Annotated in this window: 48 protein-coding genes and 4 pseudogenes; 27 read left to right on the forward strand and 25 right to left on the reverse strand. The window is 55.1% G+C overall.

Annotated elements, in window-relative coordinates; genetic code table 11:
• Window positions 1-198: 198 nt before the first annotated feature.
• The 3 genes from ACZRJQ_RS12835 to ACZRJQ_RS12845 all read left to right on the forward strand — a co-directional run bounded on the left by ACZRJQ_RS12835 (window position 199) and on the right by ACZRJQ_RS12845 (window position 4,537).
• Window positions 199-3,612 (forward strand): RHS repeat-associated core domain-containing protein, encoded by a 3,414-nt coding sequence (locus tag ACZRJQ_RS12835; RefSeq protein ID WP_463978723.1) that lies wholly within the window; start codon window positions 199-201, stop codon window positions 3,610-3,612.
• Window positions 3,613-3,912: 300 nt separating this feature from the next.
• A complete protein-coding gene (locus tag ACZRJQ_RS12840; protein ID WP_463978724.1) occupies window positions 3,913-4,167 on the forward strand; it encodes a hypothetical protein in 255 nt (84 codons plus the stop codon).
• Window positions 4,145-4,537, forward strand: coding sequence for a FimD/PapC N-terminal domain-containing protein (locus ACZRJQ_RS12845; protein ID WP_463978725.1), 393 nt, complete (start codon window positions 4,145-4,147; stop codon window positions 4,535-4,537). Before ACZRJQ_RS12840 ends, ACZRJQ_RS12845 begins: the two co-directional genes overlap by 23 nt.
• A 271-nt stretch (window positions 4,538-4,808) precedes the next feature.
• On the opposite strand, the gene ACZRJQ_RS12850 is transcribed toward ACZRJQ_RS12845, so the two are convergent.
• From ACZRJQ_RS12850 to ACZRJQ_RS12890, 9 genes and pseudogenes are all read right to left on the reverse strand, one after another.
• Window positions 4,809-6,302, reverse strand: a complete 1,494-nt coding sequence (locus ACZRJQ_RS12850; RefSeq protein ID WP_463978726.1) for a hypothetical protein — start codon at window positions 6,300-6,302, stop codon at window positions 4,809-4,811.
• 123 nt (window positions 6,303-6,425) lie between these two features.
• Complete coding sequence (locus ACZRJQ_RS12855; protein ID WP_463978727.1) at window positions 6,426-8,639, reverse strand: autotransporter outer membrane beta-barrel domain-containing protein; 2,214 nt, start codon at window positions 8,637-8,639, stop codon at window positions 6,426-6,428.
• A gap of 326 nt (window positions 8,640-8,965) precedes the next feature.
• On the reverse strand, window positions 8,966-10,984 hold the full coding sequence (locus tag ACZRJQ_RS12860) for a hypothetical protein (RefSeq protein ID WP_463978728.1): 2,019 nt from the start codon (window positions 10,982-10,984) through the stop codon (window positions 8,966-8,968).
• A gap of 443 nt (window positions 10,985-11,427) precedes the next feature.
• Window positions 11,428-12,717 (reverse strand): annotated as a pseudogene (locus tag ACZRJQ_RS12865) (RHS repeat-associated core domain-containing protein); the annotation flags it as partial.
• A gap of 64 nt (window positions 12,718-12,781) precedes the next feature.
• Entirely contained in the window at window positions 12,782-13,210 is a 429-nt protein-coding gene (locus tag ACZRJQ_RS12870; protein WP_463978729.1) for a hypothetical protein, read from the reverse strand.
• Between the two features lie 559 nt (window positions 13,211-13,769).
• Window positions 13,770-14,012, reverse strand: a pseudogene (locus ACZRJQ_RS12875) (RHS repeat protein); the annotation flags it as partial.
• A 131-nt stretch (window positions 14,013-14,143) separates the two neighbouring features.
• Window positions 14,144-14,800 carry a hypothetical protein gene (locus ACZRJQ_RS12880; RefSeq protein WP_463978730.1) on the reverse strand — a complete coding sequence of 219 codons (657 nt, stop codon included), beginning with the start codon at window positions 14,798-14,800 and terminating at the stop codon, window positions 14,144-14,146.
• The gene (locus ACZRJQ_RS12885) at window positions 14,790-15,071 is read right to left on the reverse strand and encodes an HNH/endonuclease VII fold putative polymorphic toxin (RefSeq protein ID WP_463978895.1); all 282 of its coding nucleotides are present in this window, start codon (window positions 15,069-15,071) and stop codon (window positions 14,790-14,792) included. Before ACZRJQ_RS12885 ends, ACZRJQ_RS12880 begins: the two co-directional genes overlap by 11 nt.
• A 48-nt stretch (window positions 15,072-15,119) precedes the next feature.
• Window positions 15,120-15,917 (reverse strand): annotated as a pseudogene (locus tag ACZRJQ_RS12890) (RHS repeat-associated core domain-containing protein); the annotation flags it as partial.
• A gap of 73 nt (window positions 15,918-15,990) precedes the next feature.
• Here ACZRJQ_RS12890 and ACZRJQ_RS12895 point away from each other — a divergent pair.
• Window positions 15,991-16,998: a formylglycine-generating enzyme family protein gene (locus ACZRJQ_RS12895; RefSeq protein ID WP_463978731.1), complete on the forward strand. Its 1,008-nt coding sequence runs from the start codon at window positions 15,991-15,993 to the stop codon at window positions 16,996-16,998.
• Between the two features lie 286 nt (window positions 16,999-17,284).
• Here the strand turns inward: ACZRJQ_RS12895 and ACZRJQ_RS12900 are convergent, their stop codons facing one another.
• Window positions 17,285-17,746: a hypothetical protein gene (locus ACZRJQ_RS12900; protein ID WP_463978732.1), complete on the reverse strand. Its 462-nt coding sequence runs from the start codon at window positions 17,744-17,746 to the stop codon at window positions 17,285-17,287.
• Between the two features lie 16 nt (window positions 17,747-17,762).
• Between ACZRJQ_RS12900 and ACZRJQ_RS12905 the strand changes: the two genes are divergently transcribed.
• On the forward strand, window positions 17,763-18,776 hold the full coding sequence (locus ACZRJQ_RS12905; protein ID WP_463978733.1) for a formylglycine-generating enzyme family protein: 1,014 nt from the start codon (window positions 17,763-17,765) through the stop codon (window positions 18,774-18,776).
• 289 nt (window positions 18,777-19,065) lie between these two features.
• Here the strand turns inward: ACZRJQ_RS12905 and ACZRJQ_RS12910 are convergent, their stop codons facing one another.
• On the reverse strand, window positions 19,066-19,530 hold the full coding sequence (locus ACZRJQ_RS12910) for a hypothetical protein (RefSeq protein WP_463978734.1): 465 nt from the start codon (window positions 19,528-19,530) through the stop codon (window positions 19,066-19,068).
• 14 nt (window positions 19,531-19,544) lie between these two features.
• On the opposite strand from ACZRJQ_RS12910, the gene ACZRJQ_RS12915 reads away from it, so the two are divergent.
• Window positions 19,545-20,552, forward strand: coding sequence for a formylglycine-generating enzyme family protein (locus ACZRJQ_RS12915; RefSeq protein ID WP_463978735.1), 1,008 nt, complete (start codon window positions 19,545-19,547; stop codon window positions 20,550-20,552).
• A gap of 51 nt (window positions 20,553-20,603) precedes the next feature.
• Here the strand turns inward: ACZRJQ_RS12915 and ACZRJQ_RS12920 are convergent, their stop codons facing one another.
• The 5 genes from ACZRJQ_RS12920 to ACZRJQ_RS12940 form a co-directional block, all read right to left on the reverse strand.
• The gene (locus ACZRJQ_RS12920; RefSeq protein ID WP_463978736.1) at window positions 20,604-23,120 is read right to left on the reverse strand and encodes a LysM peptidoglycan-binding domain-containing protein; all 2,517 of its coding nucleotides are present in this window, start codon (window positions 23,118-23,120) and stop codon (window positions 20,604-20,606) included.
• 19 nt (window positions 23,121-23,139) lie between these two features.
• The gene (locus tag ACZRJQ_RS12925) at window positions 23,140-23,973 is read right to left on the reverse strand and encodes a DUF4123 domain-containing protein (protein WP_463978737.1); all 834 of its coding nucleotides are present in this window, start codon (window positions 23,971-23,973) and stop codon (window positions 23,140-23,142) included.
• On the reverse strand, window positions 23,970-26,021 hold the full coding sequence (locus tag ACZRJQ_RS12930; protein WP_463978738.1) for a type VI secretion system Vgr family protein: 2,052 nt from the start codon (window positions 26,019-26,021) through the stop codon (window positions 23,970-23,972). The genes ACZRJQ_RS12925 and ACZRJQ_RS12930 overlap by 4 nt, the downstream gene beginning before the upstream one ends.
• Window positions 26,022-26,105: 84 nt before the next feature.
• Window positions 26,106-26,624 carry an Hcp family type VI secretion system effector gene (locus ACZRJQ_RS12935; protein ID WP_371057446.1) on the reverse strand — a complete coding sequence of 173 codons (519 nt, stop codon included), beginning with the start codon at window positions 26,622-26,624 and terminating at the stop codon, window positions 26,106-26,108.
• 454 nt (window positions 26,625-27,078) lie between these two features.
• Window positions 27,079-27,873, reverse strand: a complete 795-nt coding sequence (locus ACZRJQ_RS12940) for a DNA adenine methylase (RefSeq protein ID WP_463978739.1) — start codon at window positions 27,871-27,873, stop codon at window positions 27,079-27,081.
• 665 nt (window positions 27,874-28,538) lie between these two features.
• On the opposite strand from ACZRJQ_RS12940, the gene ACZRJQ_RS12945 reads away from it, so the two are divergent.
• The 21 genes and pseudogenes from ACZRJQ_RS12945 to ACZRJQ_RS13045 form a co-directional block, all read left to right on the forward strand.
• The gene (locus tag ACZRJQ_RS12945) at window positions 28,539-30,203 is read left to right on the forward strand and encodes an MFS transporter (protein WP_463978740.1); all 1,665 of its coding nucleotides are present in this window, start codon (window positions 28,539-28,541) and stop codon (window positions 30,201-30,203) included.
• Window positions 30,200-31,354 carry an HlyD family secretion protein gene (locus ACZRJQ_RS12950; RefSeq protein ID WP_463978741.1) on the forward strand — a complete coding sequence of 385 codons (1,155 nt, stop codon included), beginning with the start codon at window positions 30,200-30,202 and terminating at the stop codon, window positions 31,352-31,354. The genes ACZRJQ_RS12945 and ACZRJQ_RS12950 overlap by 4 nt, the downstream gene beginning before the upstream one ends.
• 468 nt (window positions 31,355-31,822) lie before the next feature.
• Complete coding sequence (locus ACZRJQ_RS12955) at window positions 31,823-32,659, forward strand: ABC transporter ATP-binding protein (RefSeq protein WP_463978896.1); 837 nt, start codon at window positions 31,823-31,825, stop codon at window positions 32,657-32,659.
• A 39-nt stretch (window positions 32,660-32,698) separates the two neighbouring features.
• On the forward strand, window positions 32,699-33,691 hold the full coding sequence (locus ACZRJQ_RS12960) for an ABC transporter substrate-binding protein (RefSeq protein WP_463978742.1): 993 nt from the start codon (window positions 32,699-32,701) through the stop codon (window positions 33,689-33,691).
• Window positions 33,692-33,719: 28 nt separating this feature from the next.
• Window positions 33,720-34,496, forward strand: coding sequence for an ABC transporter permease (locus tag ACZRJQ_RS12965; RefSeq protein ID WP_463978743.1), 777 nt, complete (start codon window positions 33,720-33,722; stop codon window positions 34,494-34,496).
• Window positions 34,496-35,260 (forward strand): SDR family oxidoreductase, encoded by a 765-nt coding sequence (locus tag ACZRJQ_RS12970; protein WP_463978744.1) that lies wholly within the window; start codon window positions 34,496-34,498, stop codon window positions 35,258-35,260. Before ACZRJQ_RS12965 ends, ACZRJQ_RS12970 begins: the two co-directional genes overlap by 1 nt.
• Before the next feature lie 13 nt (window positions 35,261-35,273).
• Window positions 35,274-35,813: a cupin domain-containing protein gene (locus tag ACZRJQ_RS12975; RefSeq protein ID WP_463978745.1), complete on the forward strand. Its 540-nt coding sequence runs from the start codon at window positions 35,274-35,276 to the stop codon at window positions 35,811-35,813.
• Window positions 35,814-35,817: 4 nt separating this feature from the next.
• Window positions 35,818-36,702: an alpha/beta fold hydrolase gene (locus ACZRJQ_RS12980; RefSeq protein ID WP_463978746.1), complete on the forward strand. Its 885-nt coding sequence runs from the start codon at window positions 35,818-35,820 to the stop codon at window positions 36,700-36,702.
• Window positions 36,699-37,535 carry an IclR family transcriptional regulator gene (locus ACZRJQ_RS12985; protein WP_463978747.1) on the forward strand — a complete coding sequence of 279 codons (837 nt, stop codon included), beginning with the start codon at window positions 36,699-36,701 and terminating at the stop codon, window positions 37,533-37,535. Before ACZRJQ_RS12980 ends, ACZRJQ_RS12985 begins: the two co-directional genes overlap by 4 nt.
• A gap of 1 nt (window position 37,536) precedes the next feature.
• A complete protein-coding gene (locus tag ACZRJQ_RS12990) occupies window positions 37,537-38,334 on the forward strand; it encodes an SDR family oxidoreductase (protein WP_463978748.1) in 798 nt (265 codons plus the stop codon).
• Entirely contained in the window at window positions 38,327-40,009 is a 1,683-nt protein-coding gene (locus ACZRJQ_RS12995) for a thiamine pyrophosphate-binding protein (protein WP_463978749.1), read from the forward strand. Before ACZRJQ_RS12990 ends, ACZRJQ_RS12995 begins: the two co-directional genes overlap by 8 nt.
• Window positions 40,010-40,019: 10 nt before the next feature.
• On the forward strand, window positions 40,020-40,823 hold the full coding sequence (locus ACZRJQ_RS13000; RefSeq protein WP_463978750.1) for an aspartate dehydrogenase: 804 nt from the start codon (window positions 40,020-40,022) through the stop codon (window positions 40,821-40,823).
• Between the two features lie 10 nt (window positions 40,824-40,833).
• A complete protein-coding gene (locus ACZRJQ_RS13005) occupies window positions 40,834-42,327 on the forward strand; it encodes an aldehyde dehydrogenase (RefSeq protein WP_463978751.1) in 1,494 nt (497 codons plus the stop codon).
• Entirely contained in the window at window positions 42,327-43,292 is a 966-nt protein-coding gene (locus ACZRJQ_RS13010) for a VOC family protein (protein ID WP_463978752.1), read from the forward strand. The genes ACZRJQ_RS13005 and ACZRJQ_RS13010 overlap by 1 nt, the downstream gene beginning before the upstream one ends.
• A gap of 21 nt (window positions 43,293-43,313) precedes the next feature.
• Window positions 43,314-43,631: a hypothetical protein gene (locus ACZRJQ_RS13015; RefSeq protein ID WP_463978753.1), complete on the forward strand. Its 318-nt coding sequence runs from the start codon at window positions 43,314-43,316 to the stop codon at window positions 43,629-43,631.
• Between the two features lies 1 nt (window position 43,632).
• Window positions 43,633-43,860, forward strand: a complete 228-nt coding sequence (locus ACZRJQ_RS13020) for a recombinase-like helix-turn-helix domain-containing protein (protein ID WP_463978754.1) — start codon at window positions 43,633-43,635, stop codon at window positions 43,858-43,860.
• A 21-nt stretch (window positions 43,861-43,881) separates the two neighbouring features.
• Window positions 43,882-44,916: a Rieske 2Fe-2S domain-containing protein gene (locus tag ACZRJQ_RS13025; RefSeq protein ID WP_463978755.1), complete on the forward strand. Its 1,035-nt coding sequence runs from the start codon at window positions 43,882-43,884 to the stop codon at window positions 44,914-44,916.
• Entirely contained in the window at window positions 44,913-45,350 is a 438-nt protein-coding gene (locus ACZRJQ_RS13030; protein WP_463978756.1) for a RidA family protein, read from the forward strand. Before ACZRJQ_RS13025 ends, ACZRJQ_RS13030 begins: the two co-directional genes overlap by 4 nt.
• A 3-nt stretch (window positions 45,351-45,353) precedes the next feature.
• Window positions 45,354-46,313 carry a PDR/VanB family oxidoreductase gene (locus ACZRJQ_RS13035; RefSeq protein ID WP_463978757.1) on the forward strand — a complete coding sequence of 320 codons (960 nt, stop codon included), beginning with the start codon at window positions 45,354-45,356 and terminating at the stop codon, window positions 46,311-46,313.
• Window positions 46,314-46,700: 387 nt separating this feature from the next.
• Window positions 46,701-47,930 (forward strand): hypothetical protein, encoded by a 1,230-nt coding sequence (locus ACZRJQ_RS13040; protein ID WP_463978758.1) that lies wholly within the window; start codon window positions 46,701-46,703, stop codon window positions 47,928-47,930.
• 249 nt (window positions 47,931-48,179) lie between these two features.
• Window positions 48,180-48,372, forward strand: a pseudogene (locus ACZRJQ_RS13045) (LysR family transcriptional regulator); the annotation flags it as partial.
• Window positions 48,373-48,818: 446 nt separating this feature from the next.
• On the opposite strand, the gene ACZRJQ_RS13050 reads toward ACZRJQ_RS13045, so the two are convergent.
• The 9 genes from ACZRJQ_RS13050 to ACZRJQ_RS13090 all read right to left on the reverse strand — a co-directional run bounded on the left by ACZRJQ_RS13050 (window position 48,819) and on the right by ACZRJQ_RS13090 (window position 57,115).
• Window positions 48,819-49,400 (reverse strand): HAD family hydrolase, encoded by a 582-nt coding sequence (locus ACZRJQ_RS13050; protein ID WP_463978759.1) that lies wholly within the window; start codon window positions 49,398-49,400, stop codon window positions 48,819-48,821.
• A gap of 9 nt (window positions 49,401-49,409) precedes the next feature.
• Window positions 49,410-49,826 (reverse strand): NUDIX domain-containing protein, encoded by a 417-nt coding sequence (locus ACZRJQ_RS13055; RefSeq protein ID WP_463978760.1) that lies wholly within the window; start codon window positions 49,824-49,826, stop codon window positions 49,410-49,412.
• Entirely contained in the window at window positions 49,823-50,494 is a 672-nt protein-coding gene (locus tag ACZRJQ_RS13060; RefSeq protein ID WP_463978761.1) for a hypothetical protein, read from the reverse strand. Before ACZRJQ_RS13060 ends, ACZRJQ_RS13055 begins: the two co-directional genes overlap by 4 nt.
• Window positions 50,488-51,672, reverse strand: coding sequence for an acyl-CoA dehydrogenase family protein (locus ACZRJQ_RS13065; RefSeq protein ID WP_463978762.1), 1,185 nt, complete (start codon window positions 51,670-51,672; stop codon window positions 50,488-50,490). Before ACZRJQ_RS13065 ends, ACZRJQ_RS13060 begins: the two co-directional genes overlap by 7 nt.
• A 147-nt stretch (window positions 51,673-51,819) precedes the next feature.
• Window positions 51,820-52,482, reverse strand: coding sequence for a DUF1266 domain-containing protein (locus ACZRJQ_RS13070; protein WP_463978763.1), 663 nt, complete (start codon window positions 52,480-52,482; stop codon window positions 51,820-51,822).
• 10 nt (window positions 52,483-52,492) lie between these two features.
• The gene (locus tag ACZRJQ_RS13075) at window positions 52,493-53,722 is read right to left on the reverse strand and encodes a hypothetical protein (RefSeq protein WP_463978764.1); all 1,230 of its coding nucleotides are present in this window, start codon (window positions 53,720-53,722) and stop codon (window positions 52,493-52,495) included.
• Window positions 53,713-56,034 carry a hypothetical protein gene (locus ACZRJQ_RS13080; RefSeq protein WP_463978765.1) on the reverse strand — a complete coding sequence of 774 codons (2,322 nt, stop codon included), beginning with the start codon at window positions 56,032-56,034 and terminating at the stop codon, window positions 53,713-53,715. Before ACZRJQ_RS13080 ends, ACZRJQ_RS13075 begins: the two co-directional genes overlap by 10 nt.
• Before the next feature lie 126 nt (window positions 56,035-56,160).
• Complete coding sequence (locus ACZRJQ_RS13085) at window positions 56,161-56,550, reverse strand: hypothetical protein (RefSeq protein ID WP_463978766.1); 390 nt, start codon at window positions 56,548-56,550, stop codon at window positions 56,161-56,163.
• Window positions 56,551-56,596: 46 nt separating this feature from the next.
• The gene (locus tag ACZRJQ_RS13090) at window positions 56,597-57,115 is read right to left on the reverse strand and encodes an Hcp family type VI secretion system effector (RefSeq protein WP_371057446.1); all 519 of its coding nucleotides are present in this window, start codon (window positions 57,113-57,115) and stop codon (window positions 56,597-56,599) included.
• Window positions 57,116-57,671 lie beyond the last annotated feature (556 nt).

Below are 57,671 nucleotides of genomic sequence, written 5' to 3' on the forward strand. Positions count from 1 at the left end.
CGCAGCAAAACGGTGCACCCGGCCGAGGGCCATGAAGGTCAGGCACCGGTGCTGCGCACTAGGTATCGTTATGTGGAACTGCCGCCACTGATCAATAGCCTCGAAAAGGGCTTCTTAGCGGTGGGTAACGAAGACCTGATACAGATCGCGGATGTCACAGAGATCACGTTGCAGAACACCCGCCGCCACTATCTCGACATGCCAGACAAACCCCTCCTGCACGGTCGCCCCGATCGCCAGGAAGAGACCCTCTATGACAAGAACGGCAAAGGGAAAACCACCTCCATCAGTTGGCGCTATAGCCAGGTCGATGGAGAAATGGGGGCCAGAACGCTGCACCAGACAGTCGAAACCCTGACCGGTTACAATGGCAGCCAACAGATCACAACGTCACAGGCCTCCCGCTTCAACGGCGAAACCGTGATGCAGGAGGATGTCAATGGCGTCAAAACCGCCTACCGGTACGACGTCCTGGGCCGGTTGCTGGAAGAACGCGTGGCCCTGGGCACACCGGTCGAAGCCTCTCGTCACTTCACCTATCGCCTAACGTCGGCGGGCGGTCAACAAGCCGAGCAAGTGCTGACCGATGTCAAGGGTGTTAATACCCGGACCCTGTTCGATGGAGGCAACCGGGTTATTGAAGAACAGCGTCAGCGGCTGGACAGCAAAACCGGTGAGCTTGCCTGGCGCCAGACCTACACCGCCCTGCATGACGCCCTGGGGCGTAAGACCAGCGAAACCGCCTGTGATTGGCTGAACGATGCACCCTTGCCCTTGACCAGCCACTTAGACTATGACGATTGGGGCGAGGTGTGCCGAACCACCGCTCCAGATGGAGTGGCCCAGATCAGCGAGCGGTGGTTCGACGATAACCGCCTGATCATTCGCACCTGGCAGGAGCACGTCGAACGGCCCGATGTGCGTACACATAGCAGCGAGACCCATTACAACCATTTTGAAAAAACCGACAAGGTCCGGCGTCTGGATGCCCAAGACGATATGGCGGGCAGCCGGGACTACGTCTACGACGGCTATGGCAACTGCGTGCGCGAGGTCGAAACACTGAGGAACCCACAGGGCGACGCGCTGCCGAACTTGCAGCGCATCACCCAATACGAGTACGACGTCTGGGGCCGCATGCTGCGTACCGTGTTGCCGAACGAAGACCGTGTCGAGCGCACCTTTGCCGACTACAGCATCAGTGAGTTACCCACCCTTTTGCAGGTCACTCCCAGTAACACTGCGTACCCCGTGGTAGTGTCCGGCACACAGCAATTTGACGATCTAGAGCGCCTGACCGAGCGCAAGGTTGGTCCGCGCAGCGAGTTCTATCGCTACGAGGGTGGGCAGATGCAGCCTCACCAGCGGATCACCCCCGGCAATCAGACGCTGACCTATCGCTACAACCTGCAACTGACCCAGCAGCCGACGGAAATCACGGCGGCCGAAGGCCCCGAGTCCAGCTATGTGTATGATCCGTTGAGCGCCGCCATCACCCAGGCCATCAACGATCAGGGTCAACGCGACTATGCGTACACACTGGAAGGCCACCTGGCCTCGGAGCGTTGGCGCGACAGCAACGGCGCCGATCAACAGACGCTTCACCACACCTCATTACAAGGCAGACAACTGCGCCGCGAAGACCAAGGTGCCACACCGACGCAGTACCAGTACGACACCGCGGGCAGACTGGTCCATGTCAGCCAAGGTGATCTTCAAGCTGAGTTCGTCTACAACCTCGATGGTCTTCTCGAACGCAGCACTAGCAGCGACCTGGACAGCAATCAGCGCTTGGTTACCGAGCTTGAATACGATGAACACGGCCGCGAAATCAAGCGAACCCTGCAGGTAGGAGATGAAGCGGCCAGAGTATTGACCCAGGTCTGGCAGGACGACGATCAATTGCGCAGCCGCCGCCTGGAAAAAGCCGGTCAAACGCTACTGGAGGAGCACTTCGAGTACGACGTACGCAACCGCCTGACCCGACACACCTGCGCCGGTGAAGCGTTGCCGACCGATGGTTATGGCAATGCCATTACCGAGCAGGTGTTTCGCTTCGACGCCTTGGACAACATCGAACGCTGCAACAGCCGTTTTGCCGATGGCAGCAGTGACAACGCGCGCTTCACCTATGACGTGAATGACAGCTGCCAATTGAGAGAAGTCAGCCACAGTCATGCGGCGTATCCCTCGCTGCAAACCTTTGACTATGACGCCGATGGACATCAGCTCAATGATGAACAAGGTCGGCTGCTGCGCTATGACTCCCTGGGTCGTCTGCTGGAGGTGCGCAGCGCCGACGATGCGACTTCCCTGATCAACTACCGCTATGACGGCCATGATCACCTCGTTGGGGTGCGCCACGGCAGCGACCCGCAAGCCCTGCGTTTCTATCAGGGTTACCAGCTCAGCTACACCTTGCAGGACGACCTGCTGACCCAGTTTCTGTACGACGGCGATCGTCCACTGGGCCAGCAGATACCGAACACCTCTCTTCAAGGCATGCTGTTGCTGACCGATGCCGCCAACAACGTAATCGGCGAAAGCCGCGCCGACGGGCTGCATGAAACCACCTACAGCGCCTATGGCGAGCGCCGCGAAGACAACGGCCTGAAGGGGCTACTGGCATTTACCGGAGAAGTGCGAGAGGCCGTCATTGGCTGGTACCTACTGGGTCGTGGTTACCGCGCTTACAACCCGGGGCTAATGCGTTTCCACAGCCCTGACTCACTCAGTCCGTTCGGCGCCGGTGGCCTGAACCCGTACGGTTATTGCCGGGGGAACCCGATCGTTTGGCGCGACCCCAGCGGACATCGTGCCCAGCCCGTTACTCCGAATCGGGATCCTGATCCGGGTTTTATCGATCCGATCGAGCAGCCCAAGAATCCCGGCATAAGCATAGGTCAATGGATCGGTTTGGGCCTGGCGGCATTGTTTCTGGTGGCGTCTGCGGTGGTGATGCCCTGGACAGCACCGGCGACCATAGGTGTGTCCGTCACTTATGTGGTCGGCGTTGTCGGGATCGGCCTTCAGGCAGCAGGTTTGGGGATGCAAATTTATGGCACGATCAAGCAAGACGAAACCTGGGCCTCTATTGGTGGTGGAGTGGGCGCAGTCGGCGGGTTGCTTGCGGGTTACGGGATATATGCGGCGAGGGCCGCTGTGGCTGCGGCCAAAGCAGCAGCTCAAGCAACAACTCAAGCAGCTATGACCAACGCAATTGAAACTGGCTTTCAGAGTATAGCGGGCATGGCTAACCGCGTGGGCGGGGCTGGAGCTGCTGGGCCTCAAGGGATCCCAGGAATCCAAGGACCTCCAGGGATCCCAGGAATCCAAGGACCTCCAGGGATCCCAGGAATCCAAGGAATCCAAGGACCTCCAGGGCTCTCAGGATCTGTTGTACGTCAAGGCCCTCTAGGAGAAATAGCTCATAAAACTATAGCTCCTGCGGTTGGCAAAACATCGAACCTTGGGGCGAATATTAGTACACCCCCCGCTCCTACGCCGCCACGACCTGCAACTGGTGGTTGGTCAACGGGGCCTTCCGGCGTGCTGGTAGAAAAAAACGTTTACAACGCGGCGATATATAAATCCGGACTATCCAAGCTTTAGCTACCATCCTCGTGACTCCCGCAGTTTATGCTGCGGGAGTTTTTTCATCCGCCCATTCCCACGGCCCAAACATTCAACCTCCGAACTCTGTGGCCGATTCCATCACATCCTACATTCCTGTCTGACCTCGCCCCGTAACCTCCCCGTCGCACCTCAGCGCCAGCGTGTTTCTCGTAACGCTCGTGCCGCCTGCACACGCTTAACCCAATTTAGAACCCGGCCCACCGCCAGCCCGGCCTGCTTGATATCGGCTCTCGTGTCGCTTATCGGCCACGGTCTCTTGTCGCCAGGAAAATACCCATGAATCATCTTTGGGGGCGCCGACAGTTGCCGTCGCACCTGCGCCTTGCCCGTCTGTTCACTCTCGGAGGCAGCGGTTTGTTGATGGCCGCGATCAAACTCGCACTGGCCAGCGAACCTCTCCAATTCAAGTCTGGCTTTAGCGTTAGAGCCCTGGCCTTGAGTGGCCTCAGGCGCGACAGCCTGGCCGAACCCGAGCGCTTGCAGCAAGCTTGCGTAGACCTTTGGAGCATTGGTACCCGGCGCCCAGGCTAGCGTCGACAGTCGTCAGCCGCGGCTGGCGACTTCCATCACCAAACAGATCGCCATGCGCCGTGATGTCGCATGTTATGTCGACGCGGCCCGCTGGGGCCGCGGTATCAACGCAGCCTTCGTCAGCTATCAGGCCTCGATCCAACAGAATTCCGGGCATAGGCGGGACTCGATCAACAACCAGGGCCTGTACATAAACAGCGGCCTGAACCTGGGCCATTGGCGCCTGCGCAGCAACCACTCATTGCACCTGGACGAACATGGCAAACGCTACTGGAGTCGCGCCTATGCCTATGCCTATGCCTACGGTATTCGCCTTGAGGGAAGCAGCAGGTCGCAGCCTATCGAACCACTGCGGGGCTGTTCAGCTTGACCGATGATTCAGATGCTGAAGGAATGGGTATCCAGGTATTGATGGGCGACGGCAGCACGCCGCACTCGGTGACGATGTGTCGATCCTGACTCTGCTGACATCGGGCTCGGCCGTGCTGCCATTGACTGCCCGTTATTATCAAACCGGTACCAATGACGAGATTCGCGCGGCTCAACCAAGGTGGATGCCGACAGAGGCTTCACCCTCACAAACAAACAGCCCCCCCCGGCCCTTACAGCGAAAGAGCCGAAGTTGCTGCGTATGAAACTGTTCAGTCAATCAACGTCAAATACAATGACGGAAAATTGGGGGCGACGAGCGGTGGCCATGTCTGCCCGCCATCGAAACTGACATACACCTTGCCCGTTAAAGGCCCAGGGCGCTGTAGCGAACTCAGAAACGCCTTTGATACCGTCACATCTCCCCCCCGGCCAACACCAAAATTGGTTTCCTGTTGAGTAACCTGACGCCCTCTGATCACGGGAAACTCAACCTCTGCTCCCGAAGCGCCGACTCCCGTCATATTGATTCTGATCCACTGGTCCGTCGTAATTAACACCCATGGAGCCAGTGTTAATACCGCGCCTGTGTCCGGAACACTCCTGAGGCTCAGGTTCCCACCGGAAAGCCCCTGACATTGAACAGTTGGGAAGTGAGTGCTGGCGACGGTCTGTATCTTCAGCGTTCGATTTACGGACGGCCACTCAACCTCCTTGTCGTCGATGACTCTATAAGACACCGGCAGGGTCTTGCCGATATACGCGGCAATAGATTGCATCGGAATTTGATAACGACGCGAACCCGGAGTGATCTCCTGGATGGCTCGGTACTCCCCCACGCTGCCGAGCTCACCCCACTGCACCCAGACCTCTTCTTGCGGATAAATGACCGCTGTATCCGGTATCACCGCAATCGCCCCGGACGTAAACATCAGTGGATCCAGCGTCTGCTGCTCGCCGTTTCCCGAGGCGTTCTCGACGGAAGGCCAAGGTAATACACGCGGGATGGGGATGGCATCGACTTCCAGTTCAACCGCAAGAGAATGCAGGCTCAGGTTACCCGCACGATCCTGCACCCGATACGTCACATAGCGCAAACCATCCCCCCTGTCCCGTATCAACTGACCCCGAATCGTGAGTTCCAAGGGTTCAGAATAGTTTTTATCATCAAGCTCAATGACGCCCCCCTGATTCAAGTCACCTGGGCTGCGTCCCCAAAACCAAGTAATGCGGTCCCAGGGTCTGGGTGTCGTGTAACCGGGGATATCAGCCTCTAGTTGATCTTCGTGCTGATCAAGGTAGTAGGCAGTGAGTTTGCCGGGAGGGAGGATTTCGGAAGGGAAAATCAATTTGCTTTCAGCAGCAAGAACAGGTGCGGTGGTATCGAGTGTAATCACTAGCTCATAGGAATCATCTGACTCATCGTTATAAGCCGTTACCCTGTAACGTAACCGATGCTGTCCGTCATTGCCGCGTAGTAGTCTTCTGGGCAATGTAACAAACCGGTCTGAAACCTCGATAGGTGCACCACTCCAAGAACGCAGATCTACTGATTCGCCGTCAAAGAACAGTTCAACCGACTCTTCACCCAGCGTCGGGTCGGAGTGCGCCCATAGTTCAAACCAAACTTTCAGGTCGTCGTGTGTTTTGGCTTCCGGGAGAAGATTGGGTTCACCGCCTACAACATCGTCAAGCAATCCATCCACATGAGGCTCAGGCAAAAATCTGGGGCTGCCGGAAGACGGCGTGTTTTTTGGCTTGTTCATGAACAAGACTCCTTAGAAAGGAGGGAGGAACAATAGCCGCAGCATTCTCCCTCTTGTTATATGAAAGAACATTAAACCCGCAGTACAGCAGCCCTTCACACCCCGCCGGCTTAAATTATTGAATTACCAGCTATAGCGCACACCCACGTTGGCCCCCCACGGCTGCTCGACCTTGTTGCCGTTGCTATAGTCGAAATCAGCGTGGACCGACACCTTCTCGGTCAGCGTCATGGCCACACCTGCGCCCAGCTCGCCACGGGAGCCTGAAAGGTCATTGTTGAATACGTTATTGTTGACCTTGACTTCGTTGTTGTTGGCGAACTCGTGCGCGTAAGCGGCACGAATATACGGCTGTATCACTTTGCCTTCGCCCAGGTTGAAATTGCGCCCAGCAGTCGCACCGACCTTGGCCAACAATGAGCGCGTGAGGTCGCCTTTGGCGGACAAGGCGTTATCCAAGTCGTAGTCCTTACCCTGAATAACCACACCCGACAGCTGAGTGAAGGGTTCAACAAAATAGTCGTTGGCCAACTTGATGTGACGACCGAACTCCAGGGACGCACCAACGCCGTTGTTGTCATAGCTGCCCTTGGTCTGCTTGCCATCACTGAGCTGCACTTTGGATTCGTTCTGGAAACGGTTGAACTTGAGCACGCCGTCGAAGTAGTAGCCGCTTTCGTCATCCAGCCAGGTGGTGTAGGCACCAAGGTAGTAACTGTTGACTGTGCCAGTGGTGCCGTGGCTTAGGTCCAGATCGGACTTGCTGTACCCCCCCAGCAACCCCACTAGCCACTGGCCATCACCAACCGGCAACGGCGCGTCGGCACCGAAAGACAGACCCTGCTGGGTTTGTCGGTAAGCCACACCGGAACTGGCGCTGACATCGAACTTGTTGCCATAAGCACGCATCCAGCCACCGGCCTTGCCTTCATCCATGCGCACTTCGCCCATGCGGCTGCGCAAGGTACTGAGTTCGCCGTACCAGACGGTCTGTGCAGTATTGAACAACGCCATCACTGATCGGGTGCCCGGGCTGATGACTTTCGCTGAAGTGTTCAGGTACCAATCGTTGTTGCCCTGCTTGATCAGATTGTAGGAGAAGGCACCCAGATCCACCGGGCCATCCTTCAGCAAAAACTCGGCATCGCCAGCGGCGATGTGGACCACCGGGATGGAAGTGGCAGTCCCCGGTTCGGAACCACTGCTGTCGATCGCCACCGTATGATTTCCGCTGGCCGTTCCGGTAACCATCAGGGTGTCGACCTGGCCGGTGGTGAAGTTCGTGTGCATGAAGAACGTGCCGTTGCCCGACAGCTCGCCCACCGACAATTTGTAGAACTCGCCCGGATTGCCGAACTGAATGCCACCGCCGTTCATGACAAGGTTTGCGACCTCGCCATCACCGACCATCACCCACCGGGCGTCGTTATTGACGGCCAGACTCTGAATGTTTTCAAGACGACCTGTCAGTGTCGCGGAGTGGTCAAGAACAACGTCGGCACTGCTGCCAGCCTCCACGACGATATCGCCGAACAGCTGGCTGTTATCGGCCTTGAAATTCGCCGAAGAGCCATTGATGACTTCCAGTAGCGTACCGTTACCACCCACTAGGGTAGAACCGTTGTTGACTACGATGTTCACACGTTCGGTGTTGGTCTGAGTCTGGCCGTCGACGATGATCGCCGAGCCGCTCAACCCTTCGACGTGCGAGTTATTCAGGATCAACGCGTTGTCGGCAGACAGGTTGAGGTCGGCGAACAGACTCACACCGTTGAGCCCCCCCACGATAGTGCTGTCAGTGGCGGAAATCTTTCCGCCGAAGCTGCGGATACCGATGCCATCAGCGTTGCTACCGGTGACTTTGGAGCCTGCTTCGAGTGTCAATTGGCTTTTGGCACTGAGGCTCGCCCCAATCTGACCCCCGATGATCTCGCTGTCACTGACCCGCGCAGTGGATCCACCGTTGACCGTTTGTGCCAGACGCAAGCCGGTGCGGCTGCTGACAATTGTGCTTTTATTGGCAATGGTCATTTCACTGGCAGACAGATCGACTCCGTAAATGGTGCCTTGAGCGTTGACCCGAGTGCTGTTGAGCACGACATTCGAACCCGTGGCCGCACGGATCTGGTTGGTAGTGGCGCCGTTGGCCGTCAGTTTACTTGCGTTCTCTACTAGGTAATCGTCCAGCGTGGTGGAGGCATCGATGGTCTTGGAAGAACCATCATCGATTATGGTCTGCGCCAGCCCAGTCGGGCTGATCAACAGCAACGGCGTGAGCATCACGAGTTTGAGAAAATGCGCGAGTGGTGTGACAGGAAATGACTGGCTGACGGGCATGAGTAGTTCCTTGGTAAATAGACTGTTTTTACAAACCGTTCTACCCTACGTCTGGTAACGTTTGGCCTGAACGCTCAATGGCAGCAACCCTAAGCCTCCCCCCAAAAAAAATATGTAGGATAATTCCTAGCATTGCAGTCGAAAAAACGTCGTTAGAACCCTCCCTTGGCAATGTCAGAACAGTGTAAGTGTAGGATTATTCCTAGCATTCGAAAGACTTTGCTCCGCGCAGTCGAAAAAACGTCGATAGAATCCTCCCTTGGCAATGTCAGAACAGTGTGAGGACACGGGCGACAAGCGCCCGTGTTCTGGCCCTGATGTTTAGGCTAAGGCCTTGGGATTTCGCACGGGTCATTCGGTCGATGGAATGCTGTGCGGGTCGTTAAAGGCGTCGACGGAATCACTTCCGTGCCGTCCCCAAAGAAGTACTGGATTTTCGCGCGACCTCGTCGACCTGGTGCGTTTTCGTTATATAGAGGCAGGATATGGGTAGCGTAAGGTTGCACCAGAATGGTGAAGCCGGTGACAGGCCCATCAGTACCTATCACATAGTCTTTAGTGAATATTGCTTCAGTAATCGGATCTTCGGGTGCGCTTAGATCCTGCCCTTTCATTGGCGTGAATACGACACTGATCGTATCTCCATTGTTCAGTAGTCCTGAAAGGTCAGGTATGGCAACTTTGAGTGAACCATCATCTTCCAGCACCGAGCAGCCCGGGTAACCGGTCGGATCGGGGATGGTGGGAAATCTCGCAGGCGGTAGTTCAATAGCAATTGCGTTGACACTAACCTTGGTCGCCTCTGAAAGCAGATCATTGACCAGTTCTGCCGCGCTAACCTGGTAGTTCACGGGTACGGTCAGCCCGTTCCCACCGTCCTTGATGTACTGCCAGGGGATGTCAACGGTTTGCAATTGACCAGGCACATGCTCCGAATTCTTATCGTCAAATGTTATCTGGGCTTCTACAACACGAGTGCCATTCCAGAAGAAGTCAACGATATGGCCGTTAACTGCCTCGGCATACCAAGTGAAGGAGAAAGTCGCATCCTTGTCCTTGTCGGCCCGTGTTAACTCATTGGTCCTAGAACCATCGAAGTTCTTGACCTCACCTTCCAACAGACTTGGATGTAGCGGATTTGGCCAATCAATCGGCGGAAAAGGTATCCACGGAATAGCAACCTCGAAGTTGACCTCAATATCCGCATCTTCAGGCCCAAATGGTCGCCCACTGCGAATGATTTGATAGCTAACGTTGGTCGTCTTGTTTCCAGTAGTGCCTTCCCCATACTCTCGAAGCAAGGTCGCGATAGGTAATACTGGGATCTCAATCTTCTCCTGTGGATTAGGGCCAACCGGATAGTCAGCCAGAAGGGTGTCACCCCATTTCAATCGAATGTCGTCTTTGGCCTTTGGGTTGTCATATTTGGGAATCAAGACACTCACTCCCGCCAGAGCATGCTCAACCGTCAACGGCCCCGGATCTGCCTGAGGCACTTCCGGTGGTTGCAGTTTGGTCGGCAGCTCCCCAAAGGTAAGGCCCATTTTCTTATAAACCGAAATGGCACTGGAGTTCATTGCTTTGTCGATCAAGACATAGAGAAAAGCGCACTCGGCATCTCCAAAAGCTCGAATGAGGTTGGCATCAATATTCACGGGGGTGTCCGTAACACCCGGTGCTGGAACATCGTTTAGGAATATAGGGGCGAGTGAGGTCGGGTCCTCAGGGATGTCGGCTGCGTCAACCAGATATATGGCGATTTTGTCAGTGGCTTGCCAATCCGAATAACCGGGAATCGTAGCAATCAGTGTTCCGCCAATGGGCAGGTTGCTATCGTCGAGGTAGTCCGCTGCAAACGTTAACGACAGCGGCGGATCGTACTTATAAGGTGGCAGTTGATCGCAAATAACCGTCATGATAGGCGAAGTAACTTCGTCATCCTGGTAAGTGTGGTGGAGATATGTCAGACGACACGTAGCATCTTGCGGAAGGTTGTTGACGTTGATGAGCATCTCGTACGGGAAGTTTTCCACAAAGTCGTTTCCGCCACTCGGTATTACAAACTCATGACTCGCCACGACATCAAAACGATCGTTTCCACGATCGAGCAAAACCTCGATTCTCTCTGGAGCAGTTGGCGGCGGCAGGTTATCCCACTTCGGGATGTACACCTTCAGTCCGTTCTTCAGGTTAGGGCCTTTCAGAAGGTTGGTTACAGGGTCTGCGAAATCCTCAGGTTTGATTTCTATCGTTTTTCCATCCTGCCGCGCTCGGTTTTCGGTTCGCATTTTCTGATAGGCACTGTGCGCCTCTCGCAGTTTGAGTTTTAAATTGGCACTTCCCATGTCGTCGCTCTCCCATTACCACCGTTTTAGCCATTGAGATATCAATGGCCATCAAGTATGTCTGGCAGATCGATACAACCAGGGACGACAAAGTACCTCCCTTCGCTCTGCTCGGCCGCTGAGGCCAGAGCAAGTGAAACACAGTTTTTAGTAACGCGACCCTAGCAGTTCTACTAAGTAGACAAGACCAAACAACTCCCTGAAACTGACACACTAAATCGACAGACCTATTAGGGAAGTCCCCATGTCGAAGAACCGCGAAGCCCTGCTCTGCCGCTACCACTACGACCCATTAGATCGCTTGGCTGACTGCGTGCCCTCAGCGCAGGCCAACACTCTGCGGTTTTATCTGAACAACCGATTGACCACGGAAATTGAGGGCAGGGTAGAACGTACGGTGTTTCAGCACGGCGACCAGCTATTAGCACAGCAACAGCGTCTGAGCTGATCGGGTCTTTGCTGATAAAGCGTCCGACCTGAGGGTCATAGTACCGATGGCGGTTGTAGTGCAGCCCTGTTTCGTGATCATGGTACTGGCCTTGAAACCGGATCGGGTTGGTCAGGCCTTTCTGCCGCGCCCAGTCCGAGCGTTGTTCCGTGACTTCACCCCAGGCTTTGTACTGCGCGGCCCAGGCCACGTGGCCGTGGTGGTCGGTCAGTTCCAGCGGGGTGCCGAGGTGGTCGCACTGGTACCAGGCCAGCGCCTCAAACGGTTGCGCTTTGGGCTGATGGGTCCACAGCGGGTCCTGGTCAATGTCGTAGGCGCCTTCGTAGGTCGGCTGGGCCAGCAGGCGGATTGGTTGTTGATGCAGCGCCTGAGCCACGGGCACGAAGCTGCCGGGTTCAAAAATGTAGTGCACGGTGCGCCCGGCGCCGCCGTCGGCCCGGGCCGGGCTGCTTTCCCAGGCCAAGGTGTCGCCGTCCCAGCCATAGAGGGTGAAGTCGCAGCCCAGTTCGCGCTGTTTGCGCGCCTGTTCGTTGCGGTTCCACTGCGAGCCCGCTTCCGAGCGGTTGCGGTGGTGGGCGTAAGAATTTTTGTACAGCCGGCGGCCCAGTGCGTCGTAGGCGTAGTCAACACTCAAGCGGACGTCGTTGAACTGCACCAGGCGGTCGAACAGGTCCCATTGCAGTTGGCTGTGCTGGCCGTTGTGCCACCGGCGGATCTGGTTGCCGCGTTCGTCGTAGTCGTAGTGGGTGCCGGCGTATTCGCGCAGCAGGTTGTCCATCAGTGTGTTGCGTTTGGGGTCGTGGTCCAGCGGGCGTTGGTACTGTTGGGTTTTTTCATCCAGCAGGTTGCTGGCCGGGTCGAAGGCGAATGTTTCCACGCCCAGGCGGCTGGTGGCGCTGAGCAGGCGGCCGACCGGGTCGTAGCGGTAGGCCAGCGGCCCGCGACGGCTGTCGTTGATGTCGGTCAGTTGCCCCGCCGCGTCGTACTGGTAGGTACGTTTGATCAGGGTCGTTTTGTCGTCACGGCGGCCTAAAAGCTGTTCTTGCAGGCGCCCGGCCGGGTCCCATTGTTGGGTTTGCAGCAAGCGGTTGCCTTGGTGGCGGGCGACTTCGCGGTGCAGGTCGTCGCGTTCGTAGCCGATCAGTTCGTGTTCGTCGACCCGCAGGCCCAGTAAATGGCCGCTGCCGTAGGTCAGCCAGCTGACACGGTGGCCGTCCGGGCGGGTGGTGGCGGTGCGCTGGTTGAGCCCGTCGTATTCGTGCTGCCACACCGCAAAACCCGGGGTTTTCAGGCTGTACTCTGAAACAACTGGCTATTTCAGAGCCGCCTGAGTGTATTGCTGGAAAAAATCAAGCCGTTTGGATTACAAATTTACCAGCCACAAGGTCTTCACAATTTATGTTACTTTTCAGTAGTAAAAATCCACTACCTCCTACAAAGATACTTTTGTGGCTAGGCACTGCCTTATTCAGACGAGAGTTATTAATCTGCAAGATATATTTCAGATCTTCACGTGCCTCATCCTCCTGAATCCAAGAAGGAATACCTGATATTTTAGCAATACCATTTTCGTCACTGTCCTCATTTTGGTTTTCGAAAACCCTAATCTTTCGTGCAGGAATAATAGGTTCGCCGTACCCATCCACCGATTCTCCAGAAGGCGTATAGGCTATAACTTTACCACCTTCAATAATTGCTTTTTCTATATACGCATCCGATACTTTTGAATACGGAGTAAACACAGAAACAACAAGATGCTCGCTTAAATTTACTGGCACATATTTATTGATGAAAGCTGCAGGAAATGTTGCTAGATGGAGTTACGGGGCACCTGCCGAATCGACGGGCCAACCGATTGACTCAGGAAGATATGGGCAGCCTCCCAGATAGGGCGAAATACTATCCGGGGTTTCATCCAAAAAAATCAGCTCATTGAACATTTCTCATACTCCGTTATTTGCATAAACATGGGCAAGTAGCCAAGAAACATTCCGCCTGTTTACGTAGCTCTCGAGCACGTGACGTGGGGATACCAGACGTTCGTAACGCCCCCTGCCAAACGTCCATTTGGCGTTTTGAGGAGAGCCCATTCGGCCCGAACTGAAACTCATCTCGACCGACATTCAAGTGTAGAGCAGCCAAAGCATTTTCATTTCTGTGAACATCTGTATGCATGCTGCGCGGAATTGCAATTGAAGGGTTAGATTTATTGCGAGTACCTTCGGGAGTCAACCCCATCTGCTCTAACGCATCGTTTCGGATAAACTCATGTGCGTCCAATGAGTCACCTGTGTTTGCTTTACCCGTTAAACTGCCATATGTTCCCAACTGACACTTACGCGCCAGCCCCAACGGATCAACCCACCCCGTCGGATTCGGCGCATACGCATACAGGTTTAGCCCGCCCGCATAGCTGATCGGGTCTTTGCTGATAAACCGTCCGTCCAGGAGCGCTTACCGTTGTTCCGTGACTTCGCCCCACGCTTTGTACTGCGCCGTCCAGACTACGTGGCCGTTGTGGTCGGTCAGTTTTTGCGTGGGGCCGAGGTGGTGCCAGGCCAGCGCATCCAGCGGCAAGGCTTTGGATTTATGCGTCCACATCTGATCTTGATCAATTTCGTAGGCGTCTTCGTAGGTCGGTTGGGCCGGACTGCTTTCCCACGCGAGGGGCTCGCCGTCCCAGCCGCAGCGCTGTTTGCGTGCGAGTTGTTTTAGGATTCAAAGTGTAATCCATCATTTCTAATTTTAAGTGCAATATCCAGCGGACCTAAATAAACGAACCCCCAATCTACATCATCAAACTCACCAACAGACTTTAGTATGAAACCGTTTGAAGCTGCCACATGGCAAATCAACCCAAGATCATCTACAACATTACCTGTCCATCCGATACTCAAAACACTTTCGATATCAAACTCTTTAGGGCAACAGGCAATATACGAACAGCGCTCACTTAAAATCGCATCAACCACAGAGGCAGAAGAAAGATTAGACAAACTAACCGCACCATAGAATTTTATGCCTTCATCCCCCTCAGAAATAACTTCTTTAAATTTACCACCATGTAATATCTCAACACCTCTAAGCTTTAGCCCCCCCCATAGCTTCCTATAGCGGGTTATACGAGTATCAGGCTGCCAAGAACCGGTGCCCATCAGTAGCCAAATCTCATATTCGGGCAATTTTTTTTCGAACAATTTATATATCGGTTTAAAAACTCGCAGCAGAGCATCGCCCCCATGCCCTTCAACCGACCAGCTTATTACCGATAGGCCACATTCATCTTGCGCCGCTGAGCGGCTAAAGTTTATTACGTCATTGTCCAAAAAAACATTATCAGCACTCAACACCCTAATTTCAGTAGTCATAATGGCCGCCTGATTCGTCATTAAAGTGAGAACCTCTATTCTGTGGATTTCCCGTACCAAAATCATGCCCATTAGAATCATCTCTAACTCTTACTTTTTTAAGACCTCCGCCTGGAGCAGCAACTTCAAACTCGTAAATTCTCCCTGGCTGTGGATTACCCCGTTTATCCACATTACGCATGACCTTACTTGGTTGCTGACTTGTCGGAATTCCTGATTTTCGCTTAGCTTCATTAAATGCACCACGACGGCCAGCCCCAGCAGGAGTCATATTTTTAGGTGCTGAGTCTTTCGCGTCACTATCACATAGGCAACGCACCAACCCCAACGGATCAACCCACCCCGTCGGATTCGGCGCATACGCATACAGATTCAACCCGCCCGCATAGCTGATCGGGTCTTTGCTGATAAAGCGTCCGACCTGGGGATCATAGTACCGATGGCGGTTGTAGTGCAGCCCTGTTTCGTGATCGTGGTACTGGCCTTGAAACCTAATAGGATTCGTCAGGCCTTTCTGCCGTGCCCAGTCCGAGCGCTGTTCCGTGACTTCACCCCAGGCTTTGTACTGCGCGGCCCAGGCCACGTGGCCGTGGTGGTCGGTCAGTTCCAGCGGGGTGCCGAGGTGGTCGCACGGGTACCAGGCCAGCGCCTCAAACGGTTGCGCTTTGGGCTGATGGGTCCACAGCGGGTCCTGGTCGATGTCGTAGGCGCCTTCGTAGGTCGGCTGGGCCAGCAGGCGGATCGGTTGTTGATGCAGCGCCTGAGCCACGGGCACGAAGCTGCCGGGTTCAAAAAGGTAGTGCACGGTGCGCCCGGCGGCGCCGTCGGCCCGGGCCGGGCTGCTTTCCCAGGCCAGGGTGTCGCCGTCCCAGCCATAGAGGGTGAAGTCGCAGCCCAGCTCGCGCTGTTTGCGCGCCTGTTCGTTGCGGTTCCACTGCGAGCCCGCTTCCGAGCGGTTGCGGTGGTGGGCGTAGGAGTTTTTGTACAGCCGGCGGCCCAATGCGTCGTAGGCGTAGTCAACACTCAAGCGGACGTCGTTGAACTGCACCAGACGGTCGAACAAATCCCATTGCAGCTGGCTGTGCTGGCCGTTGTGCCTGCGCCAGATCTGGTTGCCGCAGTTGCTCAGGCCCCTGGATCCACTTGGAGGGACAGTAATGATAAGATCAGGCACATTGTTAGGCGCTTATATGGATATTGTCGTGATAAAACAGGTCTTATTACCCCTTTGCACATTACTGTTGTTGACAGGTTGCCAAGCGCAAACTTCCTCTCTCCCGAAAAGCCAGAAACTATCTTCAGATAAAGTCGCTGAAATAGCAGCGACCATTGCGCAGTCATACCCGAAACTTCCCACTGAAGTTCGCGGCCAACTGCTGAATACCGTTGTGAACTCACTGGACAATATGGTGTTTGTCGAAGGTGGTGAGTTCCAGATGGGCGACTTTGGTTGGCCGTATGACGATGACCCCAAAAATCTATGTGACTGGCCCTGCGGCGTGGAACCGGAACGCATGGGGCACATCAGCATGGATGGCGACGATGATTTCGTTCATCCCGTCAAGTTGAGCAGTTACTCCCTTTCTAAATTCCAGACCACAATAGGTGATTTTGATCTGTTCTTTATCGCGCAGGGCAAACCGTTGTTCAATGCAGAAAATCGTAAACGAGAAGATTTGCAGGAGAAATACTTCGCGCCCAAACTTCCTGCACCGGTAAAAAGCTGGCAAGAATCCAAGGATTACTGCGGCTGGCTGGGCATGTTGAGTGGCTATCCGGTGGATCTGCCCACCGAGGCCCAGTGGGAATATGCTGCCCGTAATCGGGGTCAACATGTCATGTTCGCCACCGACAATGGCAGCCTGAACTATGGGCGCAATTATCCCGAGCCGGGTATAGGTCGTACTTTTGCCGTTGACCGCTTTGTCCCAAACCCTCTAGGCATCTACAACCTCACCGGCAATGCCACCGACTGGGTCAATGACTGGTACGACAAAAACTATTACCGCGTATCCCCACAACAAAACCCTACCGGCCCCGATACAGGTACACTTCGGATTCTTAGGGGGTCGAACTACCCAGAAAACCCGCTACTCAGCGCTAGTACTGTGCGGCGCTGGGCTAAAGAACCTGTCGGAAAACGGCATACTCAAGGCCATAGCTTTCGCTGCGCTATTCAATCAGATAAGGCCCTTTAAGCCGTGGAAATGAGGGTGCCATATAGGCACCCTCATTACTTCTCATTGTTTATGCCAACCCATCGAATCTGCCGCTACGCTGCGCGGCGATCAGTACTTTTTCCTTACGCCAGGCATTGCTGGGACTCCAGGCCACCCGGATAGGATTATCGGCAGCCTGATGTATCGCCACATTTTCAATGTTAGAGTCGGTCAGTTCTGCGGGATGCCGAGGTGTTCGCACTGGTACCAGGCCAGCGCATCAAACGGTTGTACCTTGGACTGATGGGTCCACAGCGGCTCCTGATCAATATCGTAGGCGCCTCGTAGGTCGGTTCGGTTGTTGGTGCAGCGCCTGAGCCACGGGCACGAAGCTGCCGGGTTCAAAAAGGTAGTGCACGGTGCGCCCGGCAGCGCCGGCGGCCCTGGCCGGGCTGCTTTCCCAGGCCAGGGTGTCGCCGTCACAGCCATAGAGGGTGAAGTCGCAGCCCAGCTCGCGCTGTTTGCGCGCCTGTTCGTTGCGGTTCCACTGCGAGCCCGCTTCGGAGCGTTTGCGGTGGTGGGCGTAGGCGTTTTTGTACAGCCGGCGGCCCAATGCGTCGTAGGCGTAGTCAACACTCAAGCGGACGTCGTTGAACTGCACCAGACGGTCGAACAGGTCCCATTGCAGTTGGCTGTGCTGGCCATTGTGCCTGCGCCAGATCTGGTTGCCGCAGTTGCTCAGGCCCCTGGATCCACTTGGAGGGACAGTAATGATAAGATCAGGCACATTGTTAGGCGCTTATATGGATATTGTCGTGATAAAACAGGTCTTATTACCCCTTTGCACATTACTGTTGTTGACAGGTTGCCAAGCGCAAACTTCCTCTCTCCCGAAAAGCCAGAAACTATCTTCAGATAAAGTCGCTGAAATAGCAGCGACCATTGCGCAGTCATATCCGAAACTTCCCACTGAAGTTCGCGGCCAGCTGCTGAATACCGTGGTGAACTCACTGGACAATATGGTGTTTGTCAAAGGTGGTGAGTTCCAGATGGGCGACTTTGGTTGGCCGTATGACGATGACCCCAAAAATCTATGTGACTGGCCCTGCGGCGTGGAACCGGAACGCATGGGGCACATCAGCATGGATGGCGACGATGATTTCGTTCATCCCGTCAAGTTGAGCAGTTACTCCCTTTCTAAATTCCAGACCACAATAGGTGATTTTGATCTGTTCTTTATCGCGCAGGGCAAACCTTTGTTCGATACGCAAAATCGCAATCGAGAAGACCTGAAGTACCTTATTTACGCACCCGATTTACCTGCACCGGTACAAAGCTGGCAAGAAGCCAAGGACTACTGCGGCTGGCTGGGCATGTTGAGTGGCTATCCGGTGGATCTGCCCACCGAGGCCCAGTGGGAATATGCCGCCCGCAATCGGGGTCAACATGTCATGTTCGCCACCGACAATGGCAATTTGGACTATGGACGTAATTTCCCTGTATCAGGTGAAGGTAAACGCCTCACTTTTGCAGTCGATAGTTTTGTCCCCAACCCCTTGGGGATATACAACCTCTCCGGCAATGCCACCGACTGGGTCAATGACTGGTACGACAAAAACTATTACCGCGTGTCACCACTGATAAATCCCACCGGTCCCAATACAGGTACGCTTAGGATTCTTAGGGGGTCGAACTACTTAGAAAACCCACTACTCAGCGCTAGTACTGTGCGGCGCTGGGCTAAAGAACCTGTCGGAAAACGGCATACTCCAGGCCATAGCTTTCGCTGCGCTATTCAATCAGATAAGCCCCTTTAAGCCGTGGAAATGAGGGTGCCATAATATAGGCACCCTCATTACTTCTCATTGTTTATGCCAATCCATCGAATCTGCCACTGCGCTGCGCGGCGATCAGTACTCTTTCCTTACGCCAGGCATTGCTAGGACTCCAGGCCACCCGTATAGGATTGTCGGCAGCCTGATGTATCGCCACATTTTCAATGTTAGAGTCGGTCAGTTCTGCGGGATGCCGAGGTGTTCGCACTGGTACCAGGCCAGCGCATCAAACGGTTGTACCTTGGACTGATGGGTCCACAGCGGCTCCTGATCAATATCGTAGGCGCCTCGTAGGTCGGTTCGGTTGTTGGTGCAGCGCCTGAGCCACGGGCGCGAAGCTGCCGGGTTCAAAAAGGTAGTGCACGGTGCGCCCGGCGGCGCCGTCGGCCCTGGCCGGGCTGCTTTCCCAGGCCAGGGTGTCGCCGTCACAGCCATAGAGGGTGAAGTCGCAGCCCAGCTCGCGCTGTTTGCGCGCCTGTTCGTTGCGGTTCCACTGCGAGCCCGCTTCGGAGCGGTTGCGGTGGTGGGCGTAGGAATTTTTGTACAGCCGGCGGCCCAGTGCGTCGTAGGCGTAGTCAACACTCAAGCGGACGTCGTTGAACTGCACCAGACGGTCGAACAGATCCCATTGCAGTTGGCTGTGCTGGCCGTTGTGCCAGCGGCGGATCCGGTTGCCGCAGTTGCTCAGCCCCCCTGGGTCCACTTGGAGGGACAGTAATGATAAGATCAGGCACATTGTTAGGCGCTTATATGGATATTGTCGTGATAAAACAGGTCTTATTACCCCTTTGCACATTACTGTTGCTGACAGGTTGCCAAGCGCAAACTTCCTCTCTCCCGAAAAGCCAGAAACTATCTTCAGATAAAGTCGCTGAAATAGCAGCGACCATTGCGCAGACATATCCGAAACTTTCCACTGAAGTTCGCGGCCAACTGCTGAATACCGTGGTGAACTCACTGGACAATATGGTGTTTGTCGAAGGTGGTGAGTTCCAGATGGGCGACTTTGGTTGGCCGTATGACGATGACCCCAAAAATCTATGTGACTGGCCCTGCGGCGTGGAACCGGAACGCATGGGGCACATCAGCATGGATGGCGACGATGATTTCGTTCATCCCGTCAAGTTGAGCAGTTACTCCCTTTCTAAATTCCAGACCACAATAGGTGATTTTGATCTGTTCTTTATCGCGCAGGGCAAACCTTTGTTCGATGCAGAAGATCGCAAACGAGAAGATATACAGGAGAGATTCTTCGCGCCCAAACTTCCAACACCGGTAAAAAGCTGGCAAGAAGCCAAGGATTACTGCGGCTGGCTGGGCATGTTGAGCGGCTATCCGGTAGATCTGCCCACCGAGGCCCAGTGGGAATATGCTGCCCGTAATCGGGGTCAACATGTCATGTTCGCCACCGACAATGGCAGTCTGAACTATGGGCGCAATTATCCCGAGCCAGGTATAGGTCGTACTTTTGCCGTTGACCGCTTTGTGCCAAACCCTCTGGGCATCTACAACCTCTCCGGCAATGCCACCGACTGGGTCAATGACTGGTACGACAAAAACTATTACCGCGTGTCACCGCTAATAAACCCAACCGGCCCCGAAACAGGGACGCTTCGGATTCACAGAGGGTCAGGCTATCTTGAGGATCCTTTACTTAGTGCGAGTACTGTAAGGCGCTGGAGTGATGAGCCTGTGAAAAATGGATATTTCCAAGGCCATAGCTTTCGCTGCGCGGTTCAATCAGATAAATCCTTGTAAACCTGCGGCAAATGAGGGCGCCATATAAGTACCCTCATTACTTCTCATTGTTTATGCCAATCCATCGAATCTGCCGCTACGCTGCGCGGCGATCAGTACTTTTTCCTTACGCCAGGCATTGCTGGGACTCCAGGCCACACGAACAGGGTTGTCGGAAGCCTGATGTATCGCCAAATTATCAATGAAACGGTTGAACTGGTTTTGCTCATACCCATTCAGTAAAGCATTGATACGCTCCAAACTCTCCATGGCATTAACCTTTGATGCGTCTCGCGAACAATGCTCAAGCACTTCGATAAATTGCCGCCAGCGGCGCACTTCGGACAGAAGAATAACCAGAGCCTTTTCTTGTTTTTCGGTGAACCTATCGGACACTATTCCCCAAGCCACAAGGCCTTCGGTAAGCAGGTAGACCATTGGGCCAATGGTTTCCGGAGGCAGCACACTTAAAGGAATGCGTTGGTCACGAATGCGCATGACTTTATCACTTTCATGCGCAATCAAATAATCCGCCAACGCTTCAGCCTCAACACTTGTTGCTTGCCTCTTATTCCACCACTGGGCCATCTCAAAAGCACCTTTTTCAAATGACTTGCTAATGGTCGCCGCAGGAGAAGTCGCAGCTTGATAAAAACCTGACGCCATATAGTTGAAAGCCTCTTCCGTGACCCCCATCAGGTGCCGATAGTCCATGTCAGCCAGAGCATTGCAAAACAGCAATGCCAACTTGCCAACCTGCTCAAGATCTACCACTGTGCCAAACCCGCCCCCGGCGCCTGGCCCAAAAACAAGTGAGCCTTTGCAGTTAAACGCCAACCGGTCCTTCGAGATACTGATACCGAACTCACCTGCCATTCCAGCACCCAGTGCAACATTCCCTTCCGCCTTGACCTCGGCCAGCTTGGCCCAACTACCACTACTATTAGCTTGGCCCAGAATGATCGCTCCCGCTCCTTGGTTCGCTGGCTCAAGCCACTCAAAAGCTCCGCTCAGGGCACCACCGGTTTGAGCACCGGCAAAAGCATCGCACTTAACTCCCACATAGCCGCTGGGACCAATGTCTATAGTGGGCGCGCCTAAAAGTGCGGTAGCACCTGCTGGTGTTTCGCTCGGTTTGTATTGTGTTTTTACTCCCGCTTCGCCCTGTAACTTCGCGCCGACAAAACATGACAACTCCAACTTGCCACTCAGGCGAAATACGCCCATAGGGTGAAGTACGTCCTTCCCCAAAGCATTGCGATAGACCATGTTCGCAACGTATCCACCCTGATCAGGAAAAAACGTATTCAGGGATGCAGAAGCCTCTGCCAGCGAGAAAGCCGCACTTCCTTTGACGCCAACGTCAATATTACCTTCCTTGGGGTTCCAGTTATTGACCCCTGCACTGGCACTGGCCGCGAATCGCAGGGCGTGGGCTTCAGCAGTAACTGCATAGGGAGTTGCATCGCTCTGATTTGACGTCCAGGACACCTCTTGATGCAGTGTGTTGAGTAAGTTATCGTTTTGACTGGTCCAAGTACTGATTTTGAGTTCAAGACTGCCCAAGGGACCGGCTTTACGTCCTGCGCCAATCGCATCTTTGATGTCCTTCATCAGGTCAGCAGCCAGTTGCTTGTTAAATGGTTTACCAGCCATGACACGTGTCGGGACTCGAACATTCCAGGCGGTGGTATGGCGATATGGGAAGGATATGTAGTGACGCCGAGTTGGATCACCAAACACCGTCACTTCCAACACAGTGATACCGCTTTTGGTCTGCTTGCCACGTTGACTCTCACTACTTCGCCCCTTGCCATGCTTTAAGTCAGGAGCGGCACTGTTAGAACTAGTAGAACTGTCAGCGGGCTCGGCTGTTTTCTGCGCTGCTAGCTGAGAGCGAAGCTTGCTGATTTCTTTATCCAACTCCAGGATTTTCTTGGCCTGCAACGACTTCCAATTATTTTCAAATCGCGTAGGCGTGACCAAGCCAGGCGAATAGCTCTGATACCAGTCTCGCGCCTCCTGTAAAGCCGCCATCGCTCCCTGTAAATCTTTGTCAGATGTTAGCGGTGCAGCTTTTTCGGGTTCGGCCTTGGGAGTACGCATCAGCAACCCAGCCCCCTCAGCCTTGACTCCCCAGGCATCTTTCACGCATCCGGTGCACGCACAACTGGCGCCAGGATCCTGAGGTTTTTTACATTGTGTAATGGGCAAGGCATTCGCCAAGTTCTGATGCAACTCATCCATCAGTTTCTGAACCATACTGATTTCTTGCTTCAACGCTTTGCACTGTTTATCGGTCAACACATAAAAATGAGGCTCGCCGGTAATGTGAACTACTTCAACCAGTTCCTCATCGCACTCAGACTGCCCCTTGATTGCAATGGAGCTGGTGCTATCGGCATGCATCGGTGGCGGCAGTGGCGACTCGGCCCGGGTATTGGGAAGCTTCAACTCCCAACCTGATCGGATGTCATCCGGGTTAGTGATAAAGGGGTTAAGCGCCTGTATGTCAGCCACTTTAGCCCCGTGCTGCTGGGCAATTTGGCCCAATGTATCGCCGTATTTAACCGTGTAGGTACTGCTCATCCAACATCGTCCTTGTGATTCAGAGGCGCTCTAGCTCAATAAGCTTGTCGCCAAGGCCCAAGTCTTCACGAGCCATTAATTCGGTATAAGGGGAGCGACTCCAAAAGCCATCACCCTCACGCAGTGCAAGTCTCAACCAGCGCTCCTGTTCGGCCATCTGCAGGTAGCCTGCATGCCGGGCCGCGATCAGTTGCTGGTATACGAAACCCGCCGGCTCAGGCATCGGCAGTACGGTTTGATAATCCAAGGAAAGCCGAACTGCGAGCACTTTCAAACGATGCTGATCCATGAGGGACTGACGCCCAAAACTCAGGTGCAACCAACCTGGTTCCTGAATTTGAAAGTTTGGATCCGGTCGAGGGTTAGCCAGATGACGCCAACCCAGTTCGTTGCGCCAGACCATATCGGTGAGCGGTCCCATGAACTGCAGCCGCTCAGCGTCATCGAAGCTTTTGAGCAGCGGCTCTAGCCAGCGCGGCTCGAAAAAACGCATCAACCGGGCCGGCATGTCGTCGCAACTGACCGTCAGCATGCTGCGCCAATGCTCTACCGCCAGGTCTAAATGTTGTTCATTCTCCAGATAGAACACACAACCGGCATCGGCCCGCTCCAGTAATGCACTGGCGTATGCCATCAATGGTCCATTCAGCGCGCACAGAACGGCAAACGGCCCGGCTGCTTGCAAGGCGGCGTAGGGCGTATTGTCAAACAGCGGGACACAGCGCTCCAGGCCATAACCCATGCCCTGTTCGACATGCTCCTGCAAGGCAGGATCGAAACTGGCGTCCAAAATCACGCACAACATTCCTGCAGCGACAGGTACTTGAAAAGGGGAGGAAATGGACTTGATCATGCCGTCTTACCTGGGTGATGGATTGGGCAATCACCCGATGCGTCGAGCAGACAGCCCGGTATGGGTAAAAGAGCCCCCGCGACTGCTTGCTGCTGGTAAAACGCAAGATCGGGCAGCGGCAATGCCGATGGTATCGACAAGCCTTCAAGCATCCCCGGCAACACCGGCGCCGCGGCAGTCCCGGCAGCGGGCGCACCTCCAAGCTGAATCTCGGTGCTACTGAAAATACCACCGGGACCAATGACGATGTGCTGACCGCCGCCTTTCAAAGTGATACTGGCCCCTGCATCCAAAATCAGATGAGCACCGGCCTTGAGGTGGACTTGTTGACCCGCCTCGATCACGACCGTTTGCCCGACACGGGTATGACTGCTGCTCGCAACCTGTAAATAATCGTTAGCCTTGAGTTGGACCTTACGGTCGGCAGTGACGGTACGCTGCTCCTCTGCTTCCAGCACTGTGATGCTATTGCCTTTTATGGTTTCCAAACGCTCGTTACCGACTTCCAGCCGACTGTCATTTTCGACCCTTTGCTCCATATCACGTTGAGCTCGCAAGTAAATAAGCTCTTGGCCGCTGCGGTCTTCAATCGACAGTTCGTTGTAGCCACCACTGGCGGGCGAGCTGGAGCTGCGCAGTACGGTTTTGGTTTTGTTCGCGGGTAAGGGATACGGCACCCGCGTGACCTTGTTAGGTACACACCCCGTAATTAATGGGTTGTCCGGGTTGCCCTCTAGGTAGGTAACCACCACCTCCATGCCAATACGCGGGATGGTTACCGAACCAAACCCCTCCCCCGCCCAGCTCGATGACACCCGAAGCCAGCAACTGCTTTTGTCGTTACCCCGTTCGGCGCGATCCCAATGAAACTCGACCTTGACGCGCCCATACTCGTCGCAAAATATTTCTTCACCTGCAGGCCCGGTCACACGAGCGGTCTGACTGGCCAATACCGATGGGCGTGCAACCAGTGGTGGACGGTAGAACACATCCCACGGAATCGCGCTGAAGCTATTGCGGTAGCCTTGGGTGAATCCATCGGCAGGCTTAACGTCGCTGGTGATCGACTCTTCGAGAACCTGGGGTTGTTTTCCAAAGTGATGGACCCCGAGTAATAGCCACAAATCGTTGTATTGCTTGCGCGGATGTTCAGTCAGGTTGAAAAAGTGACCGCTGCGCAGGGAGGGTTGATCACTCTGCCCCTCGACCAATTTATAGTCGGCACGATGACGCTCCAACGCTTGACGGGCGATCTGCCGACCACGTTTTTCACTCTCGATTGACACGGGGTAGCAGTAATCTTCAAGCGCCGGGGTGAATTCGGCGGTGAATTGGCTTTCCAGCAATAAACTCGGGCGCTTTAAATCATAGCCTCGACGTGTAATGGTGCTGGTTCGAGTACTAAAACGCATGGAAAAGTGACTGACCACCGGGTAATCCGCCGCCAAGCCACTGTCTTGCTGATACTGAGTCTCGCCGAGTTTTGGAAAAAAAGTCTGGTCCTCGGTGAACACCAATAGATGGTCATCTGGACTGTGTTGGTGATGCCACGAAATCCCGTCTTCACTGCACAACCGTTGAATGAGCTCAAAATCGTTTTCACCGTATTGAGTGCAATATTCACGCTCAGGGCTAGTGCTGACATGAAAGCTAAAGGCATCGGCCTGAATGCCATGCCCTTTTAAGACCTGGGCGATAATCTGCGGCACCGTAAGGTGCTGGAAGATGCGTTGGTTGTAGCTGAACTGCAAATAATATAGCGCAGGCACCAACGTCAGGTGGTAGCGAGTCAGTCGCTTACCGGATTCGCCCACACGCACATCTTCAATGCGGCCATGAATGCCTTCGCCATTCAGGCCAAATTGGAGAAATGCAGGCTGGCTGAGCAAACTTTCCAAATCTAAATCAGGGTACTCGCTGACCAACTCAACCTGGATCGCATACAAAGCACTAATCCCTTCAAGCCCCTCAAAGGCCAGCACCTTAAAGTCGTTGCGAACATAGGGAATCACTAGCGTGAAATGCGCAGTATTGGCGGGCGCGAACATGCACTTATCCTTAAGTTGAAAAAATGAATCCTGTGCAGCACCCCGACCAACCAGTGGTCGGGGTGTTTAAGTCACCAGCCAGCCTTAGCCAGCCACCGGCACACGCCAGTCATCCGAACCCGACGTACCGGACACTTCGTGCGTCCAGGTGATTTTGCGGTAGGTGAATTCCACATCTTCCAGGTGGGTGAAGTGCGCGTTCGACGGGTCCTGGCAGTTGTGCATGTAGTCCTTGATGTCGACGATGATGGCGTCTTCAAGTTTGGTGGTGAAGTAGTGCTCTTGGGTGCCCGCCGCCGAAGTGCGGTACCACTCGATGGTGATTTCGGTCAGACGCTCGCCTGACGTCAGTGCTGCCAACAGCAGCGGCGAGGACTTGTCGAACACCTTGGTGATTTTCACCGGTTTGTGAACGCGTTGACCGGTCGGCTGGCCCGACTGCGGGTCGCGAGGGATGATCACTTCGTGGCTAAAGCCCTGAACCATGACCTGGTCTTCATGACCTTCTTGATAGGTATTACCGACCGAATCGGCGGTGAAAGCACCGGCAGTAATCAGGCCCTGTTTAGTGCCCGTAATCGACATGTACGCTGGAGTAGCCATTGATGCGTTCCTTGCTTGAAAAATGAAGCCCAACAGGCAAAATCGCCTGCCAGGTAGCAAGTGAGTAATCAATGTTTGTGCCAACTATTTCATAACCTATGTATATCAAGCAGTTAGCCTAATAACCTCACAGTTAAGGCGAGGTAGAGGGTCGGAAACAGCAAAAAAGTGCGCAACTTCTTGCGCAGTGGTGCGCAAGAAGTTGCGCACTCGCCTGTACAGGACGTAAACCGTGACGTATAGCCATGTATCCACATGGTTATCCACATTTTAGTGCGCAAGAAGTTGCGCAGTTGCAAAAATTAGAGAATTTCAGAATTGTGTTTTTTGAAAGTCAAGGTATTTTAAAATAGTGCTGTTTTTTGAGCCAAAAACACACCCAAAAACAGCCCGCAGCAGACACCAAAAAATCGCTTTAAATAAACATAAAATACACAGCTAAACACTCATGTCATCACAACAACCTGTTCAAGGCTTCAGGCCGCCAATTCATGACAATTAGCTCATCCGCCAACTCCGTTTTCTTGCTCCGCTGATTGATGGTCGTGTACCGGATTTCGGTCGTTTCAAAATGAAACCCCTCAAACACCTGTCGAATATCGGGATGGTCGTTGATGCTGACCATAACCCTGCCTTGGCATCCGCGCATAAACTCGGCTATACGCTCGTAGTGCTCAAAGCCAAACTCGACTCCATATCCCGCCACCTGCCAGTACGGCGGGTCCATATAGTGGAAGGTATGCGGCCGGTCGTAGCGCTCGGCGCATTCATACCAAGGCAAATTTTCTATATAAACCCCAGCCAAGCGCAGCCACGCTGCTGACAGGTTTTCTTCAATACGCAGCAGGTTGATTGATGGCGCTGTAGTCGCAGTACCGAAGGTCTGCCCTGAAACCTTGCCCCCAAACGCATGCTGCTGCAGGTAGAAGAATCGTGCCGCTCGCTGGATATCTGTCAGCGTCTCCGGGCGAGTCATCTTCTGCCATTCAAAGATCTGTCTCGAGCTGAGCGACCACTTGAACTGGCGTACAAACTCTTCAAGGTGGTTCTGAATCACGCGATACAGGCAGACGAGGTCACCGTTGATGTCATTGAGAACTTCAACCGGGGCTGGTTGAGGACGGAGGAAGAACAGCGCAGCGCTTCCGGCGAAGGCTTCGACGTAGCACTCATGAGGCGGGAACAGCGGGATCAGACGGTCGGCCAAGCGGCGTTTGCCGCCCATCCACGGGATGACGGGACTGGACATGACCGCTCCGCTGATGCACCAGCCCTGTCCAGGCAAGTACCTCGGCAAACTTGGCTGGCTTACTCTGAGCCCGTTGCGGGACCTTCGTCCCCTTGGCCGATTGGGTACACTGAAAGCCAGCCAAGACCACCCCGCTTCAAGTCAACAATCGCCAATCGAGATCGCCCGCGCACCCGCCGCGATTGGGGCAAAATTGGGGGCATAGCTTAAATTTCAAGCCATAAAACTACTGCCCTAGAGCGGAGTCAAAATATTTTTTGGGGACCCTCTCCCTGCGCAAGGCGCCCTCCCCATCGGCCTCTCACCGCGCTACTCGCCGAGTCAGCATCTGTTTTTTTAGCGACACTGTGTTTGAAAGCATCGCGCAGCCTGTTCCAAGCAGCACGCTACGAACACAACCAGGCATAACGCCTAAAGAAAAAACTGTGGCTAAGGGCGCACATCAATGCCTCTTTGCGGGTTAAGCACATGCAGTATCTGCTAATGAACCGGCGTGCCACTTTCAATAAAGCTTTTGCGCTATGGACGATAGCGCCTCCACTGAGCGATAAAACCACATCCGTCTGCGCTCCAGCTCTCTGCATGAAACGCGTACCCGCTAGTCGTAAGCCCTGCCCTCAGGCCTACTATGGGCAGTCAGGTTTCACCCCAATCAAGGCCTTCGAATGGATCACTACACCCAACACAACTGGCTACCCCATGAAAAGCCTAGCCTGCCCGGCTCACCTTCGACCCCAGAACACCCTCAGCTAAAACGCCTCGCCTTTGCGCTGGTCGGTCTGCTGGTGGCGTTAACCGGCGGCCTCGGCAATTCGTTGGTGATCGCTAATTTGCCCTACTTGCAGGGCTCTCTGGGGGCAACCACTGCAGAAATGGCCTGGCTGCCGGCAGCGTATGTAATGACCAATGTATCGATGAACCTGCTGCTGGTGAAGTTTCGTCAGGAGTTCGGCCTGCGAGCGTTCACCGAAGTTTTTTTGATGCTCTACGCCCTTGTGACTTTTGCACACTTGTTCGTCAACGACCTTAACTCAGCGATTGCCGTGCGTGCAGCCCACGGAATGGTGGGTGCTGCGCTAACTTCGCTGGGTCTGTATTACATGATTCAGGCGTTCCCTGCGAAGTGGCGGCTCAAGGCCGTGGTACTCGGTCTGGGCACCTCACAACTGGCCTTGCCGCTGGCCCGGCTATTCTCCGAAGACCTGCTGCAGATTGCCGAGTGGCGCGGGCTCTACCTGTTCGAGCTCGGCATGGCGCTGCTGTCATTGGGCTGCGTGCTCCTGCTCAAGTTGCCGCCGGGTGACCGCTTCAAAACATTCGAAAAGCTGGATTTTCTGACCTTCACCTTGTTGGCCAGCGGGGTGGCCTTGCTCTGTGCGGTGCTGTCATTGGGGCGTATTGAATGGTGGCTGGAAGCCCCGTGGATTGGGGTCGCCTCTGCAGGCTCAATTGTGTTGATCATGGCCGGACTCGCGATTGAGCATAATCGCAACAACCCCATGCTGATGACCCGCTGGCTTGGCAGCGGCACGATGATTCGGCTGGGTTTGTCCGTGATTTTGGTCCGTATGGTGCTCTCGGAGCAGTCCACCGGGGCAGTAGGTTTTATGCAAGCGCTGAACATGAGCAGCCAACAGCTACATAACCTGTATGTGGTCATGCTGATAGGCAGCATTGCCGGGCTGGTCATCAGTGCGCTGACTATTAACCCGAAGCACTTGTACATGCCGGTCATCATTTCCTTGGCACTGATGGCCACCGGATCTGTGATGGACAGTTATTCAAACAACCTGACGCGCCCGCAAAACCTCTATATCAGCCAGTTTTTGCTGGCTTTCGGCGGCACATTTTTTCTCGGCCCGATCATGGTCTCTGGCATGAGTAATGTGCTGAGCAATCCGCGCAACCTGATCAGCTTCTCGGTGATGTTCGGTATTTGTCAAAACCTTGGTGGTTTGATCGGTGCTGCGCTGCTAGGGACATTTCAGATCGTGCGCGAAAAATTCCACTCCAGTCACATCGTCGAGCATTTAACATTGCTCGACCCGCGCGTGGCCGCGCGGGTAGACAGTGGTGGCAATGCCGTCGCCTCTCTAATCGCCGATCCTGGCTTGCGCAATCTTCAAGGCATCCGCAGCTTGGCTAACGCCGCAACGCGTGAGGCCAATGTGCTGGCCTACAATGATGTTTTTATGCTCATCGCCGTGATTGCCGTGCTGACCATGATCTGGATCTCTATTCGTGCCTTGTGGCTGATGTGCACTACCAAAGCCGTCGCGCCAGTGCCTGCGACTCCTCCCGTACCTCCCAGCGGCGCCCCTATTTCATGATAGAACCGACCACCACAACCACCAATGCCATCGCCGCAACCCCTGAAGGCGTTGCTCCGCCATCAACACCGGGCACTGAACCGCGTTCATTGTCGACACGCATTGTTTCGTCTTTAGGCTTTGCCGCTATTGCTCTGGTTGGCGTGCTGATTGTGTTGTACGCCTGGGAGTTACCGCCCTTCAGCAGTGCGGTCGAAACCACCGAAAACGCCTTGGTGCGAGGTCAGGTGACGATCATCAGCCCACAACTCAGCGGTTACGTGTACGAAGTGCCGGTGCAGGATTTTCAGTTTGTGAAAGCCGGCGACCTGCTTGTGCGTTTGGATGACCGGATCTTCAAGCAACACCTCGATCAATCGCTTGCGCAGCTGGCGGTGCAAAAAGCAGCGCTGGCCAACGTAGTGCAGCAACGCAACAGTGCTCAAGCGACTATCACGTTACGCCAGGCCGCCATTGCTGACAGTCAGGCTCAAGCACGCAAAAGCGAGGCCGACCTAAGACGCAATCAAGCACTGATCAGCGATGGTTCGGTATCCAGACGAGAGCTAGACGTCACACTGGCAGCTAACGCTCAGGCCATTGCGGCGGTAGCGCAGGCTCAGGCGACGCTAGAAATCGCCCGCCAAGACTTGCAGACGGTGATCATCAACCGCGGCTCTCTGGAAGCCGCTGTGGCCAGCGCAGAAGCTGCGGTGCAACTGGCGCAAATCGACTTATCCAACACCCATGTCACGGCGCCGCGCGACGGCCAGTTGGGGCAGATCGGGGTGCGGCTGGGTGCATATGTCAACTCCGGGGCGCAGTTGATGGCACTGGTGCCCAACCAGTTGTGGGTAATCGCCAATATGAAAGAAACCCAAATGGACAATGTGAAGATAGGCCAGCCGGCGAGCTTCACTGTTGACGCCCTCAACCATCGTAAATTCCAAGGCCGAGTACAGCGAATTTCACCGGCGACCGGGTCGGAATTCAGTTTGTTGCAGGCCGATAACGCCACCGGTAACTTCGTCAAAATTGCCCAGCGTGTGCCCGTGCGCATTTCTGTCGACAGGGATCAGAAGCAGATCGAACGGCTACGGCCAGGGATGTCGGTCGTGGTAAGTATTGATACGGCCGAACCCAGCGATGATTCAACCGTAAACCTTAAATAAACAGCAGGCCAACTGTCGCTTCCCTTACATGAGCCTTCAGGCATCTTTAACGAAGGGTTCCATCAGGGGAGCAACTTCAAACCACAGGCATGCTGGGCCGAGCGTTGCCTCCGGTCATTTGAGGGTAACGGTAGTTAGCCCTTTGAGTGAGTTCACCCTCAAACCTGCGCACTTCGTTTCACACCTAAAACAAATCCGCTATTGCCCTTCGTCCGACGTTACTTAAAAAGGCACCGCCTCCTCGCAACTTTCTCAAGCTCGCGCAACTAATGTGCAGTTTCGTGCCATATAAAAAACCATGTTTTACATATGAAACAATAAAATTTCACTCTTAATCTCTCAACTAACTGATTTTAAACAAATTATTAATTAACAACTAACGTTTGAAGGGAATGGCATTGTTCATGCACTAAACACCGTACCACCTATAAAACAGACCAGAGACCCTTCCCAATGGCTGTGAACGAGATGTATGCCATCGCCCCTCAATGGAATAAACCCGCTCTCAAGGAAGATCTGGAGCCGACCGAAATTGAATTCCGCAATGTCGGTAAATGTTTCCCGGCCAAAGGAAAGTCCGAAGCGCCATTTGCCATACGCGACGTCAATTTCAAGATTCGCCGTGGTGAAGTGGTATCGATCATCGGCCCTTCTGGTTGCGGCAAGAGCACCATTCTGAACATGGGTTCCGGCTTATACCGCCCAACCGAAGGCGAGGTGTTCGTCAGCGGTGAAGCGGTGACCGGACCAGTACGCCAAGTCGCTTTTATGCTGCAAAAAGACTTACTCATGCCGTGGCGCAGCATCCGCCGCAATATCGAGTTGGGGCTTGAAATCCAGGGTGTGCCCGCTGCCAAGCGTCAAGCGGTTGCCAAAGATCTGCTTGAGCGGTGCCACCTCAAAGGCTTTGCCGACCACTACCCGTTCCAACTGTCGGGTGGCATGCGTCAGCGCGCTGCGCTGGCTCGTACATTGGCTATCGACCCGCAGGTGCTGTTCCTCGACGAGCCATTCTCGGCGCTGGATGCACAAACAAAAATGATCCTGCAACAAGACATGGCGCGAATGCTGTTCGATGAAAAGAAAACCGCGCTGTTCATTACCCATGACTTGATCGAAGCCATTGCTATGTCTGACCGCTTGCTGGTCATGAGCGCACGCCCCGGCACCATCATCGAAGAAATCAACATTGACCTGCCGTTGCGCGATAACCCGCTGGAACGTCGCAAGCTGCCGCAAATCGGCCCGCTGGTCGGTCGCCTGATGGAGCTGCTGCAAGTCGGGGAAGACACCGAACTGCATTGATCATTACCCGTGTGGTCGTCCACCCATTCAGGAGTTCCCATGCACACATCACTGTTTCAACGCCTGGCCTTTATTGCGCTGGGTCTGGGTATGTCTGTTGCGGCGCAAGCCCAGCCAACTGACGTCACTTACTTGCTGCCAGCACCACCCAATTCGCCTGCATTTGCACCGTGGATCATCGCTCAGGAAAAAGGCTATTACCGCGCCAAAAACCTGAACCTGACATTCATTGCGGGCAAAGGTGGCGTCGATGTCGCCAAACAGATCGGTGCCGGTAACGCCATGATCGGCGGAGCCATCGGTGATACCCCGATTGTGGTGCGGGCCAACGGCATTCCTGTGCGCACCGTGGCGGTGCTAGGCGCAGGTGGTGTGACCATGATTGCGACCAATGCTGCACAAGGCATCAACTCCATTGCCGACCTCAAGGGTAAGACGATAACTGTGATGTCTTACTCGGACACCACCTACTACGCCCTGCTGGCATCGCTGCGCAAAGCAGGTCTGAACAAGACTGACCTGAACATTCAGGCAGCCGGGCCGGCCGGTGTGTGGCAACTGTTCGCAGCGGGCAAGGCTCAGGCAATGGCAGGTGTGCCGGACTGGGTAATTAACGCCGAAGACGCCGGATTGAAAATCAAGCTGATCGCGCAATCCGAGATTTTCGAGAGCATGGCCCAGTCGATCATCGCGTCCGATGAGGCCATCGCCCAACAGCCACAAGTGATTCACGATGTTGTGCAAGCGACCCTGCAGGGCATGCGCGACATCATTGACGACCCGCACACAGCCGCCGCCACTTTTGCCAAAGCGGTGCCCGCTTACTCGGGCAAAGAACAAGCGCTGGAGAAGGTCTTCAAGCTTTACATCGAACACGTTTACGCCAATCAAACAGTGCCCGGCCGGATTGATCCGGCGCGTTTGGAATCAGTGCGCCAGTTCTACGTCAGCGAACGCATCGTTAGCCAAGAGCCAAAACTTGACGATCTCTATACCAACCAGTTCATCGACATCCAAACAGCCGGGCAATAACGGCCAGTGACAACAAGGTACTCACCTGATGAAGAATCTGAACAACTCTGTGCTGGGCAGCGTCGGCTTACTGCTCTTGTCTTTGGTGCTTTGGCAATGGGGCCCGGGCTTGCTTGGCATGCCTGAATACGTCATGCCAAAACTGAGCCGTGTGGCCCAGGAAGGCATGGTGATGTGGCAGTCCGGCGGGCTGTTGCAGCACACCTTGATTACGGCCTTCGAAATCGTCGTCGGTTTCGGTCTGGGCGCCCTGCTCGGCGTGGCCATTGGTGTGTCTCTGGGGCTCTCGCCAACGGCAGAAGCGGTGCTCTCACCCTATATTTTGGCGTTGCAAATCGCCCCAAAAGTCGCCTTTGCGCCGCTGTTTGTGATGTGGCTGGGCTACACCATTTACCCGAAAATTTTGATTGCCATCCTGATCGTGTTTTTCCCGGTGATGATCAACGTGCTCTCGGCCATCCGTACCGTTGACCCGGACATGATCAACCTGGTTCGCACGATGAGCGCAACCCGCTGGCAAATCTTCCGCTTGGTGGAGTTCCCGTCAGCGATGGCCGCGCTGTTTTCGGGGCTGCGTATTGCCTCAACCCTGGCCGTGATCGGAGTCACCGTTGGCGAGCTTGTTGGCGGCAACCAAGGGTTAGGGTTCTTGCTGGTCGATGCTGAAGGCCAAGGCAATACAGCCGGTGTATTCGTTGCCATCGTGATGCTCACCCTGATTGGGGTGCTGGCCTACGGCGCGGTGGTCTGGGCTGAAAAGCGGGTCCTGCATTACATGCCCAAAGCCATGTTGAGCACTCAATAATGACCGTCCTCAATCGTTTGCTCGAAGGCCGCCGTGTACTGGTTACTGGAGGCGCTCGCGGTTTGGGTTACGCCTTTGCCCAAGCCATTGGCCGGGCCGGTGCCCACGTCGTGATCGCCGACATTCTCGCCGAACGCGTCCAGCAATCGGCTGCGCAACTGGTAGCCCAAGGCCTGAAGGTGCAGGGTTTGACCCTCGACTTGGCACAGCCGGACTCCATCGACGCCTGCGTGGCTGAAACCACCCAACTGCTCGGCGGCCTCGACGGTTTAGTGAATAACGCATCCATCACCAATTCGGGGGGCAAAAGCTGTGAGCAACTGACCCTCGATACGTGGGATCAGGTGATGCGAGTCAATGTGCGCGGCACCTGGTTGATGACCAAAGCCTGCCTGCCAGCCCTGCGAGCCAGTGGCACTGGCGCCATTGTAAATCTGGCCTCCGACACTCCGCTGTGGGGCGCACCTAACCTGTTGGCCTATGTCGCGAGCAAAGGCGCAATCATCGCCATGACCCGCAGCTTGGCCCGCGAACTGGGCAGCGACAACATTACCGTCAACGCCATCGCGCCGGGGCTGGTGCTGGTCGAAGCCACTGCCTACGTGCCCGAAGCTCGCCACCGTTTGTACAACGATCAGCGGGCGATTCAACGCCCGCAACTTCCCGAAGACGTCAGCGGCGCCGTGCTGTTTGCGCTGTCTGACCTCGCTCGTTTTATCACTGGACAAACCCTGCCGGTCAACGGCGGGTTCGTCATGCCTTGACCTGGAGATGACCATGACTGACCTATCTGCACAACAAGACACCCCAAAAAGCTGGGAACAGCCAGAGGGCAGCAACCTCGCCAGTTGGATGAGCACCCGTATTGCCCGCTACGAAACCCGGCAATACGACTGGAATGCGCTGAAATTTCAGGCGGACTACGACCCCAAGTTTCGCCGGGCGCAAATGCGTTACATCGGCACCGGCGGCACGGGGGTCAGCACTGACATGAACACCATTCCCTCGGAGCACTTCACGTTCTCCACCATGGTGATTCCGGCCGGTCACGAAGGCCCGCCGCACATACACACTGACGTTGAAGAAGTGTTCTTCGTGCTGCGCGGCAAACTAAAAGTGGTGATCGAGAAGGACGGAGAGCGCTTCGAAACCATCCTCAACGACCGCGACGTAATTTCCGTGCCACCGGGTGTATACCGCGAAGAAATAAACATCGGCGACGAAGACGCACTGATGTGCGTGATGCTCGGCGCGAAAAAGCCGCTAACCCCGACTTACCCGCCAGAACACCCTCTGGCCTCAATCAAGCGCGGATAAACCCATGTTGCATGCCACCGAAAATCACGCTGTGCAACTGACTGCCGACCTTGAGTCTCAGTTAACCCGCGACTTTCCTCTGCGTACGCTGGCGATCGCAGGCGGTCGCCAAGCCCTTCGCGAATGCGGAATCGGGCCCGTCATTGTGCTGTTGCACGGCATCGGCTCGGGCTCAGCATCGTGGTTAGAGGTGGCGCAAAAGATGGGCCAAAGTGTTCGTGTGATTGCTTGGGATGCACCCGGCTACGGGGAGTCCACACCACTAAGGTCGTTAGCCCCAGATGCCTCGGATTACGCCGAACGCCTGCTGCTCATGCTCAACGCACTGGACGTGCAGCGCTGTGTGCTGGTGGGGCATTCCCTTGGTGCGATTACGGCCACAGCGTTCGCCAGTGGCGTGCAACAACAGCGGGTCTCTCGGCTGGTGCTGATCAGCCCTGCTCAGGGTTATGGTCATCCGGCGCACGCTTTACAGCGTCAAGAAGTACGCAGCAAACGCCTGCGTGCTCTGGAGCAACTGGGCATTCAACACATCGCTGAGCAACGCAGTGCCTACATGCTTTCACCCTCCGCCAGTGAACTCGCAAAGGCTTGGGTGCAATGGAATATGGCGCGGCTCAACTCCGACGGCTATCGCCAAGCCATTGAGTTGTTGTGTGGAGATGACTTATTGCGCCACGCACCGCTGTCGATGCCTTGCGAAGTGCATTGCGGCGAAGCCGATGGCATTACTCCACCCGAACGCTGCCTGACCTTGGCCAAAGCCTTGGGCGCCACGTTCTCCCTTATCGCCGATGCTGGGCACGCCAGCCCCATCGAACAACCTTGCGTGGTAGCGGGCCGGCTGGTTTGCGCCATTAACCAATCCCTGACAGGTGCATCGCTATGAACGATTCAGATCTGCCAAAGGACGCACAGGACAAATACATTGTGCCGGGGCTAGAGCGCGGCCTGTTGCTGCTGTGCGAGTTCAGCCGGCGCAACCGTACGTTAACCGCCCCCGAACTGGCCCGCCGTTTGGCATTGCCGCGCTCGACCATCTTTCGCCTGCTGATGACCCTCGAAACCATGGGCTTTGTCACCCGCAGCGGCAATGAATACCGCTTGGGCATGTCGGTGCTGCGCCTTGGCTTTGAGTACTTGGCCTCGCTGGAGCTGACCGAACTAGGGCAGCCATTGCTGGCGCGTTTATGCGACCGCCTCAACTACCCAAGCAATCTGGTGGTGCGCGATGGTCGCTCGATCGTTTACGTGGCCAAAGTGTCACCGCCTTCGGTGTTCTCCAGTGCGGTGACTGTCGGCACCCGACTGCCCGCTCACGCCACCGTTTTGGGGCGTATTTTGCTGGAGGATCTGTCTCTGGCCGAACTGCGTGAGCTGTACCCAGAGGATCATCTGGAGCAGCACTCAGCTTGTACGCCCAAGACGGTATTGGAACTGTTTGATCTGGTCCAAGCCGACCGTCAGCGTGGTTTCGTCAGCAGCGAGGGTTTCTTCGAATCCGCCATTTCTACCGTCGCTGCTCCCGTGCGCGATCAGACCGGCCAGATCGTCGCAGCGTTGGGGGTCACGATCCCGACCGCGCAAATCAGTCACGTCAACTTCAACGAACTGCTCCTGCAAGTGCGCCGCAGCGCTGATGAGTTGTCGCGGCTGCTCAACTACAACAGCGCTTCGGGCCACGACGGCCAGCCGCGCGTGACGGCCCTGATGAGGGATTGAGATGAGCCTCTATCAACTGCAAGACAGCATCGCAATTGTTACCGGCGGCTCGTCCGGCATCGGCTTGGCCTGCGCCCAACTGCTGCTGCAAGCCGATGCCGCTGTGGCCATCTGTGGCCGCGACGAAGCACGCCTGCGTAAGGCCGAAATGGAGCTGCGCCAACGCTTTCCTCAAGCGCGGTTGCTGGCGCAGGTGTGCGACGTGCTTGATGCAGACTCGGTTAACGCTTTTGCGTCGGCCAGTCTGGCTGCTTTAGGCCCTGCCAGTGTGCTGATCAATAACGCTGGGCAAGGCCGAGTATCGACCTTCGCTGCCACCACTGACAGCGCCTGGACCGAAGAGCTGAACCTCAAATTTTTCTCGGTCATTAACCCGGTACGTGCCTTCAAAGCCCAACTGCAAGGTGTGCCTAATGCCGCCATCGTTTGTGTGAACTCGTTACTGGCCTGCCAACCAGAACCGCACATGGTCGCTACTTCCGCCGCCCGCGCAGGGGTTAAGAATCTGGTGCGTTCGCTGGCCACCGAATTTGCCAGTGAGGGTATTCGGGTCAACGGCATTCTCATTGGTCTGGTCGAGTCCGGGCAATGGCGGCGCCGTTTCGAAGCCCGCGAAGAGCGAAGCTTGGATTGGGCCCAATGGACCGCTCAGCTTGCGCAAAAAAAACACATTCCCTTGGGGCGCCTGGGCCTGCCGATTGAGGCTGCCCGAGCGATCCTTTTTTTGGCCTCGCCTCTTTCGGCTTACACCACAGGCAGCCATATCGATGTTTCTGGAGGCCTGTCCCGTCATGCGTAATGAAAATACTGTCACCGTTGGCGCTGCCATCACTGCATTTCTTGAACAATGCGACGTCAAAGCTGCATTCGGCGTGATCTCGATCCATAACATGCCGATCCTCGACGCCTTCGCCGCGCGGGGCAACATCCGCTTTGTAATGGCTCGTGGTGAAGCCGGTGCCACCAATATGGCCGACGCCTACGCTCGAACCACCGGTGGTTTAGGCGTTTGCCTGACATCAACGGGCACCGCAGCCGGTAACGCCGCCGGGGCGATGGTCGAAGCACTGACCGCAGGCACACCGCTACTGCACCTTACCGGCCAGATCGAAACGCCTTATCTGGATCAAGAATTCGCGTATATCCACGAAGCCCGCGACCAGTTGACCATGCTCAAGGCCGTCTCGAAAGCGGCCTTCCGCGTGCGCAGCGTTGAGACAGCCCTCAGCACCATCAAACTGGCCGTGCAGACTGCCCTCACCGCACCCACAGGGCCGGTCAGCGTAGAAATCCCGATCGACATTCAGTCGACGTTTATCACCATGCCCACCGACCTGTCCCCTCTTCCGATCGCTGTGGCGGTGCCGTCGCCCGAAGCGCTGGATCTGATGGCCGAGCGTTTGGTCACGGCCAAGCGCCCGCTGTTGTGGCTCGGCGGCGGCGCACGTCATACAGGCCCACACGTTAAGCGCCTATTGGACATGGGCATCGGCGTGATCACCTCGACCCAAGGTCGTGGCGTGGTCAACGAAGATGACGAGCGCTGCCTTGGGGCATTTTCGCAAAACAAACGGGTGGAGCAGTTTCTGCAAAGCTGCGACGCCCTGCTGATCGCGGGTTCGCGCCTGCGCAGTAACGAGACCTTCAAGTACACGCTAAAGCTACCGCGCAATACGCTGCGCATCGACGCCAACCCGGCCATTGAAGGTCGCAGCTACAACAGCGAACTGTTCGTCTGCGGTGATTCGGCGCTGGCACTTGAGGGGCTCGCGGATCGACTGGAAGGCCGGCTACAGATCGATCCGCAATTCTTAGGCGAGCTCAAAACCGTGCGCGAACAATCGCGCACGCAACTGATTGCCGATCTGGGCCCGTATTCGGCGATGGTCGAGCAACTACAAGCAGTTACCGGGCGAAATTTTTCGTGGGTGCGCGACGTGACGCTGTCCAACAGCATCTGGGGCAATCGTCTGCTGACGCTGGTCCATCCTCGCTCTGGCGTACATGCGCTAGGCGGCGGAATTGGTCAGGGGCTGTCGATGGGTATCGGTGCAGCGGTAGCTGCGGCTGAAACCGCGCCAGAACGCAAGGTCTTCGCCCTGGCCGGGGACGGCGGTTTTATCCTCAACCTCGGCGAGCTGGCAACCCTGGTGCAGGAAAACGCCAACGTGGTGATTTTGCTGATGAACGACCAGCGCTACGGCGTCATTCGCAATATTCAAGACGCGGTGTACGGCAGCCGCCACTGCTATGTCGACCTGCACACACCCGATTACACCAAGCTGGCTGAGTCATTGAACCTGCGCCACGGTCTGGTCACTGACCTGAAGAATTTCGCCAGCATCGTCAACAGCGCACTCGCTCAACCCGGCCCCTTCCTGCTGGAAGTCGACATGCTCAGTGTCGGCAACTTCGCAACCCAGTTCGCCGGGCCGCCCAACAGCGAAACCAAAGCGCAAAAAGCCACCGCCTGAGGAGTTCGTCATGCTGCATATCACTATGATCGGCTGCGGCGCCATTGGCATTGGCGTCCTTGAACTGCTGGAGAAAGACCCACAGATGTGCGTCGACTCTGTCATTGCTTCAGCCGGTACCGAAGAGCTGGTGCGCCAACGCTTGGCCAGTTTCAAACAACCGCCACAGGTGCTGACCGCGCTGCCCGCCGACGCACGCCCCGACTTGCTGGTTGAGTGCGCCGGGCACCGCGCCATCGAAGAACACGTACTGCCAGCCCTAGAGCGTGGCATTGCCTGCCTGATCGTGTCAGTGGGCGCGCTGTCCGAAGTGGGCCTGGTGGAACGTCTGGAAGCAGCAGCCGAGCGCGGTCGCACCCGCATCCAATTACTCCCAGGCGCCATCGGGGGCATCGATGCCTTGTCGGCAGCCAAGGTCGGCGGGCTGGAGTCAGTCAACTACACCGGCAAAAAACCGGCGTGTGCCTGGAAAAACACGCCTGCCGAACAGGCCTGTGACTTGGACAGCATTACCCAGGCCACGGTGATATTTCAGGGCAGCGCCCGGGAAGCAGCACGCCTTTATCCAAAAAACGCCAACGTCGCGGCAACCTTGTCGCTGGCAGGTTTGGGCCTTGATCGCACCCACGTAACCCTTATCGCTGACCCGCTGAGTGAAGAGAACGTTCACCACTTCGAAGCGCGCGGCGCCTTCGGCGGCTTCGAACTGAGCTTGCGAGGCAAACCGTTAAAAGCCAATCCGAAGACCTCGGCACTGACCGTGTACAGCGTTGTTCGCGCCTTGGGCAACCACGCTCACGTGATTTCGATTTAGGAAACAGCCAATGACTCTTGAACAGACTTTACCGATTTGCATTGCTGGTGAGTGGCGACTGGGGCGCGGCGAACGCTACGCCACGTATTACCCGGCCACCGGGGCAGCCGTTGCCTGGCTCAATGCTGCCAGTGTCGAGGACGTTGAAGACGCCGTGCAAGGCGCTCATCAGGCGTTTTTGCACAGCGGCTGGGCCCAGCGCAAACCGCACGAACGGGCGAGTGTGCTATACCGCATCGCCGAGCTGATGCGTGAGCGCAGCGAGGCGCTGGCGCAATTACAACGCCAAGACAATGGCAAACCCATCAATGAAACCCGTGCCTTGGTCGCCAGCGCGGCGGGCACGTTTCAATTCTTTGCCTCGGCCTGTGAAACCCTCGAAGAAACCATCACGCCGTCTCGAGGTGATTTCATCAGCATGAGTGTTTACGAGCCAATGGGGGTGATTGCGGCAATCACACCGTGGAACTCACCGATTGCCAGTGAAGCCCAAAAGGTTGCGCCAGCACTGGCGGCGGGCAACGCAGTAGTGATCAAACCCGCAGAAATCACCCCGTTAATGGCGCTGCAATTGGCCCACATCTGCGAAGAAGCCGGGTTGCCCAAAGGCCTGCTCAGCGTGCTGCCGGGCAAGGGGACATTGCTCGGTGATGCGCTAACCCGCCACCCGTTAGTCAAGCGTGTGTCGTTCACCGGTGGCACCAAAACCGGCAAACACATCGCCCACATTGCCGCCAACAAAATGATGCCGGTGTCGCTAGAGTTGGGCGGTAAGTCCCCCACGATCGTACTCGATGACGCCGACCTTGATCATGCAGTGGCCGGGGTGCTGTACGGCATCTTTAGTTCTTCGGGCGAAGCTTGCATCGCTGGCTCGCGCTTGTTTGTCGCTCGCGCACTGTACGAGCCATTTATGGCCCGACTGGTGGCTGCCGCCGCCGAATTGCGCGTTGGTGACCCGGCGGATGAACGCACACAAATGGGCCCTCTGATAAGCGCGGGGCACCGCGAATCGGTTGAGCGCTATGTCGCGCTGGGGTTGGCCGAGGGCGGGCGTTTACGGCTGGGCGGCCAACGCCTGAGCGGTGGCCTGTATGACCAAGGCTTCTACTACCCGCCGACCATTCTTGAGGGTTTGAACAACCACCAACAGGTGTGCCAAGAGGAGATCTTCGGGCCGGTGTTGATTGCCATGCCATTCGATGATGAAGCGCAATTGCTTCAACAGGCCAACGACAGCCTGTACGCCTTGGCGGCAGGTATTTGGACCCGCGACTACAAGCGCGCTTGGGCGCTGAGCCGACAAATTCAGGCGGGCACGGTCTGGATCAACACTTACAAACAATTTTCGATTTCTACGCCATTTGGCGGCTGGCGCGACAGCGGTTTGGGCCGTGAAAAAGGCCGGCTCGGCATCCAGCAGTACATGGAACAAAAAAGCCTTTATTGGGGCATGAACCCGCAGCCACTGGCCTGGGCCGGTGTGCAACAAGAGGTAGTGTAATGAGCGTTTTAGGCATTGATGAAGTTACCTATGGCGTCGAGGACCTTGAGACCAGTGTTCGGTTCTTCAAAGACTGGGGGCTGACCAAAGTCAGCGAGCAACCTGACGAAGTCATCTTCGAAACCCTCAACGGCTGTCGCATCGTATTGGCCGATATCAACAAGCCCGGCCTGCCACCCGCCATCGAGGCGGGCTCGACCGTGCGCGAAGTGGTCTGGGGCGTTGCGAGCGAAGCAGACCTCACGCTTTACAGCGAACGTATTGCCAATGATCCCGGCTTTATCGAAGCCAGCGGACGCATTGGTTGCACCGACCCCAACGGGTTGGCGATCCGCTTACAAGTGACGCGCAAACGCGAGTTGAACATCGAGTGCAGCGGCCACAACACGTGGCAAACCAAGGGCCGGATCAACAAGGCGGCGCCCGTCTACGAACGTGCAACGCCCATTGAAGTGGGCCATGTGGTGTTTTTCGTCAAGGACGTAAACGCCTGCGAAGCCTTCTATCACGAACGATTTGGCTTTCAGGCCTCAGATCGCTACCCGGATCGCGGCGCCTTTCTGCGCACCGCCGAAGAAGGGGGCCACCATGACCTGTTCATGCTGCAACTGCCCGCCCCTCGCGCGGGCCTGAACCACGTGGCCTTCACCGTGCGCGATGTGCACGAAGTATTTGGCGGCGGCATGCACATTTCCCGCAGCGGCTGGGCAACAGAAATCGGCCCGGGGCGGCACCCTGTTTCATCGGCGTTCTTTTGGTATTTCAAGAACCCGGCCGGTGCGCTGGTTGAGTACTACGCCGACGAAGACCAACTGACCGGCGAATGGCAGCCACGTACCTTCGAACCCGGGCCTACGGTGTTTGCCGAATGGGCAATCGCAGGCGGGATCGACGGCAATACGCGACGTCAGCAAAACATCGAGGCGCCACTAGGCAAGTTTCTCACCGACAAGCCGAAACCCTGAGCCCAAACCCGGGAGCCAAACATGAGCGAATCCTTGCTGGTGACCGTGCTGCTCAAGCACGACCAATCGAAAAACCTGCAAGCCATCCAGCAGCACATGAAACAGCAAGACTGGTGGGAGTGTTTCCCTCCGCAAGGCGTTGAGGTGATGTCCTGGACCGTTGCAATGGGCTTGGGCCAGATCGTCACGTTGCGGCTGCCCCCACGCTTGCTGGCGACACTTAACGTTGAGCTGGAACGCTCGGCTTGGGGCGTATTCAGCACCGAAGTTTTCCCCACGTATGACTTTGTTCCCGTGCGCGAAATGATCCGCGAACGGGTACGCAAAGGAGGCCAATAAAATGAGCAATAACCAACCCTACTTGCAACAGCATCAGGCCCGGAAACGTCCAAACACTCAGTTTGAAGAGTTGCTCGGAGACTCGATCGAACGCGCGTTTAGTAATGGCGTCAGCGAATTGCCTGACCTGCTCGCCCACCTGAATCTGGCTGGCCCACCTTGCCCGCTGACCACAGGAGAGTGGACACCGCAGGCCTATACAACCTTGATGGCTCGGCTGGGCGAATGACCCGCCGGAGGAAAATAAGAAATGAACATGAATACAACCGTTGACCCTGTAGAAAACCTCTTGGCAAATGGCTTAAAGAACCTCTGGTTCCCGGTTTTGCCTTCCGACCAGTTGGGCGAAAAGCCTGTGTCAATTCGTCGACTGGGCTACAAAATTGCCCTGTGGCGTGACAATGATGGACGCGTGCATGCGTTAGAAGATCACTGCCCCCATCGCGGAGCGCCCTTGTCGCAGGGGCCAGTGTTGGGCGACCGCTTGCAATGTCCTTATCACGGTGTCGAAGTGCGTTGCGACGGCACCGTCACTAAAGTTCCCGGTAGCCCCGGCTGCAAGCTTGAGAGTAGCCGCCCGACGCGGATGTTCCATGCTCGCGAAGTGGCGGGCGCAATCTTTTTGTACAACGCGGCAGACCCGCATCTGGACACCCCACCCGAACTGGCCCTGCCCGAGCAACTGACCTCACCGTTGTGGAGCAGCTTCGTGTGCTACGCCGAGTGGAAAGGCGACTATCGTTACGTCATCGATAACGTAATGGACCCGATGCACGGCACTTACCTGCACAAAATGTCGCACTCCATGAGCGAAGGCGAAGCGACTGCCAAGTTCGTTACACGCGACACCGACAATGGTTTCTTCTTCGAAAAAGAAGGCCAGCGCGGGGTCAACTTCGACTGGACCGAGTTTATGGATGACAGCTGCCACTGGTTGCGTCTGGAAATTCCGTATCCGAAAACCGGTGGTCCGGGCGGTAACTTCACCATCATCGGCAGTTACACCCCTAGCAGCCCTTCATTGTCAGCCGTGTTCCATTGGCGGTGCCGCCCATTAACCGGCTGGCAGCGCGATACGTGGCGCTTCCTTTACAAGAACCGTCTGGAAGCACGCCACTGGGCAGTGCTGGAACAGGACCGGTTGCTGCTCGAATTCATGGAGCCGGACGCCAACCAACGAGAAAACCTCTACCAACATGACCTCGGTGTGGTGCGTCTGCGCCGTTACCTGAAAAACGCGGCCAAGGCTCAACTGGAGCTGATCGACGCGAAGCAGTTGTCATGAGCCCAGCCGTGCAGCGCATTCAAGCCGGCTCATTGAATGAGCCAGCGAGCAACACCTGGACGAATGCGTTGCTGATCGGCAACGACGTGGTGATGTCCGGCATGACCGGGCATCCCGCCACGCGTCACGCGGTTGAGTCCGGCACCCCACTGGGCACCTACGCCCAAACCCTGATCGTATTGAAAAAAGTTCAAGCTCTGGTCGAGGCGGCGGGCGGGCATGTCGGTAACATTTACCGGTTAACGGTGTATGTCACCGACATCTCAGACAAGGACGAAGTGAGCAACGCACGGCGTGATTTTTTTGCCCATCAGGCGGTGTTCCCGACGTCCACGCTGGTGCAAGTCAATGCGTTGGTATTTCCCGAACTGCGGGTGGAGATCGAGGCCAGCGCGCGCCTTGACCTCGACTTGCGAACTGTCGAAAAGAGGTGACCGATGTCCCACTCCTCCCCCCTCAACGCGCTCGTACATACCTTGCGTTATGAAGCACAAGGCATCATCAGCGTGGAATTGCGGCCCTATGGCGATACCGTATTCGCGCCGTTCGAAGCCGGTTCGCACATTGACCTGCATTTACCCAATGGCTTGGTGCGCAGTTATTCGCTGCTCAACTCACCGAGCGATCAAGGCCGTTATGTGGTCGGTATCCTTCGCGACCGGAGCAGCCGTGGGGGCTCGCAATATGTGCACGAGCAACTGCGGGTCGGCATGCAACTGTCGATTTCTTCGCCGCGCAATAACTTTCAGCTCGACCCCAACGCCAGACACAGTGTGTTGGTGGCAGGTGGCATTGGCATTACCCCGATCTACTGCATGTTTCGCCAGTTGCTGGCACTGGGTAAGTCCGCCGAGCTGATCTACTGCGCCCGTACACGACAGGAAGCGGCATGGGTGCAAGAACTCAGTGAGTTGGACGCAAAAGTGGTCTACCACTTCAACGATGAAAAAGGTGTGCCGCCAAATTTGAGCGCTTACTTGGCGGATCAGCACCGCGACACGCATTTTTATTGCTGCGGCCCGACGCCAATGCTTGATGCCTTCGAAAACACCTGCGAAAGCCTCGGCTACCCTAATGCACATATCGAACGTTTTGCCGCAACTGAACTGCCACCGTCCGAAGATGCACAAAGTCGTTACAGCGTTGAGTTGAAAAAAACCGGCAAGACTTTGTCAATTGAGCCCGGACTGAGTTTGCTTGACGCGCTGCTAGAGGCGGGTTGTGACATTGAGTACAGCTGTCGCGAAGGGGTGTGTGGCTCGTGCGAAACACGGGTATTGGAGGGGGACATTGATCATCGCGATGGTGTCCTGACCAAAGCCGAGCGGGCGACTAATACATCCATGATGGTGTGTGTGTCCGGCTGTAAAAGTGCGCGCCTGGTGCTCGACTTATAACCTTTATTTCGATTCATACATAAAACAGGCCAGCATGATTGTTGGCCTTTTTTTAGGCGCGTGAAATAAATACGCACAGGTAACGTGCAATTTAGTTACTTCTTACTCCTCCCGTTTCACGGGCAATACAAGAACATATGCCCCCCCTATAAATCATTGCTTTTTCTACACTTACTGCCTAGCCCAGCCACAACCAGACGGTGGCATAGTTCCTGCTTTATCAACCCTGAATCCATCATTAATACGCTGTATTACCTACGAAACAGCGAATATAAAAAGCACTTTAAATCAGCAACGCCTTAACCACCTGCCTATTGCCACTTTATAGGCAAGCGTAAAAGTGTTGCCCATCACTTTGCAGTGCTCAACTTTGCAGGGAAAACCAACATGAAAAAATCCGTAGCATGTCTGGGCTTAATGTTCTGGAGCGTCATAAGTTTCGCAAGTGAAACAGGCCCTGCTGTATCAGCAGCACCGGCGACCGTTAAAAAGCCGTTTCCGCATATTGCCTGGCGCAGTGATGATGGCGATACCCGTTTGGATATCGGCGGTGCTTTGCGCATTAACTACCGTGACGAACATTGGGAGACCACACAAAATAATAGTCGATTGCTGTTCGATACTTTTCGCGTTGATATACAGGCGAGTCACAAAAACCTGTTCAGTGATGTGGGCTATTGGTTTCAAGATGACGGCAAGCGCTCTATTGATCGTGGCTTTGTAGGCTATCAGCTGAACAGCCAATCAAATATACAACTGGGCGCGCCGCTCAAACCGTTCGGCGTGGAACCCTACCCACAATTTGGCTGGAGTTATCACCTGCCCTTTTTTATGGGTTACGGTGTTAGCGCAGGCTCAGGCTTGAAGTACAGCTACAAGGATCAGGATTGGGACCTGCAACTCGGTTACTTTGCGCGCATGCTGCCTTCCGACATCCGCTACTCGCCGGAAGTTGGGCGCTACGCCGACCTCAAGGACAATGCGATCCCCTTCACGCAATCGCTTCAGAACAATGAAAAACGCAACCAGCTCAATGCCCGGGTTGCGCGAACCTTCACTAACAATGGCTGGAAAGCCGAAGTGGGTGCATCGCTAGCAACCGCCGAATTGTATAACGCCACCACCAAAGACAACGGCGACTACTGGGGCGGCGGCGTTCACGCCATCATCAATGCTGGCCAGTGGACTGTGACCACTCAAGGCATTCGCTATGCGTATGATCCTAAAAACCCGGCAGGTGTCAGTAAAGACTCAGTGCTAATGGGCGCCAATGGCCTGACCCCTGCCTATTTGATCGCCTCCAAAGCCACCATTGCCTCGCTCAATATTGGCTACGACATCCCCACACCTCAGTTGGGACAACTAAAGAAGATCAAGCTGTACAACGATTACAGCCGCATGATGAAAGACAAGAGCGGTTGGGATGACTCGCAAATGTACACCGTCGGTATGCAGTTTCTGGCGATGCCCGTCATGGGCTGGATTGACCTGACTTGGGCACAAAATGCCAACCCATTTGGCGGAGCAGAAAACGGTACAGGCTTCACCAACACACAGTCGAGCGGAAGTAATAAGTGGTACTACCGCACGAACGTCAATATTGGATATTACTTTTGATGTGCGGGTAACAATGGCTGCCGAAGGAGCTCTATCCGTCGGCAGCTTTAATTTCTGGCGACTTGGCCCGTGACCAGAGGGTTGCGCTCACCACACATGGGGCAAGGTTTAATCTTAAACATCCAGCGAAATATCCCTGCCAGATGCGGACCAAACCTACAGACACGCCATTTTCAACATGACAAAACTCCCTTCACCTACAACAAACCTGCATTTAGACCCTTTCGTCCTCCGACCCAGGTGATAACTATGGAAATCAGGCATCTGCGATATTTTTTGGCTGTTGCCGAAGAACTGAACTTTACCCGGGCTGCTAAACGCGTCCACATTGAGCAGTCACCTTTGTCTCGGGCAATAAAGTGTCTGGAAGATGACTTAGGCGTCCCCCTGCTAAAACGTAATTGCCGAAGTTTGGAGCTCACGGTTGCCGGGCACATTTTTAAAGAACAAAGCTTGAATGTATTGGCTGCGCTTAATGAAGCCAAACAGCACGTCATTCAGGGCGTCGAGTCTGGGTTAAAACGGGCGATTGAGCCGGTGATTGAACAAAGAACAGACCAACTGCACTACAAAGGTTTTTATGGCTCGATTGAACTCAACACGACGGATAACGTGCTGTTCGGGAAACTGATTTTTTTGCGCCCATTCATCAGCTACAAAGGGCAAACTGCCGCGCAACTGTACAGCGCATTTAAAGATGCCGTTGATCATTACCTCATAACCTCCCTCAGCGAACCCACAGTCAGTTCGCGCCATATATGCCTTGAGCAAGAACTTTACAACACCGCACAAACGATGGCTCATCCGTTGCACATGAGCGTTACACAGTGGGTTCATTACGCATTAAAGGGGTATGTGCAAAAGAGCAAACAGAAATAATACGTGTCGTCAGAGCACATCACGCTTGAGCAAAAATGCACGAATTTCATCAATCGCCGTGTCTGGACTTACTTGGCACGTGACCCACCCCAAGCGCCTGGCAGCTTCGATGTTTTGTGCCAAATCATCGAAAAAAATAATCTGCGCTCCCGCAAAACCACTCAACCTTTCAAGCCGTGTATAGAACTGCACATCGGGTTTGGCACAGTGCTGCTCAAAAGACAGCAATCTGAAATCGCATAATTTGAATACACCAAAGCGCTCCAAATACCCCCAATGGCAGGCATTAATATTTGAAAGCAGTGCCAATGTGTAGCCCTTGTCGTGCAGTTGGCCAAGCAATGCTGCTGCGCCCGGTTGTAAGCCTTCAATGCGTTGATGAACAAACCATGACTCAATGTCTGACAAGCTCCAAGTCCATTCAAACAGGTGCTCTAGGGCCGTAAAAAACACTGTCGACTCCAATGCCCCCAGACCGTACAACTGAGTGAGGCGCTGATACTCCTTTTTCTGCAGTTCTGACTCAAAGCGCGCATGGGCCTTTAGCCGTACAAGCACGTTACCCAAGTCAAAACAAATGAGTGGGGGCATGGCTGAGTCCTACCCATGTTCGGTTGCGCTAAATGTTCGAAAAATACCCTGTTCCCCGGCTTCGGCATCTGCGATTCGCACTTGTGTATTCACCCGCATCGGCTGTGGCAGCGCATCCAGAGAGAAGAACCCCACTTCAGCAATTTCACCATCAGGCGCCCACGGCCCCCGTTCGCTGATCGAACACACGAAAGAAATCACCAGATCCGATTTATGAGGCGCGCAATAAATGCCCACAAGTCGCTCGACGATCACGTGGTAGCCCGTCTCCTCCAAAACCTCGCGAACCACCCCATCTTCAGGAGACTCGTTGTCTTCAAGTCGGCCACCTGGGGTGGTCCAGCCATAGGGAGGGTAATTGCGCCTCACACACAGCACCTCACCCGTCTGATTAAAAATTGAAGCAAATACACCGATGGTGGTCATGACAAACGCCCCCCAGTGCTCGAAGTGCCTTTTAGGCTCGCGCCCGCTCGCCAGCCCTGAGAGGGCGCTTCGCCTTGTACGTAAGCCGGATTGCCATAGGCCAGGTTGTTGGCGCCGATATCACGTGTGACTACTGATCCGGCCCCAATAAAGGCGCCCTCTCCAATCGTGACATGGCCTAACAATGTGCAGCCGCTGCCGATTTTAGAGCCTTTGAGCATTCGCGGCGCGCACAAGCTCTCCCCGTCCCGCCAGCGCATTTCATTGTCATTGACGGTGACAACACGGGCGCCAATCTGCACGTCATCTGCAATGATGCAGCCGCCAGTGATATGAGTAAGCGCTGAAATACGCACCCGATTACCCACCTGTGCATCCCGTTCGATACACACCAGATGTGAGATCACACTGTCGCAGCCGATTTTTACACCTGCGCGAATCACGCACTGATGACCAATCACCGTACCGGCTCCAATCTCAACCCCTGAACACACCACAGCACCAGCCCGGATACACACCCTGTCGCCAAGGGTGACCATGCCACAACTGAGGCCATTGTCTTCGGTTGGAATAAACATCACCTGTTCGCTGATGCTGACGTTCTCGGCAAAAGTGACCAAGCCTAAACGCTCGGCCTCCCACAACGTCATCGCTTCATTTACTACCATAGCTGGCGCTCCCTTATCATCGATTGAGGGCCTGCATAACGACCCAAAGATTGGCTGTACAGACTTTCACCCAGCAGCCCACGTGCCACCTGACCTCGAAGCACATCGCACGTACCGTCAGCAATCCTGAGTCCCAGCAGATCGCTCAATACTTTCCCCAGACCGTTATCCGCCACATACCCCTGCGCTCCGTGAACCAACATGGCCCACTGCACAGCCGCAATCGCCGCCTCTACGCTTTCGGCTTTGACCATCGCCGCATCGACATAGCTGTAGAGATGCCGATCCAGCCGTTGCGCAACGCTTTGCACTAACAACCAAGCCATATGTAGATGAGCGGCATGCTGGGCGTATGCCTGCTGAAGATGGGTGAAACGACCAATGGGGCCATCGAACGCGTGGCGGGTCTGCAAGCGCTCTTTGACATGATCAAGCGCCGTTTGCGCAGCCCCTATCGCGGTAGCCGCCACGCAACACCGCCAAAATGAAAAGTGCGTTGTAAACAGACTAAACCCTTGGCCCTCACCCCCCACGCGATGGCATTTGGGGACAAACACCTCATTGAGTTCCAGCGCGCCCCACGAGCAACCGTGCAAGCCCAATGAGGGAATGTCACGAATCACAACCCCTTTTGCGCCAGCAGGTACCAGAAAGACGCTCAGCCCACGGGCCAAGTCCGGGACGTTGGCAAACACGATGTAAAGGTTTGCCTGTCGCAGGCGTGAGACGAACTGCTTGCTCCCCTCAAGCCTGTAACCGTCTCGCTCGCGCGTCGCTGTCGTTTGCAAGGCGTGTAAATCTGAACCTGCGCAAGCTTCGGTAATGCACACCGCAGCAAAACTTCGGCCAGATGCAATGCTTTGCAGGGCCTCATGGAATGAATGCCCCTTCACCACGCTCAAAATACGCCCATGACCGAGCCCTGGAACATCGCGCAGATCAAGACTCAAGGCACCAAAAAAACGGAATATTTCCATCATTTTTTCGGCACTGCATATGGGGCTGCGACCACAGTGATCAGAGAAATCCAACTGACAAAGCTCGGGAATCAGAGAGCGCCAAACCACCGGCGAATGAAAGTCAGATGTGCCCTCAAGCGCTTGGAAGCACTCGGACATTCGGGCGCAGGTGCCGGGGTCAAAAAGACGGGAAAGCGTCGATTCACAAAGAAAAGCCATAAAAGGCTCCGTGCTTAATGAGTCAGAGAAGACGCTATGTTTTCTACACCTGCTGCCCACCTGCCACAAATACCTTTCAGGTCTGGCCCCCGACCTGAAAAGGGGGGGAGTTATGGTTGTACGTCACTCGCTGTGCTGAGGCGGCTGTTAACCCGTTGTTGGATTCATGGCTGGCAGTTCATGCCAAGGCAACCCGCTCCATGCGCCTTTTTGGGGTGTTTGCAACAAGGTCAGGCTGTTGTCGTCAAAGTGACCACCCAATGGGTCTGCTCTGAAAGCCAGAACCCACTGCTGACGCCCTGTGATGAAGGCTTGACCCAATTCATTCCAGCTGTTGAAGCAGTCTTGTGCACGCTGCGCATTAAGCAGCAGGATGCGCCAGCCTGTTTCGGGAGGCAGCCAATCGAACAGCATCGCGCAACGGACTAGAAAAGCCGTGCGCACGCAAGCAAATGCCATAGCTGAACGTGGGTCATCGGTGTGCCCCAGTTGGTCAAGATCAAAGCGAAACCACTGACGTTCGAGCATGGAGGTCAAGTGCTCGCGTATTTGTGCATCGCTCGCCTGATTGCGATAGCCCATTTGATGCAACAGCGGCGCCCTGAAGAACGCTTTGCTCTTATCCTCAAAGCAATGTGTGGCGGGGTCATAGAAGCCTGTCATGCCAATGGCATTGACCATCGGCTCTGCCAACGACAACGCCCAGTGTTTGCGCTCGCTAAAACGCTGAATGGGCTCAACACCCGTGCGAGGGCGTATGACTAACCACAACACCAAAAAGATAAGCAGGAAAATCACAATCGCTGTCATGCCAAATGCCTCATCGGGTTCGTGTTTGCCAGTGCAGAAGGTCGGCTGCCTGCGTCGATGACATATCGACCCACTGTATGCCCTCGGTTCTGTAGTGATGCTCGTCCGACAACCCTGGAGTACGCGCAGCGTTGAGGATGTGACGAGCCGCATATCGCACTGAAGCCGCTTTGGGGGCAACCTGCGTTAACAGCTCAGGCTGCCGGGCAGCCACCAGCCATTCGACCATCGCCGAAGGGGACTGAAGGCGCGAAAACAGTTGCGGGTAAAGGGCTACCAAACGGGTCTGAGCACTCGGGTCAGTGACATCTTCAAGCCGTAGCCACCCGGCTTGTGTGCGCACAATTGCGATGGCAATGCAGTCAGCAGGTGTTTGCTCATCCGTGCCCACAGCATTGAGTAAGGCAAGCAAGGGTGTGTAATAACGCTCAATGGGTGGGCGGTTCTGCTTGCCTTTGACTTGATCGACAGTCAATGCGCCATTGTTTTGTAGCGTGATGCTGACAGTAATGTGCGGCTGATTTTGAGCATCGCGCAGGCTGAAGACCCGCATGTGCCCCTGCTCGACCGCCTGTGCGTAACGTTCGCCATAACCGCCGTCCAGTGCCTTGCGGTTGGCGAACTGCCCTAGGCAATGGCGCATTACATAACTTTCAAAAGCCATTTCTGAGCGCAGCTGTGGGCATTCGGGCACAAACTCAACCCATGTATGGTCGGCACACGTCACTGCAACGCGTAAAGCTTCTGGCTGACTCTTGCGCCAGCCTTGCTCGGCACGAACGGCCATCTGCGCATGTTCTTTTTGCCACAGCTCCAAGGCTTGAGGGCAATTGATGCGATCAAGCTTGCCTTCCAGCGCCGTGCCTTGGCGTGAACCTAGAAACTCGACTAAAAGGGCTTCTTGCTCCACAACCTTGGGGTGGCTGGGGTCGACCCATACTAGCGGTGCGCCCGCAGGATGATGCGTTTGTTTATCTGCGTTGTCGAAATGGCGAATTAACCATGGCGGCAACGGCGCTCCCCCTTGTAACGCCGCGGCATCCTGCACGTCATGGATACGCCGAGCAGGCTCGAAGTTGCTCACCAAGTGGCGATAAAAATGATTCAGCAGCCAGCTTCGAACTGGCTCGGCGTCGCCCCTCGCCTGACTGCGCGCTGTAATCGCTCGTTTGAGCGCATCAGCATTCAGCGCATTGCGAGGGGCATAACCGGTATTGCCGGGCAATGGATTTACTTCCATATCTGCCACCAACTTTTGGTGACAGCGCTCTCGGCGCTTCTCAGCTTTTGAAGAGTCTTGGCAATGTCATGGGCATCAATGACGAGGGGATCCTCATCTTTGGGGCCTATCGCCATCGCACGCTCGTAGTAATCAATTGCCTCAGCCTTGCGCCCCAATGCCTCCAGCATCTTGGCGGCACTAAGCGTGAGTGAGCCGTCGTTCAACGTGTTTACAAACGGCGCATAGCGCTGCCAAAGGGCATCCGCATTTTCGGGATAGGTGGTGGCGATAAATCGCGCTATATCCAGGCGGGTAAACACCGACCAAACACTCAGTTGATAATCACTGATACCTTGTTGCGCCTGCCATTTGAACAGGCGTTCGATCCAGATCAAAATCTCGCCCATACGGTCTTCTGAGTACAGGGCAAAGATCACACGGCCAACGTAATCGTCCGGGTCATGACGGCTGTAGCCGAACTCATTCGCATAGTGCCAGAGCTGTTCACCGGCCTCGATAATGCCGGGATGATCATGCAGATTATCAAGCGCATCCAGAATGCCGTTGTGGTGCTCGGCAAATGGGCTGGCGTCGAGGCCGCGCCTGTGTAAAGCAATGGCTTCGTTATTCAGGTTGCGATTGTGGGCGTAGCGGTACTTGATCGCCAAGTTGTTGCAGAGCATCGAATACAAGTGAGCGCAGGCGTCAAAGGGGTGACCAACACCCGTGGCGAAATATCGCTCCATATGGGCAAGCCCTTGCTCGTAGATAGCACGCTGCACCTCTGCCAGCAGAATATAAGCGTCGTCCTTGTCCCCTTCCGGTAAGGCTTGTATTGTTTTTGCGGCAGTCTCTTCAAACGTGATCGCGTGATTGTAGGCGTCCTTGCCACTGGCAAGCATTGGCATCGGTTGTTTCAGCGCGCCGACGACCCCGTAAACTTGCAGGCGAGCGTCAAACAGACTGTTGGCGGTGCGAAAGTCATGCAACCCACCGGCCTCAATGGCCTGCAGTAACAAGGCTAATTGTGTGGGAGCATCAATCAGTCCTGCATCGCCATCATGCACAGCTGCAAGCCTTATAAACCAAGGGTGCTGCGGCCCGCGTCGTTGCGCCTCAGCCCGAGCCTGTGCATAGAGGTTGTCGTAGTTGCCTGGGTTGGCAGCTGCCAGATGCAAAGCCTCCAACAACGGCGTGGTTGCGCTGGCATCCACAGGTGTCAGCCCAGAAAGCAAAGCCTGCAGAACGTCAGGCCTGATACAGGCGCGCATTACGCACAGTGGCCACCATACTTGTTGATCCTCAAGGTCTTGCAGACGCTCGTGGATCAGGTTTGCAGTACCTGGCCACATGTCTTCAAACTGAAAATAAACATCAGTAAAGGCTCGGCGACCAGCCGCTTGAAGGTCACCACTTTCCATCAACCAAGGCAGTTGGTAGTGGATGAAGTTATTGCTGCCATCGCAATCCAGACACAGAGTCGCTACAGAGCAAATTTCAAGCGCCTTGGCAAGGTTGCCTTGCGCGTAAAGGGCCCGGGCCGCAAGTCGGGCCATGCGCACTTCCCATTCGCGTTGCACTGGCACAGATAACCCAGCCGTCAGGTGCGCAACCGGCTGTTCAAACATGGCCAGACGCAACGGGATGATTTCAATTAACGCCCCTCCCAACCACATCCAGTCGCCTGCATCGATGTCCTGATCCGGCCCTGCCGAACGTAATGCGGCCACGGCTTGCAAAGCAGCAGTACGAGCCTCTTCATCACGATTGTTACGAGCCAGCACCCGCGCACGTCGCTGATACTGATCTGCCAAATCCCATGCACGAAGAGCGCGACGCTCAGAAATGGCGTTGGCCAGTGCAGCGCGCACGTCGATGGCCTTCAAGGCCACTTCAACACCGGCGTACTCGATGTCGTCAAATGTGTGGTGCTGGCGGTAATACTCGACGTCAAATTCCAGGGGTTGAGCCACCCTCTCATGCAGCGTTTCAAGCACCGCCAACAGCGTGGGCTCGTCCTCCAAAAAGTTAGCCAGTCGCAGGCGCATAATCGCCAGATTCATTGCCGGCTCAGAGCGTTCTGAGACCGGCAACGCCTCAAGTATCACCGGAGCATCTTGCTCCAGAACCGCTTGGGCAGCTTGCGAGTCGCCCGCGTTCATCCACAAAACGTGCAAACGATCGACCGAATCCATTGAGTCCGCTTTAAGCGGTTGAGCCCGTAAGCTCGTCAGTAAGGCCTGTGCATCATTTTCCTGACATTCTGCTTCGAGACGATCCATCAACTGTTCCAGTTCGATGCCCGTCATGACGCTGTTCAGATGTGCCACATTCAACTCCATTTGCTGGCAGTACGGCGCCTGTCACCGCCTTGAATTCCGTATAACCGCCACTGCGCCTGAACGCAGGGCGGCTGTATTGCCGGGTTAGACCATCAGCGCACCCGAGGTTTAGGCTTATTGGCCGAATGACTCCAACCCTTGACGCAAGCCTTCGTCAGCACCTTTACACCATGCTTCAAGCCCTTGAGGAGCCGTTTCAATGCGTGTGAGTGTTCCGTCGCTGGTGCTTATTTTTCCTAGCCGGCCATTTTTTTCCATTTCATCGCCGGCACTTTTATCAAATTCAGCCGGCATGTTTTCAACGTAAGCAACCATCTTCTTGGCATCATCGAGGCTGCTTGCTTTTAAAAGCCCTTTGTCCACGCAATAAGTGATCAACCCCGACATGGAACGGCTGGTGTCATAAATATTTTTCAGGTTCGCCGGGTCTGGCACCTCAGCCTGAGCAAACGTACAAAATGAGCAGGCACTTGCCAGTAACAAGGTTGAAAGCTTGGTTTTCATAAGTCGTCCGTTAGGTGTTATGTACATTCAATTTGCAAGGTGAGCTTTAGCCAGCCACCGGCACACGCCAGTCATCGGAACCCGAAGTACCGGACACTTCGTGCGTCCAGGTGATTTTGCGGTAGGTGAATTCCACATCTTCCAGATGGGTGAAGTGCGCGTTGGAAGGGTCCTGGCAGTTGTGCATGTAGTCCTTGATGTCGACGATGATCGCGTCTTCAAGTTTGGTGGTGAAGTAGTGCTCTTGGGTGCCCGCCGCCGAAGTGCGGTACCACTCGATGGTGATTTCGGTCAGACGCTCGCCTGACGTCAGTGCTGCCAACAGCAGCGGCGAGGACTTGTCGAACACCTTGGTGATTTTCACCGGTTTGTGAACGCGTTGACCGGTCGGCTGGCCCGACTGCGGGTCGCGAGGGATGATCACTTCGTGGCTAAAGCCCTGAACCATGACCTGGTCTTCATGACCTTCTTGATAGGTATTACCGACCGAATCGGCGGTGAAAGCACCGGCAGTAATCAGACCCTGTTTAGTGCCCGTAATCGACATGTACGCTGGAGTAGCCATTGATGCGTTCCTTGCTTGAAAAGTGAAGCCCAACAGGCAAAATCGCCTGCCGGGTAGCAAGTTGGTAATCAATGTTTGTGCCAACTATTTAAAAATCTATGTATATCAATCAGTTAGCCTAACAACCTCACAGTTAAGGCGAGGTAGAGGGTCGGAAACAGCAAAAAAGTGCGCAACTTCTTGCGCAGTGGTGCGCAAGAAGTTGCGCACTCGTCTGTACAGAACGTAAACCATGACTTACAGCCATGTATCCACACGGTTATCCACATTTGAGTGCGCAAGAAGTTGCGCAACTACCAAAAACAAACAAACCCAATAATTAAAATCATAAAAGTCAAGAACATTGAAAGTAAGCATCATTTTAAGCGCCAGCTTTGCACTCAACCATCCGTAAGATTCGTCTCAAATATCTGTAAACCTAATGTCGGCCTTACAACAGTTTCTTTCAGGTAAAAAACCTTTCTTCGCGGCATTGATGGTTAAGAGCATCTTTTGTGTTCAGCTCAATGTCCTACAAAACATAGTGCGACAGCCCTGATGCTTAGGTCTCAGACTT

The organism is Pseudomonas sp. E315, assembly GCF_055406205.1.

Coding starts and splice junctions, on each gene's coding strand:
- ACZRJQ_RS12835 (WP_463978723.1), top strand. CDS start 199: ATGCCAGACAAACCCCTCCTGCACGGTCGCCCCGATCGCCAGGAAGAG.
- ACZRJQ_RS12840 (WP_463978724.1), top strand. CDS start 3,913: ATGAATCATCTTTGGGGGCGCCGACAGTTGCCGTCGCACCTGCGCCTT.
- ACZRJQ_RS12850 (WP_463978726.1), bottom strand. CDS start 6,302: ATGAACAAGCCAAAAAACACGCCGTCTTCCGGCAGCCCCAGATTTTTG.
- ACZRJQ_RS12855 (WP_463978727.1), bottom strand. CDS start 8,639: ATGCCCGTCAGCCAGTCATTTCCTGTCACACCACTCGCGCATTTTCTC.
- ACZRJQ_RS12860 (WP_463978728.1), bottom strand. CDS start 10,984: ATGGGAAGTGCCAATTTAAAACTCAAACTGCGAGAGGCGCACAGTGCC.
- ACZRJQ_RS12880 (WP_463978730.1), bottom strand. CDS start 14,800: ATGACTACTGAAATTAGGGTGTTGAGTGCTGATAATGTTTTTTTGGAC.
- ACZRJQ_RS12885 (WP_463978895.1), bottom strand. CDS start 15,071: ATGACTCCTGCTGGGGCTGGCCGTCGTGGTGCATTTAATGAAGCTAAG.
- ACZRJQ_RS12895 (WP_463978731.1), top strand. CDS start 15,991: ATGGATATTGTCGTGATAAAACAGGTCTTATTACCCCTTTGCACATTA.
- ACZRJQ_RS12905 (WP_463978733.1), top strand. CDS start 17,763: ATGGATATTGTCGTGATAAAACAGGTCTTATTACCCCTTTGCACATTA.
- ACZRJQ_RS12910 (WP_463978734.1), bottom strand. CDS start 19,530: ATGTGCCTGATCTTATCATTACTGTCCCTCCAAGTGGACCCAGGGGGG.
- ACZRJQ_RS12915 (WP_463978735.1), top strand. CDS start 19,545: ATGGATATTGTCGTGATAAAACAGGTCTTATTACCCCTTTGCACATTA.
- ACZRJQ_RS12920 (WP_463978736.1), bottom strand. CDS start 23,120: ATGAGCAGTACCTACACGGTTAAATACGGCGATACATTGGGCCAAATT.
- ACZRJQ_RS12925 (WP_463978737.1), bottom strand. CDS start 23,973: ATGATCAAGTCCATTTCCTCCCCTTTTCAAGTACCTGTCGCTGCAGGA.
- ACZRJQ_RS12930 (WP_463978738.1), bottom strand. CDS start 26,021: ATGTTCGCGCCCGCCAATACTGCGCATTTCACGCTAGTGATTCCCTAT.
- ACZRJQ_RS12935 (WP_371057446.1), bottom strand. CDS start 26,624: ATGGCTACTCCAGCGTACATGTCGATTACGGGCACTAAACAGGGCCTG.
- ACZRJQ_RS12940 (WP_463978739.1), bottom strand. CDS start 27,873: ATGTCCAGTCCCGTCATCCCGTGGATGGGCGGCAAACGCCGCTTGGCC.
- ACZRJQ_RS12945 (WP_463978740.1), top strand. CDS start 28,539: ATGGATCACTACACCCAACACAACTGGCTACCCCATGAAAAGCCTAGC.
- ACZRJQ_RS12950 (WP_463978741.1), top strand. CDS start 30,200: ATGATAGAACCGACCACCACAACCACCAATGCCATCGCCGCAACCCCT.
- ACZRJQ_RS12955 (WP_463978896.1), top strand. CDS start 31,823: ATGTATGCCATCGCCCCTCAATGGAATAAACCCGCTCTCAAGGAAGAT.
- ACZRJQ_RS12960 (WP_463978742.1), top strand. CDS start 32,699: ATGCACACATCACTGTTTCAACGCCTGGCCTTTATTGCGCTGGGTCTG.
- ACZRJQ_RS12965 (WP_463978743.1), top strand. CDS start 33,720: ATGAAGAATCTGAACAACTCTGTGCTGGGCAGCGTCGGCTTACTGCTC.
- ACZRJQ_RS12970 (WP_463978744.1), top strand. CDS start 34,496: ATGACCGTCCTCAATCGTTTGCTCGAAGGCCGCCGTGTACTGGTTACT.
- ACZRJQ_RS12975 (WP_463978745.1), top strand. CDS start 35,274: ATGACTGACCTATCTGCACAACAAGACACCCCAAAAAGCTGGGAACAG.
- ACZRJQ_RS12980 (WP_463978746.1), top strand. CDS start 35,818: ATGTTGCATGCCACCGAAAATCACGCTGTGCAACTGACTGCCGACCTT.
- ACZRJQ_RS12985 (WP_463978747.1), top strand. CDS start 36,699: ATGAACGATTCAGATCTGCCAAAGGACGCACAGGACAAATACATTGTG.
- ACZRJQ_RS12990 (WP_463978748.1), top strand. CDS start 37,537: ATGAGCCTCTATCAACTGCAAGACAGCATCGCAATTGTTACCGGCGGC.
- ACZRJQ_RS12995 (WP_463978749.1), top strand. CDS start 38,327: ATGCGTAATGAAAATACTGTCACCGTTGGCGCTGCCATCACTGCATTT.
- ACZRJQ_RS13000 (WP_463978750.1), top strand. CDS start 40,020: ATGCTGCATATCACTATGATCGGCTGCGGCGCCATTGGCATTGGCGTC.
- ACZRJQ_RS13005 (WP_463978751.1), top strand. CDS start 40,834: ATGACTCTTGAACAGACTTTACCGATTTGCATTGCTGGTGAGTGGCGA.
- ACZRJQ_RS13010 (WP_463978752.1), top strand. CDS start 42,327: ATGAGCGTTTTAGGCATTGATGAAGTTACCTATGGCGTCGAGGACCTT.
- ACZRJQ_RS13015 (WP_463978753.1), top strand. CDS start 43,314: ATGAGCGAATCCTTGCTGGTGACCGTGCTGCTCAAGCACGACCAATCG.
- ACZRJQ_RS13020 (WP_463978754.1), top strand. CDS start 43,633: ATGAGCAATAACCAACCCTACTTGCAACAGCATCAGGCCCGGAAACGT.
- ACZRJQ_RS13025 (WP_463978755.1), top strand. CDS start 43,882: ATGAACATGAATACAACCGTTGACCCTGTAGAAAACCTCTTGGCAAAT.
- ACZRJQ_RS13030 (WP_463978756.1), top strand. CDS start 44,913: ATGAGCCCAGCCGTGCAGCGCATTCAAGCCGGCTCATTGAATGAGCCA.
- ACZRJQ_RS13035 (WP_463978757.1), top strand. CDS start 45,354: ATGTCCCACTCCTCCCCCCTCAACGCGCTCGTACATACCTTGCGTTAT.
- ACZRJQ_RS13040 (WP_463978758.1), top strand. CDS start 46,701: ATGAAAAAATCCGTAGCATGTCTGGGCTTAATGTTCTGGAGCGTCATA.
- ACZRJQ_RS13050 (WP_463978759.1), bottom strand. CDS start 49,400: ATGCCCCCACTCATTTGTTTTGACTTGGGTAACGTGCTTGTACGGCTA.
- ACZRJQ_RS13055 (WP_463978760.1), bottom strand. CDS start 49,826: ATGACCACCATCGGTGTATTTGCTTCAATTTTTAATCAGACGGGTGAG.
- ACZRJQ_RS13060 (WP_463978761.1), bottom strand. CDS start 50,494: ATGGTAGTAAATGAAGCGATGACGTTGTGGGAGGCCGAGCGTTTAGGC.
- ACZRJQ_RS13065 (WP_463978762.1), bottom strand. CDS start 51,672: ATGGCTTTTCTTTGTGAATCGACGCTTTCCCGTCTTTTTGACCCCGGC.
- ACZRJQ_RS13070 (WP_463978763.1), bottom strand. CDS start 52,482: ATGACAGCGATTGTGATTTTCCTGCTTATCTTTTTGGTGTTGTGGTTA.
- ACZRJQ_RS13075 (WP_463978764.1), bottom strand. CDS start 53,722: ATGGAAGTAAATCCATTGCCCGGCAATACCGGTTATGCCCCTCGCAAT.
- ACZRJQ_RS13085 (WP_463978766.1), bottom strand. CDS start 56,550: ATGAAAACCAAGCTTTCAACCTTGTTACTGGCAAGTGCCTGCTCATTT.
- ACZRJQ_RS13090 (WP_371057446.1), bottom strand. CDS start 57,115: ATGGCTACTCCAGCGTACATGTCGATTACGGGCACTAAACAGGGTCTG.